The sequence below is a fragment of the Blastococcus sp. SYSU DS0533 genome, from assembly GCF_054050775.1.
Genome location: NZ_JBJGZZ010000005.1, coordinates 224,561 through 280,541, shown reverse-complemented (window position 1 = coordinate 280,541; position 55,981 = coordinate 224,561). Strand labels below are relative to the sequence as shown.

The following is a 55,981-nucleotide window of genomic DNA, read 5'->3' as shown; positions in this document are numbered from 1 at the left end:
AGCAACGCCCCTCGCAGGGCTGGGGAACCCCCGAGCAGGTGCAGGACCCGGTCTACGCGGCCGGCCAGTTCTACGACCACCTCGTGCAGATCCCCGGCTGGGAGACCGGCCGGCTCACCGAGGTCGCCCAGGCCGTGCAGCGCTCCGGCTTCCCGGAGCTGTACCAGCAGCACGAGGCGATGGCGGTCGACCTCACCGCGGCGCTGCGTCCGGGCGACGGCGAGCTGCCCTGCGCGTGACCCGAGCCGGCGGAAGGTGCCCACGACCAGCGCCGGTCGGCGGCGCCCACGCACCCGTCATGGCTCTCCGCGTCTCGACGTTCACCGTGCGCCGACCGTCGATCCCCCGACCGGGTAACCAGGACATTTCTCCAGCTCGCGCGGCTGCTACCCCGGGGACGAGCCCCTAGTCTCAGATCGTGACAGCCACGGGGGCTCGTCCAGCGGCCGCCGCCGGGTGGACCGCCGTTGCAGCGGCCGCTGCCACGGCGGCAGTGGTGGCGCTGCCGTCGATGAGCTTCGCGTACCAGGCTCCGGCCCTCCGCGCGGTTCTGGAGACCCTCAACGCGGTGGTCGCGCTCCTAACCGCCCTCCTGGTCTACGGGCGGTTCCGGGACGGTCGCCGTGTCCAGGACCTGCTCATCGTGCTGGCACTGTGCACCGTCGCCGTGGCGAACCTGGTGCTCACCGCGCTGCCCGGCGCGGTGGCCCTGGCGCGGGAGGACCACTTCTCGCGGTGGGAGGCACTGGCCATCCGCCTGCTCGGGACCGTCGTGCTGACCGCAGCAGCGCTGGTCCCGGTCGCCCGGCACGCGACCCGCAGGATGTCCCTGGCGACAACGGCGGGCATCGCGTCGGTCGTTCTCGCCCTCACCGCCGCGGGCGTCGCGCTGGGCGAGGCGCTACCCCCGATGGTCGACCCCCAGACGGCGCTCGCCGACGCCAGCAGGCCCCGCCTGGTCGCCCACCCCGCCGTCCTCGCGGTGCAGGGCCTGGGTGCGGGGCTGTACGCCTTGGCGGCGGTCGCTTTCACGCGGCAGAGCGCGCGCACCGGCGACCAGATGCTCCGGTGGATAGGTGCCGGCTGCGTGCTGGCCGCCTTCGCCCGGGTGCACTACCTGCTCTTCCCGTCTCTCTACTCCGACTTCGTCCACACCGGCGACTTCCTCCGGTTGGGCTTCTACCTTCTCCTGCTCGTGGGCGCGGTGGGTGAGATCCGTTCGTACTGGCAGCTCCGCGTGCACACAGCGGTTCTCGAGGACCGACGTCGCATGGCGCGCGACCTGCACGACGGACTGGCTCAGGAGCTGACCTACATCTCCACGCAGGCCCGCCGGCTGGCCACGCGGCCGGACCGTGCGACGGCCGAGCTCATCGGCGCTGCCGCAGCGCGTGCGGTTGACGAGGCACGACAGGCCATCAGTGCGCTGACCGCGTCGCCCGACGACCCCTTCTCGGTAGCCCTACAGCGGCTCGCCGACGACATGTCCCACCGGTACGACGTGAAGGTCATCACCCAGCTCGGCTCCGTGGCGGACGTGGATGGGACGCGCGCCGAGGCCCTGCTGCGCATCACTGCCGAGGCGGTGCGCAACGCGGTGCGGCACGGGGCCGCGCAGCGGGTCGAGATCCGGCTGACCCCCGATCCGACGTGCCTGGCGATCATCGACGACGGACGCGGCTTCGACCCGACCACCGGCCGGCCGGGAGGGTTCGGCCTCACGAGCATGCGGCAGCGGGCCGAGGCGTTGGGTGCGGCGCTCCGGATCGACTCCGCTCCAGGGGAGGGCACCACCGTGCAGGTGAGCTGGCCATGAGCGACGTGCTGCAGGTCCTGCTGGCCGACGACCACGCACCGACGAGGGCGGTCGTCCGCGAAGCGCTGGAGGAACAAGGCTTCGAGGTCGTCGCCGACGTGGACAGCGCACCCACCGCGGTCGCGAAGGCGCGCGAGCTGCGCCCGGACGTGTGCCTGTTGGACATCCACATGCCCGGTGGTGGCATTGCCGCCGCGGCCGAGATCAACTCCACCCTTCCTGGCACGACGGTGGTCATGCTGACGGCGTCGCAGGACGACCGCGACCTCTTCAACGCGTTGCGGGCCGGCGCCTCGGCCTACCTGGTCAAGGGCATGGACCCCGAACGCATCGGCCCGGCACTGCGCTCCGCGCTGGCCGGCGAGACGACCTTGCCCCGCTGGCTGGTGCAGCAGGTCATGGCGGAGTTCCAGCCGCCGGCCCGGCGCCGGCTGTTCCTGCCCAACCGTTCCAAGCACATCGAACTGACCGAGCGGGAGGCAGAGATCCTCGACCTGATGGCCGAGGGACTGTCGACCGAGGAGATGTCCAAGAAGCTGTTCGTGGCGCCCGTCACCGTGCGGTCGCACGTCGCCGCCGTGCTCAAGAAGCTGCAGGTGAAGGACCGGCAGTCCGCGGTGCAGCTCTCGCGGCAGGGGTCGAACCGTCCGGAGAACCGCTTCAGCCGGTAGCGACGACCGGGCCGGAGGCGCTTCCCCGCCCGGATCAGCTGCTCAGCGCAGACGGAAGCCGGGCCCGGGGATCGCTCCCCGGGCCCGGCCCTGTACCGGCGTGTGCGGGCCGGCCCGCTCAGATCACTTGCGGAGGTCGAACGCTGCCTTGACCGGAGCGGCGAAGCTCGGGTCGCTCACCGAGACGGTGTACGTCCCCTGGGTCAGGGCGGCGTTGGTGAACTGGCTCAGCTTGGTCGACAGGTTGTAGATGTACTGGCTCCCGTCCCAGCGCATCAGCTTGCCGTTGGTGGCGACCTCGGTGATGACCGCCTCGTTGACCGCGACGTCGGGCGTCGTGTCACCCTGCACCAGGTTCACAGCAGGGGTGAGGTTGCCGACCGCAGCGCCATCGCAGCCGGTCACGGTGATCTTGACCGGGATGGTGCTGCCGGCCTTGAAGCCGCTGCGGGAGCCGGTGCTGTTGATCGGCTGCATGATCGCGCTGGCGGTGTTGTAGGCGCGGACACCCGAGACCGTCTCGCTGTCCGAGCCGCTGTCGTCGTCGGTCACGGTGATGGTGGCGTCGTAGCTGCCGGCAGCGGGGAACGCCCGGGCGAGCTGCGTGCTGCCGTCAGACCACAGGACCGAGGTGGTGTGCGTGTCGGCCGAGCCGGCGTCGGTGTAGGTCGCCCCGAGGGTGACAGCGCAGTTGTTGACGCGGGTCTGCGTGACGCTGGTGATCACGGGGGCGGCGTTGCCCGCCGAGTATCCGAAGTCGTCCGTCGCGCTGGCGTGCTCGCCGTCCGCCGCGGTGACGGTGACGGTCCCCGGCGCCACGTCGTCGTCCGTGACGAGGCTCCACGACCAGGTGCCGTCGCCGTTGTCGGTGAACGTGCCGGGCGTGCCGGCCGGGACCGAGAGCGTCAGACTCGCGTTGCCGTCGCGGTCGGTGAAGGATCCGCTGGCCTGGAGCGTCTGGCCCTCCGTGCCGTTGGCGTCACCGGCGGCGGTACCGATCGCCGGGGCGTACGAGTTCGAGTCGCAGGCGTTGCCGAGCGCGTCCCCGTCGGCGTCGGCCTGGTCGGCGTTCGAGACGCTGATGCAGTTGTCCGAAGCATCGGGGATCCCGTCACCGTCGGCGTCCGGCGCCGGAGGAGGCGGCGGTGGCGGTGTCACGGTCGGGTTGTCGACGTGCACGTTGATGAAGTCCTGCCGGAACGTCGAGTCGAACAGTTGCGTCGTCGTCCGCCCCTGGACCTTGACCTGCACAGCCACGTCCTGGAGACCACCGGTGGCGACACCGGTGATCTTGGCGTGCTCGCCGTCCGGAGCGTCGCCGGCGAGGACGAGGTTGACGCTGTGCTCGCTCGTGCAGTCGGTCACGGTCACGGATGCCGGGTTCGTGGTCGCCCACGACTTGTCCGACGTCAGATCGATGCGAACCGGAGCGGTGGCGGTGGCGTTGCAGCCGGGGACGTCGTCCTGCGCCTCGCCCTGGGCGTCAGCCAGCAGCTTGACCGTGAACGCGACGGTCGAGCCGGCGTCATCGGTGATGGAGGTCGGCGCCATGTCGACCGTGTCGGCGAAGGCGGCTGACGGCATCGCGATCAGGCCGGCGGTCGCCAGAGCCACTGTCGCGGTTCTCCTGCGGAGCATGGGATCCCTCTTCCTGCATCGGATGGTCCGTGGTGGTGCGCTGTGGAAAAGGTTGCGACCGCAGCGGACCGAGGCACCAGAGGGCGAGGCGTTGACATCCCTCAACGCCCGTCGCGGCACGCGGACGCCGAGGCGGGGATACCGCCCAGGAATCACCCGGTGACCCTCTGACCTGCGGTTTCCCCCGGAGCGTCTCCCCGCGCCATCGTCACCGGGCATCGTGCTGGGGCGTTGAGATCCCTCAACGCCCCAGCACCTGGGCAGGCCCCGGGCCGCCCGGTGGAGGCGTCGACGCACGGCGACGGCACACGGCGACGGGGACGCCACGACTCCTCCCGGCCTGAGGCGGACCTCGGCGTGGCCGGCTCTCAGGCGGTCAGGCGTTCCACAGCGGCGTCGATCCGCTCGTCGGCCGCGGTGAGCGCCATCCGGACGTGCCGGGCCCCGGCCGGGCCGTAGAAGCTGCCCGGGGCGGCGACGATGCCCAGGGCCGCCAGCCGGTCGATCGTCGCCCAGCAGTCCTCCTCACGGGTCGCCCAGAGGTAGAGGCCCGCCTCCGAGTGGTCGATGCGCATCCCGGCCGCGCGTACCGCGGCGGCCAGCCGCTCGCGCCGCCGGCGGTACCGCTCCCGCTGCGCGTCGACGTGCGAGTCGTCGTCCAGCGCGGCCGCCATCGCGGCCTGGACCGGCCCCGGGACCAGCAACCCGAGGTGGCGGCGCACCTCCCAGACGCGGCGCACCAGCTCCGGGTCACCGGAGAGCAGGCCGCCCCGGTAGCCGGCCGCCGTCGACTGCTTGGACAGCGAGTGCACCGCGAGCAGCCCGGTGTGGTCGCCACCGGCGACGTCGGGGTGCAGGATCGAGCGGGGCTCCACGTCCCAGCCCAGGGTGATGTAGCACTCGTCGGCCACCACGGGCACGCCGTGCGCACGCCCCCAGTCGACCCACGCGCGCAGCTGCTCGACCGTCAGCACCCGGCCGTGGGGGTTGCCCGGGGAGTTGAGCCAGACGAGCGAGACGCCGGCCGCGTCGGCCGGCGGGGTGTCGCTCCGGCGCACCGCGAGGCCGGCCAGCACCGCACCGACCTCGTAGGTCGGGTACGCGACCTCGGGGACCACCACGGTGCTCGCACCGCCCTGCAGCCCGAGCAGGGTGGGGAGGAGCGCGACGAGCTCCTTGGAGCCCACCGTGGGGATCAGCGGGGGCTGCCCACCCAGCGGGTCGGCGACGTGCACGCCCAGCCGCCGCGCGAGCCAGCCGGCAGCGGCCGTGCGCAGCTGCGCGGTGCCCAGCGCCGTCGGGTAGCCCGGGGCGTCGGCCGCCGAGGCCAGCGCCTCGCGCAGCACCGCGGGCGTGCTGTCGACCGGCGTGCCGATCGACAGGTCGACGACGCCGCCCGGGTGCTGGGCTGCCCGCGCCCGCGCACCCGCCAGGGAGTCCCAGGGGAAGTCCGGCAGCGCCCGCGGCGCGCCGGGGACCGGAGCGGTCAGTGACCTTCGCCCTGGGGCGGGAGGGCGGCCACCAGCGGGTGGTCCTTGCCGATCTTCCCGGTCTTCGCGGCACCGCCCGGGCTGCCCAGGTCGGAGAAGAACTCCACGTTGGCGTTGTAGAAGTCCTTCCACTTGTCCGGGACGTCGTCCTCGTAGTAGATGGCCTCCACCGGGCACACCGGCTCGCAGGCACCGCAGTCGACGCACTCGTCGGGGTGGATGTACAGCATCCGGTCGCCCTCGTAGATGCAGTCCACCGGACACTCGTCGATGCACGCCTTGTCGAGAACGTCGACGCAGGCCTGGGTGATGACGTAGGTCACGGGGTTCCCTCCCGGGGACGCTCGGGCGGCGCGCCGACCGGGGCCGGTCACGCCAGATGCGCACCTAGTATCACCTCCGACGCCGGCCACCGTGCCACGGGCCACCCGCCGGGTCCCCCACCCGGGGCAGCCGGCCCGGTCGCCGGCGGGCGTCCCCCCATCGGGGTGGGCCGCGCCCCGCCGCTCAAGCACCGGGCACGGACGCCGATCTCGACCTCGTGTCCGGGACCACGCAGGACGACGCGGCGCCGCGGCTGGAGCCGCCGGCGTCACCCTTCGACGCCCACGCCGCGCTGGTGCACCTGCTCCACCGGCTGCGCGCGTCCTCCGGCGCGACACGGGTGTCGGTGTGGGTGCACGAGGCCACCACCGAGCTCGTCGTCCCGTTCCGGCAGTCCACCGCCGCCACCCGGGACCCGCTGCCCCTGCACCCGGCCCTGCGGACCCCCACCTTCCTGCGCGACTCCCCGTTCCTGTCCGCCGTCGTCACCGGCCGCCGGGCCGTCGTCGCCCACGCCGACGGCCGCCGCGCCGAGGACCGCCAGCTCGCCGAGGTGGGCATCCGCTCCGGTCACGGCGAACCGCTGCTGGTGGACGGGCAGGTCGTCGGCGTCCTGACCGTCGAGCCCGCCGCCGCCGCGGCCCCGCACCTGCTGCGCCAGGTCACCCCCCGGATCGCCGCTGCGCTGGCCGAGGCCTGGGGCCGGCGCGCCCAGCAGCGCCGGCTCGAGCAGGCCGGCGTCCTGCTCACGCTGATCGAGTCCGCCGCGCAGGCCCAGTCGATGGACCACCTGCTCGGCTCGGCCTGCCGCCAGCTGGCCGAGCTCGGCGAGGTCGAGCGGGCCTGCGTCTTCCTGCTCGAGGACGGCCGGCTGGTGCCCCGCATGGCCGCCTACGCCGACGGCCGGCACGACCTCGCCACCTGGCGGCAGTTCCGCAGCGCCCCGGTGCCCCTCGAGCTCGCCGAGACGGTGCTGCGCACCGGCACCCCGCTCACCGCCGACCGCGACTCCGAACTCGTCTCGGGCTGGTGGGTCGACTCCTTCCAGATCGCCTCAGCGCTCGCCGTCCCCCTCGGCCGCACCCCCGAGCTCGCCGGGGTCCTCACCCTGGACAGCACGCAGGTGCGCCCCTTCTCCGAGGACGTCCGCCGGCTCGCCGCCGCCGGCGGCGCGCACCTCGGGGGCGTCATCGAGCAGGCCCGCACGAGTCAGGCCCGCGCGGCCTCGCTCGTGACCGCCCGGGTCGTGCGGCAGCTGCTCGTCGACGGCTCGGCGGTGACCGGTGCCGCGGCCGCCGCCGAGGTGCTGGCCCGGGCCGTCCAGCGGCTGGCCGGCACCGAGCGCAGCGCCGCCTACCTGGTCGATGACGACGACCGCATCCGCGAGGTGCGGCACGTGGGCTGGCCGGAGGAGCACGAGGAGGTCGTGCGGGCCCGCCTGGTCGGGCGGCCGGCGTCCGAGATCCCCCTCTGGCGGCTCGCCACGGAGGAGCCGGTCCCCGTCTTCGTCGAGGACGCCGGAGCCACCGACCTGCTCGACTCGGACCTGGTGCGCGCCCTGGACCTCCGCTCGTACGTCAGCGTGCCGCTGATGTCCCGCGACCGGCTCCTGGGCCTGGTCGTCACCGGATCGGTCGGCACCGCCCGCGGCTGGAGCCCCTCCGAGCGCGACGCCGTCCGCCAGGTCACCCTCGAAGGCGCCCTGGTCGTGGAGAACGCCGAGCTGCGCGCCGCCGAGCAGGAGCGCCTGGCCCAGTTGGCCACCGAGGCCCACCACGACCCGCTCACCGGCCTGCCCAACCGCCGGAAGTTCATCGAGACCGTCGAGGCGGCGGTCCACGGGGAGCGCGACCGGCGGTTCGCCCTGCTCATGGTGGACCTCGACCGGTTCAAGGAGATCAACGACAGCTTCGGGCACAGCGTCGGCGACGACCTGCTCTGCCTGGTCGGCCCCCGCCTGCGGCGGGCGCTGCGCCCCGGCGACCTGCTGGCCCGCATGGGCGGGGACGAGTTCGCCGTCCTGCTGCCCGACGCCGATGCCGACCGGGCCCGCGAGGTGGCCGACGGGCTGGGCGCCGCGCTCCGGGACGCCTTCCTCCTGGCCGGCATGTCGCTGCACGTGGACGCCAGCATCGGCGTCGCCCTCTGCCCGGACCACGGCCGCGACCGCTCGCTGCTGCTGGCCCGGGCGGATTCCGCGATGTACGCGGCCAAGCGCGGACGCCGGGGCTACGAGCTGTGGGCGCCCGACGGCACCCCGGCGACCCGGGACCGGCTGCAGACGCTGGAGGAGCTGCGCTCGGCCCTCGACGGCGAGGAGCTCGTCAACCACTACCAGCCCCAGCTCGACCTGCGCACCGGCTGCGTCGCCGGGGTCGAGGCCCTGGTCCGCTGGGAGCACCCCGACCGCGGCCTCCTCTACCCCGACGTCTTCCTGCCCCTGGCCGAGCAGGCCGGGCTGATGCGCCGGCTGGCGCTGCGGGTGCTCGAGCAGGCGCTGCAGGACCTGCGCACCTGGCGGACCCACGGCCACGATCTGTCGGTCGCGGTGAACCTCTCGGTGTCCAACCTGCAGGACGTCGCCCTGCCCGAACAGGTGGCGATGCTGCTGGACGCCTGCTCGGTGCCGGCCGGCTCGCTGGTCCTGGAGATCACCGAGGACGTCCTGATGGCCGACGCCGCGCGCAGCCAGGAGGTCATGGCCGGGCTGCGCCGGCTGGGCGTCCGGCTGTCGGTGGACGACTACGGCACCGGGTACTCCTCGCTGTCCTACCTGCGCGCGCTGCCGGTGGACGAGCTCAAGCTCGACCGCAGCTTCGTCACCCACCTGACGTCCGACCCCCGGGCGGCGGCGATCGTGCGCAGCACCCTGCAGCTGAGCCGCGACCTCGGGATGGACATGGTCGTCGAGGGCGTCGAGGACGCCGACGCGCTCGCCGCGCTGCGCGAGTGGGGCTGCGACGTGGCGCAGGGGTACCACATCTCCCGGCCCATGCCGGCGGAGCGGGTGCTGGGCTGGCTGAACGCCCGCCCCCTGCCCGCCGCCGTTCCACGGCGGGGTTGAGCAGGGGGCGGGTCCGCCCCCCGTGGTGCGGCGCGCCATGATCGTCGCCGTGACCGCAGCAGCTCCCACCCGGGTCGCCGAGCTGGAACGCCTCGCCGCCCGCACCTGGCGGGGGCTCGAGGAGGAGAGCTACGGCGACTGGCTGCTGCGCGCCGGCGGCGGCTTCACCGGCCGGGCCAACTCGGTGCTGGTGACCGGCGATCCGCCGGAGGACCTGCCGTCGGCCGTGGCCGCGGTCACCGCCTGGTACGCCGATCGGGGGCTGCGTGCCTGCGCCGCCGTCCCGGCCCCGGGCGCGGAGGCGGCCGACGCGGCGTTCGCCACCGCCGGGTGGGCCCGGGACGAGGACACCCTGGTGCTGGTCGCGCCGCTGGGCCCGTGGCCCGCTGCGCACGCCCCGGTGCTCCTCGACGACGCGCCCGACGAGGTCTGGCTGGCCGGCTACCGGCACCGCGGCGCGGCGCTCCCGGCCTCCGCGGCGGCGGTCCTGCGCAACGCCGAGCGGCCGCTGTCCGCCTCCGTCCGGCCCGACCCCGCGGCGAACCGGCCGGCCGCCGTCGCCCGTGGCGTGGTCAGCGACGGCTGGCTCGTGGTCAGCGCGGTGACCGTCGACGAGCCCCACCGGCGGCGCGGCCTGGCGACGACGGTGATGGCGGCGCTGGCCACCGAGGCCCGCACCCGCGGGGCCACCTCCTGCCTGCTGCAGGTGACCGCGTCGAACACCGCGGCGCTCGCGCTCTACGCCCGGATGGGGTTCACCGAGCACCACCGCTACCACTACCGGTGGGCCCCACCGAGCTGACCCGGCGGGCGGGTGCGCCCAGGGCCAGGCCGAGCGCGAGCGCCCCGGCCAGCACGCCCAGCAGGAGGAACGCGGTGCTCACCAGGCCCAGCGCACCGCCGGAGACCAGCAGCAGGTCCCCCTCGGGGCGCCGCACCATGGCGGCGACCGCGACCACCAGCCAGGTGACGGCGGGTAGGGCGGCGACCAGCTTCGACCCGCTGAGCCGCAGCGCCGCACCGACCAGCAGCAGGTTGCCCACCACCGCGGCCACCACCGACACCGGCACCAGGACACCCCCGACCCGCAGCGGGAGCCAGAGCACCTCGACGACGGCCAGCCACCCGGCGACGACGACCGCCGTGACGCCCAGGCCCACCGTGGCCGGCCCCCGGCCGCTCACCCCTCGAGACCGGCGAAGAGGTCGTCCTCCCGGCCGTCGGGCCCGACGGCCGGGCCGCGCTCACCCGCCACCAGCCGGTAGTACTCGACGCCGAGCACCTCCTGGCCGAGGTTGTTCGACAGCGCGAAGAAGGGCCCGTCCACGGTGATCTGGGTCGGGTGCGCCCGCATGGCGGCGTCCTTGCGCCCGGCGTAGGCCCGGGCGTCCACCGCGCAGGTGACCACGTCGTCGGGCACCACGAAGGGGATCTCGTCCGGGTCGCCCAGCGCCTCGAACGGCGAGGCCTCGCCGAGGGCGGCCATGGCCTCGATGCCCTCGCGGACCACCGAGCGCGGCATGGCGTTCCAGTAGACCTTCGACACCTCCCAGGCGGCGCCGAGGTCCGGGCGGTAACCGGGGTCCGCGGCGGCCTCCACCGCCCGCATGGCCACCCGGTGCGCCTGGATGTGGTCGGGGTGGCCGTAGCCGCCGAACTCGTCGTAGGTCACGACGACCTGCGGGCGGACCTCGCGGACGACGGCGACGGCGTGCGCCACCGCTTCACCGAGGTCGGCGTTCCAGAAGGCGCGCGGGTGCTCGTTGGCCGGCGTGCCCATCATCCCCGAGTCGCGGTACCGCCCCGCCCCGCCGAGGAGGCGGAAATCCTCGACGCCGAGGGCGGCCATCGCCCCGCGCAGCTCCCAGATCCGGTAACCGCCCAGCTGGTCGGCCTGGTCGGCGGCGAGCTGGGCCAGCTCCGGTACCAGGATCTCGCCCTCCTCCCCCAGGGTGCAGGTGAGCAGGGTGACCCCGACGCCCTCGGCGACGTACCGGGCCATCGTGGCCCCGTTGTTGATCGTCTCGTCGTCGGGGTGCGCGTGGACGAGGAGCAGGCGTCGGTCGGCGGTCACGGTCGGCCATTCTCCCTGAGGCGACCGGCGCTGCGAGCGGGCCTGGGCCGCACCCGCGTCCTCCCCCGCCGCAACGCGTCCTCCCTCACGGCACACCGCGAGGGAGGACGCGCGGGGATCAGGCCACCTGATCCCCGCGCGGCGTGCTCAGCCCTCCGTGGGGACGACGGCGCGCGCCTCGGCGAAGTGGCAGGCCGAGGGGTGCCCCTGGCCCCGGTCGACCAGGGCCGGCGGCTCGGTGGCGCAGATGTCCTGGGCCTTCCAGCAGCGGGTGCGGAACCGGCACCCCGACGGCGGGTTCGCGGGGCTGGGGACGTCGCCCTGAAGCAGGATCCGCTCCTTGAGCCCGCGCAGGTGCGGCTCGTGCACCGGGACCGAGGAGAGCAGCGCCTGCGTGTAGGGGTGGGCGGGCGAGCCGTAGACCTGCACGTCCGTGCCCTCCTCGACGATGCTGCCCAGGTACATCACCGCGACGCGGTCGGAGATGTGCCGCACCACCGACAGGTCGTGGGCGATGAAGAGGTAGGAGAGCCCGAAGTCGTGCTGCAGGTCCTCGAGCAGGTTGACGACCTGCGCCTGCACCGAGACGTCCAGGGCGCTCACCGGCTCGTCGCAGACGATGACCTCCGGCTGCAGGGCCAGCGCCCGGGCGATGCCGATGCGCTGCCGCTGCCCACCCGAGAACTGGTGCGGGTAGCGGTTGACGAAGTCGGGGTTGAGCCCGACCCGCTCCATCAACTCCTGGGTGCGCTGCAGCCGGCCCTTCTTGGGCGCGACGTCGGCGTGCACCGACCAGCCCTCGGCCACGATGTCGCCGACGGTCATGCGGGGGTTCAGCGAGGCGTAGGGGTCCTGGAAGATGATCTGCACCTCGCGCCGGTACTGCTTGAGCGCCCGGCCGCTCATCTTCGTGACGTCCTCGCCCTTGTAGAGGATCTGCCCGTCGGTCGGCTTCTCGAGCGCCACCAGCATCTTGGTGACCGTCGACTTGCCGCACCCGGACTCACCGACCAGGCCGACCGTCTCGCCCCGGCGCAGCGCGAGGTTGACGCCGTCGACCGCGCGGACGTGGCCGACCGTCCGCTTGAGGACGATGCCCTGCGTCAGGGGGAAGTGCTTCTTGAGGTCCTTGACCTCGAGGAGCACCTCGCCCGGCGTGTGCACCGGGCGGTCGGCTGCTGCGGCGACGGCGTCAGACACCGAGGACCTCCTCGCTGTAGTGGCAGGCCGCCTCGCGGCCCGGGACGACCAGCCGCAGCGGCGGGACGTCGGCGACGCAGTCGCGGCCGGTGGCGGCCTCCGCGCCGGTGCGGCGCTTGGGGCACCGCGGGTGGAACGGGCAGCCCGACGGGATGGCGGCCAGGTTCGGCGGCTGGCCGCCGATCGGCTGCAGCCGGCCACCCTTGATCTCGACCTGCGGGATCGAGCGCATCAGCCCGTCGGTGTACGGGTGCGCCGGGTTGCTGAAGACCTCGTCGACCGTCCCGCGCTCGACGATGCGGCCGGCGTACATGACGGCCACGTTGTCGGCGACCTCGTTGACCACGCCGAGGTCGTGGGTGATGAGGATGAGCCCCATCCCGGTGTCCCGCTGCAGGTCCTTGAGCAGGTCCATCACCTGGGCCTGCACCGTGACGTCGAGCGCGGTGGTCGGCTCGTCGGCGATGAGGATGCGCGGGTCGAGGGCCAGCGCCATGGCGATCATGACCCGCTGCCGCATGCCGCCGGAGAACTGGTGCGGGTAGTCGTTCACCCGCTCCTTGGCGGCCGGGATGCGGACCCGGTCCATCAGCTCGACGGCCTTCTGCTTCGCCTCCTTGCGGGAGGTCCCCCGGTGCGCCCGGAACATCTCGCCGATCTGGAAGCCGACGCTGTACACGGGGTTCAGCGACGAGAGCGCATCCTGGAAGATCATCGAGATACCTGGGCCGCGGACCTTGCGCTGCTCCTCCTCCGGCAGCGTGAGCAGGTCACGCCCCTCGAAGACGATCCGGCCGCTGGTGACCTCGGCCGGCGGCGAGTCGAGGATGCCCATGATCGCCTGGGCGGAGACGGACTTCCCCGAGCCGGACTCGCCCAGGATGGCGAGGGTCTCCCCCTCCGAAACGGTGTAGCTGACGCCGTTGACGGCGTTGACCAGGCCTGCCCCGGTGCGGAACTGCACCCGGAGGTCGTCGACCTCGAGGACCGGCGCCCCGGGGCGGCGGGCCGGGCTGGAGGGCACGGATGTCGATGCGGTGCTCATGAACGCTGCTTCGGGTCGAGGGCGTCGCGGAGGGCGTCACCCATGAGGACGAAGGCCATCACAGTCAGGGTGAGGACGAGGCTGGGGAAGAGGACGGCGTGCGGCGCGGTGCGCAGCAGGCTCTGCCCGGTGGCGATCTGCAGCCCCCACGAGATCGCCGGCGGCTGGAGGCCAACCCCGAGGAAGGTCAGCGTCGCCTCGGCCGCGATGAGGATGCCGATGGTGATCGTGGCGTAGACCAGCACCGGCGCGACGGCGTTGGGAAGGATGTGCCGGACGAGGATCCGGGTGCTGGAGGCGCCCATGGCCCGGGCCGCGGCGACGTAGTCCGAGCTCTTGATCGCGATGACCTGCGACCGGACCAGCCGCATGGCGGTCATCCAGCCGAAGAGGGCCAACGCGATCGCCACCGCGACCACGCCGCGGCCGAGGATGCCGCTGCGCAGCACCACCAGCGCACCGAGGATCAGCGGCAGCGCGTAGAAGATGTCGGCGATGCGGGACAGGATGCTGTCGGTGATGCCCCCGTAGAACCCGGAGATGGCACCCACCAGGACGCCGAGCACCAGGATCACGACGACGGCGAGCAGGCCGATGATCAGCGAGTTGCGGGCGCCGTAGACGACGTTGGCCAGGTAGTCGCAGCCCTGCTGGTCGAAGCCGAACCAGTGCTCCGCCGAGGGCTCGCCGTTGGAGTTGGAGAGGCTGCACGAGCGCGGGTCGACACCCCGGGCGAACACCGACGGCAGCAGCGCCATCCCGACGAACAGCAGGCTGAGCACGGCGCCGATCCAGAAGAGGACGTTGCGCCGGAGCTGGCGCCAGGCGTCGCTCCACAGGCTGTTCTGGCGGGCCTGTTCCGGCTGGTCGGCGGCGCCGCCGGTCACGGCGCCGGCCCCCACCTCGTCGTGGCCGACGGTGGTCAGCTTCGGGTCACTCATAGCGGATCCTCGGGTCGAGGACGGCGTAGAGCACGTCGACGACCAGGTTGAAGAAGATGAAGACGAAGACCAGGAGCGTCACGATGCCCACGACCACGGCGCCCTCCTGGGCGCGCACGGCGTCGAAGACCGCCCGCCCGATGCCGGGCAGGTTGAACACCGTCTCGGTGACGATCGCCCCGCCCATGAGCGTGCCGATGTCGGCACCGATGAACGTGACGACCGGGATCAGGCTGTTCCGCAGGGTGTGCCGGACGATCACGTCGCGGCGGGGCAGGCCCTTGGCGCGCGCGGTGCGCACGTAGTCGGCACGCATGTTCTCGGCGATGCTCGTCCGCGTCAGGCGGGCCACGTAGGCCAGCGAACCGGCGGCCAGCACCAGCCCGGGCAGCAGGAAGCTGTACCAGCCGTCGTTGATGCCGGCGATCGGGAACCAGCCCAGCTGGAGCCCGAAGGTGAACTGCGCGATGAAGGCGAGCACCAGGATCGGGATCGAGACGATCAGCGTGGTGCTCACCAGCACGACGTTGTCGAAGAAGCCGTTCTTGCGGATGCCGGCCAGCACGCCGGCGACGATGCCGATCAGGATCTCGAAGGCGATGGCCACCACGGCCAGCTGGACGGTCACCGGCATCCGCTGGGTGATGGTGTCGAGGACCTCGCGCCCTCGGAAGTCGGTGCCGAAGTCACCCTGGAGCAGGTCGGCCACGTACTTGACGTACTGCAGCCAGAGCGGGTCGTTCAGGTTGAACTCGTCGGTCAGCTGGGCCACCACGGCCGGCGCCAGCGGGCGGTCACCCCCCAGCGCCCGGATCGGGTCGCCCGGCAGCGCGTAGACCAGCGCGAAGATCAGGAACGAGGCGCCGAGCAGGACGGGGATGGTGAGTAGAAGGCGGCGCGCGATGTAGCGGCCCATGTCGCTCCTCGGTCGGGACGCCCCTCACCCATGTGGCGAGCGGGGAGCGTCGTCCATGATGCGGGACGAGCCCGAGCGGCCGACCGCCGGGGAGCCCTGCCCGATCTGGGCGGGAGCTCCCCGGCGGCGGCCTGCGGTGCGCGGCTGGGTCAGCTGACGGGAACCACGTTGGCGACGTCGATGTCACCGAAGACGTCGATCACCACGTCGCTGACGTTCTCCGAGTGCCCGGCCTGCTCGAGGTCGAAGAACATCGGGATGATCGGCATGTCCTGCAGCAGGATGTCCTCGGCCTGGTTGTAGAAGTCCAGGGCCTCGTCGTTGCTGCTGGCGCTGTTGCCCTGCTGGATCAGCTCGTCGAACTCCGGGTTCGAGTAGAACGTGGCGTTCGAACCCGCCGGCGGCAGCGCCGCCGTGGAGTACAGCGGCTCCAGGTAGTTCTGCGGGCTCGGGTAGTCCATGCTCCAGCCGAGGCGGAAGGGACCGGTCACGCCCTGCTCGTCGAGCAGCGGGAGGTACTCGGCGAAGTCGAGCTCGCCCCGGAGGACGTAGTCGACGCCGAGGTTCTCGCGCAGCTGGTTGCCCACGGCCTGCACCCAGGCGTCGTGGCCGGCGCCGGCGTTGAACCACAGCTCGATGGGCTGGCTGCGGTCGAAGCCGGCCTCGTCCAGGAGCGCGTTGGCCGCGTCGACATCCAGCTCGCAGTACTCGCAGGCACCCTCGCGGTAGCCGTCGACGACGGGCGCGACGTACGCGTCGGCCGGCGTGCGGCTGCCGTTGAAGATGGCGTCCGAGATCGCCTGGCGGTCGATGGCCATCGACAGCGCCTGCCGCACCCGCGGGTCGGAGAAGCGCTCGTCGTAGGTCGGGTAGCCGAGGTAGGTGAACCCGGAGGACGGCGCCTCCAGGTACCGGTCACCGAGCACGTCCTCGGCGGAGGCGAGGGCGTCCGGCGGGAGGTCCGGCAGGACGTCGAGGTTGCCCGCCTGCAGGTCGTTGTAGCCCGTGTTCAGGTCGGCGTAGACGCGGAACTCGACGGTCTCGGCGTTGGCCGGGTCCTCGCCGGCGTAGTCCTCGTACCGGCTGACGGTGATGCCCTGGCCGGGGACGAACTCGCCGTCGGCCTGGAACGGGCCGTTGCCGATCGGCTGGGTGCCGAAGCCCTCGGGGTCCTCGAAGAAGGCCTCGGGGAGCGGCCAGAAGGCGTTGTAGCCGACGGTCACCGGGAACTGGGCGAACGGCGAGGCGAGCTCCACCTCGAAGGTGGTCTCGTCGATGACCCGCAGGCCGCTCATCTCCTGGGCGGCGGGGTCACCGGTGACGTTGCCCTCGTCGTCGGTCGGGGCCTGCAGGTCGTCGTACCCGAGGATGTTGGAGAAGAAGTAGGACGCACCCTGGGCGTTCGGGCTGTAGGCGGTGTAGTTCCACGCGTCGACGAAGGACTGTGCGGTCACCGGGGTGCCGTCGTGGAAGGTCCAGCCGTCCTTGAGCGTGACGGTCCAGGTGGTGTTGTCCTCGGACTCGATCGACTCCGCGACGCCGGTGTACTCCACGGCTCCGTCAGCGGCGTACTCGATGAGGCCCGTCCACAGCGACGAGATGACCTGGTGGCCCTCGCTCTCGGTGGTGTTGCCCGGGATCAGCGCGTTCTCCGGCTCACCGACGTAGACGCTGAACGAGCCGCCACCCTCGGCAGCGGTACCGCCCTCGCCACCGTTGTCATCGCTGCCACCACAGGCGGACAGCATCATCGCGGCGACGACGCCGGCGGCGACGAACCCACCTCTGCGCTTGCTCAACTTCACGTGCAATGCCTCCCTCGACCCGCGTCAGCGGGGGGAACGGACAGGTCGACCAGGCCCCGCGGGCGAGTGGACGACTGATTGGTCTCGAGCCAGACGCAGCGGGACCACGGAGGTCCGGGACTGCGACGGGTGGACCCTAGGCACGCCTCGGAGGGGGTGTCCACGGACGTCACCGACTTGTGACCTGGGCTCACGATCCGCGGTACAACCGTAACTTCCACGCCCCAGGCCACGTCCAGCGGGCTGTCCTCCGGCCCGCGCGTCGGGTGCGCCGAAGGCTTTCCGGCGGGCGTTCGCCAGGCGCCAGGCCGGGTACCGGTGGCCCCAGGAGAGCGACGACGACCGGAGGGACGACGCCATGAGCGGCATGGACAAGTTGAGGAACAAGGCCGAGGAGCTGGGCGGCAAGGGCAAGGAGTCCGTCGGCGAGGCCACCGGCGACCGCGACCTCCAGGCCGAGGGTCAGGCCGACCAGGCGTCCGGCAACCTGAAGCAGGCCGGCGAGAAGGTCAAGGACGTCTTCAAGAAGTAGCAGGATCGGCAGGCACGGGCGCCGCTCCCCCACCGCGGGGGCACCGCCCGTGCCGTCCTCCCGGGCGTGCGCCGAGCGCCGCCCCCGGCGGCATGAGGAGAGCAGCCGCAGCGCAGGAGGTGGTTCCGCGGCAGGGACGGGTCGGCGCAGACCCCGCGCCGCACCCGCACGTACGGCCCCTCCCTCAGCTGACGGCGGCGGAGGGCGCCCTCCGGCCCTACGTACACGAAACGCGCCCCGGAGGGGGTCAGCCCCCGGCGAGGGCGGCCTTCACGGCGGGTAGCAGCGGGCGGTCGGCAGGGATCCAGTCCAGCGCGTCGAGGTCGGCCGCGGTCACCCACCGCAGCTCGGCGTGCTCCCGCGCCACCGGCCGGCCGTGCGTGATCCGCGCCTCCCAGACCCGCATCGTCGAGGCGCCGGGCGCCCCGCCGGCGACGACCCCGTCGAGCGGCACCTCACCGAGGAAGGACCGAGGCGCCACGGTGACCCCGAGCTCCTCGGTGCACTCGCGGACCAGCGCCACGAGGTCGGTCTCCCCCGGGTCGACCTTGCCGCCGGGGAACTCCCAGCACCCGTCGAAGGGGCCGCCCGAGCGCTGCGCGACCAGCACCCGGTCGCCCTCGACCAGCGCCGCCCCGACGACCTGGACGACCTCGAGCGCCCGCAGCGCGGCTCCGGCGGCGAGCGCGTCCAGGTGGGCCCGCATCGCACGCGCCACCCGTGGCCGCAGCACCACCCGGTCCACGAGCCGGCCCACCGGACCGGGCAGCCCGGTGTCCCACTCGACCTGCTCCTCGACCAGCGTGCCGGCGCCGGTGGCCGAGAAGCGGCGCTCGTGCGCCACCCGCCCGCGTGCGCCCAGCGGTGCGGCGAACAGGTCCCGCTCCGGCCGCACGGCGTCGACCTCCTGGAGGGCGAACGGCCACGGGCGGCCCAGCGCCCGGGCGACGTCGAACGCCACGGTCAGCGGCGCCTCCACCAACGTGGTGAAACTCAGCCGGGGCACCGGGGCACTCTCGCAGATGGCGGCAGTATGGGCAGCGTGCGCATCAACGCCCGGGTCGACTACGCCGTCCGAGCCGTCGTGGAGCTCGCCGCGGCGGCGCCGGAGGCGCTGACCTGCGACCGCATCGCGACCGCCCAGGGCATCCCGAACCGGTTCCTCCAGGCGATCCTCGCCGACCTGCAGCACGCCCGGCTGGTCACCAGCCAGCGCGGCCGGGACGGCGGCTACCGGCTGGCCCTCCCCGCATCCGAGATCTCCATCGCCCGCGTGATGCGGGTGGAGCTGGGTTTCCTGGCCGAGGTGCACGGCCAGCGACCGGAGGAGGTCACCTACCCGGGGCCGGCCGCCGGGCTGGCCGAGGTCTGGGTCGCCGCCCGGGAGGCCTACCGCCGGGTGCTCGAGGGGGTCACCGTCGCCGACGTGGTCGCCGGCGAGCTGCCCCCGCACGCCGCCGAGCTGGTCGCCATCGACACCGCGTGGCGCTCGTTCAGCGAGCCCGGCCTCCGCTGAGCGGCACCGTCCCGCCCCTCGCGGGTGAGCTCCGCGCCCCGTGCCGCGGGATGTGGGAGTATCGACGGCATGACGGACCGCGGCAGCCTCCTCGTCGCGCGCCTGCACATCGACCTGGCGCTCGTCTCCAGCGCCGCCTGTCGCGCCCTGCGCTGACCCAGGTCCTCCGCGCAGCTGTCCCGCTGCGTCCCGAACCAGCAGCGCCTCCCACCCCGGCCGGCTGCCGGGCGGTCGGCGAGCGCAGGAAGAAGTACGCCACGTGAGCACCCCCACCCGTACCAGCAACCGTCCCCAGCGGGGACAGGGTCAGTGGGCGCTGGGCTACCGCGAGCCGCTCAACCCCAACGAGCGGATGAAGAAGGACTCCGACGGTCTCGAGGTGCGCCAGCGCATCCTCGACATCTACTCGAAGACCGGCTTCGACGGCATCGACCCCGGCGACCTGCGCGGCCGCATGCGCTGGATGGGGCTCTACACCCAGCGCGCCCAGGGCATCCCCGGCGGCAAGACCGCCGTGCTGGAGCCCGAGGAGCTCGAGGACTCCTACTTCATGATGCGGGCCCGCATCGACGGCGGGCAGCTGACCAGCGACGCGCTGCGGGTGCTCGGCGGCATCAGCACCGAGTTCGGCCGGGACGTCGCCGACGTCACCGACCGGCAGAACGTGCAGTACCACTGGATCCGCATCGAGGACGTGCCCGAGATCTGGCGCCGGCTGGAGTCGGTGGGCCTCTCCACGATGGAGGCCTGCGGCGACGTGCCGCGCGTCATGCTCGGCTGCCCGCTGGCCGGAATCCTCGAGGACGAGGTGATCGACGCGACCGACGTCATCGCCGAGACCGTCGCCAAGTACGTGGGCAGCCCCGAGTTCAGCAACCTGCCGCGCAAGTGGAAGACGTCGATGTCCGGCTGCGTCGACCACTGCACCGAGCCCGAGATCGACGACGTCTCCTTCGTCGGGGTCGTCAACGAGGCCGGCGAGGCCGGCTACGACCTGTGGGTCGGCGGCGGGCTGTCCACCAACCCGATGTTCGCCCAGCGGATCGGCGTCTTCGTCCGGCCCGACCAGGTGACCGACGTCTGGGCCGCCTGCACCGCCGTCTTCCGCGACTACGGCTACCGCCGCCAGCGCAACCGCGCCCGCATCAAGTTCCTCATGGCCGACTGGGGCCCGGAGAAGTTCCGGCAGGTGCTGCAGGACGAGTACCTGCACGAGGAGCTGCCCGACGGCCCGGCGCCCGCCCCGGCCAAGCACGACCAGCGCGACCACGTCGGCGTGAGCCGGCAGAAGGACGGCCGCAACGCCGTGGGCTTCGCGCTGCGCACCGGCCGGATCACCGGCACGCTGCTCACCACGATCGCCGACCTCGCCGACGAGTACGGCGAGGGCCGCATCCGGACGACGACGCAGCAGAAGCTGGTCATCCTCGACGTCCCGGACGAGAAGGTCGAGGCGCTCGTCGACGCACTGGCCGAGCACGACCTGCAGGTGCGGCCGAGCGCCTTCCGCCGCGGGACGATGGCCTGCACCGGCCTGGAGTTCTGCAAGCTGGCGATCGTCGAGACCAAGCACTTCGCGCAGGAGGTCTACGCGGAGCTGGAGCGCCGGCTGCCCGACTTCGACACCCCGATCGGGATCAACATCAACGGCTGCCCCAACAGCTGCGCCCGCTTCCAGACCGCCGACATCGGCTTCAAGGGCTCGATGGTCCGCGACGACAACGGCGAGATGGTCGAGGGCTTCCAGGTCCACCTGGGCGGGCACCTCGGCGTGGAGCGCACCTTCGGCCGCAAGTTCCGCGGCCACAAGGTGACCAAGGGCGAGACCGCCGACTACTGCGAGCGCGTGCTCCGCGGCTTCCTCGACCGCCGGATGCCGGGCGAGTCCTTCGCCCACTACGTCGCCCGCGCCGAGGAGGAGTGGCTGCTGTGAGCGAGGAGCCGACGTCGGGAAGGACCCGCCAGCTACCGGTGTTCCACTGCCCGTACTGCGGCGACGAGGAGCTCACGCCGCACGAGGACGGGTGGCGCTGCGGCGCGTGCCTGCGGGCCTTCTCGGTCCGCCTGATCGCCACGGGGGTGCAGGAGTGACAGCCGTACGGGAGATCAGGCCCGTCTCGCCGACGCCGGAACTGGCGGCCGCGGCCGACGCCCGGTTCGAGGGCATCGCCGACCCCGTCGAGCAGGCGCTGGCGGTGCTCCGGTGGGCCGGCGAGCAGTTCGGCGACCGGTTCGCCATCACCTCGTCGATGGCCGACGGGCTGCTGGCCCACCTGGCGAGCCGCGCGCACCCCGGCGTCAGCGTGATCTTCCTGGACACGGGCTACCACTTCGCGGAGACCATCGGCACCCGCGACTGGATCACCTCGGTCCTCCCCATCACGCTGCGCAACGTCACGCCCCCCCAGACCGTGGCCGAGCAGGACCGCACGTACGGGCCCGCGCTGCACGACCGCGACCCGGACCTGTGCTGCTCGCTCCGCAAGGTCATCCCGCTGGCCGAGGCGCTGGCGGACTTCGACGCGTGGGGGTCCGGCGTGCGCCGGGACGAGTCCGCGACGCGAAAGCACACCAAGTTGGTCGACTGGGACGCGAAGCGCGGCATGGTGAAGGTCAACCCGATCGCCGCCTGGACCCAGGACGTCGTCGACCGCTACATCGCCGAGCACTCGATCCCGGTCAACCCGCTGTTCGAGATCGGGTACGGCTCGATCGGCTGCGCCCCTTGCACCCGGCCCGTCGCGACCGGCGAGGACCCGCGCGCCGGACGCTGGGCCGGCTCCACCAAGACGGAGTGCGGCCTCCACACCTAGGAGACCCCACTCCCCCCACCGCTCGCAGGCCTGCGGCGGCTCCCTGCAGCGGGGCCGTTCCAGCACGTCACCAGCGGGCCCCGGGACGGGGCCAGGACGTCACCGCGAGCCCTGGCACGCGGTCGTTCCCGGCGTGACACTGGGCCGGTGCCCCGCCCTCCGCGCCTGTCACCGGACGAGCTCGCCGCGGCGCTGCCGGCCCTCCCCCTGTGGTCGGGTGACGGCGACGGCCTCCGCCGGAGCGTCAAGCTGCCGAGCTTCCGCGACGCCGTCGCCGCGATCGTGGCGATAGCCGACGTCGCCGAGGAGATGGACCACCACCCCGACGTCGACCTGCGCTGGCGGACGCTGCACCTGACCCTGGTCAGCCACTCCGCGGGCGGGGTGAGCGAGCTGGACCTGGAGCTCGCCCGCCGCATCGACGCCCTGCTCCCCTGAACGGCACCGACCCCCGCACCGTGCGGTGCGGGGGTCGGCGCGACCCCTCCGGGTTCCCGCTCCGAGCGGGCGAGGGGTGGGAGGAGGCGGTCCCGCGATCAGCTGCCCACGCGCCCGCCGTCGGTGCGGTAGACGACGGCGACACTGGGCCGCGGGAAGGGCCGGTACGCCTGGAAGTCGGGCCACCGGCTGGAGGGGTTCTCCACCGTGGAACCGGTCGTCTCACCCGGGTGCTGCACGGCGACGAACACCGACCGCGCGTCCCGGGTGATGAGCGGCCCGCTGCACTCCGCACCCAGGGGCACGGTGAGGAACGCCTTGAGGTGGCCGCGCTCGGGGCCGGCCGTCGGCACGGCGAACAGCCCGTCGTTGGTCCCGCCGAGGGTGCCGACGGCCTGGTTGCGGACCGACAGCACGTTGCCGTCCGTGGAGATCCACAGGTTGCCGGCCGGGTCGAACTCCAGGTTGTCCGGGCACGAGATCGCGCTGACCTCGGACCGGTCGTACCCGGCGAAGTACGTGCCCGGGAACTGCGGGTCGCCGCAGACCAGGAAGATCCGCCAGGTGAACGACGTGCCGCTGGCCGACCCGGTCTCCTCCCACTCGATCACGTGCCCGTTCCGGTTGCCCGGCTGCTGCTCGAAGGTCGCCGGCGTGCCGGTCTCCTCGTCGGCGGGCTCGAAGGCGTAGGAGCGGGTGATCGGGTTGGCCTCGTCGGCGCCCGGCCGGCCGTCGGCCCCGGTGCGGTTCGAGTTGTTGGTCAGCGCCGCGTAGACCCGCCCGTTGACCGGGTTGACCTGGATGTCCTCCGGCCGGTCCATCTTGGTCGGCACCAGCGCCGGGTCGACGACGACCGGGTTCGCCGGGTCGGGGAAGTCGCCGTTGCCGTCGAGCTGCTTGCCGAGGCGGTCGGCGGCCAGGCGGGTGAAGGTGAGCACCCAGGCGACGTCCTTGCCGGGGATCATCGACCGGCCGTCCTCGACCAGCGGGATCCACTCGCCGTAACCGTCGAACTCGCCGTCGGCGGGCAGCTCGCCGCTGCCGTCGATCTGCTCCACCGGGGAGTCACCGACGAAGCGGGCGACGTAGAGGTCGCCGTCCTCGAGCAGGGTCATGTTGTGCGCCCGCGAGGCGCTGTCGGTGCCCGGTCGGTAGGTCTTCCGCGAGACGAACTTGTAGATGTAGTCGAAGCGCTCGTCGTCCCCGGAGTAGGCGACCACGCGACCGTCCTCGGCGATCTGCACGTTGGCGCCCTCGTGCTTGAAGCGGCCCAGCGCGGTCCGCTTCTTCGGCGTCGAGGTCGGGTCGTAGGGGTCCACCTCGACGACCCAGCCGAAGCGGTTGACCTCGTTGGGCTCGCGGGCCAGGTCGAAGCGGGCGTCGACCTCGTCCCAGCGCCGGCCGGGCGGGCGCGTCGTCGAGACGCCGTAGCGCGCCAGCCGGGGCTCCTTCGCGCTCTCGGTGATCGGCGTCGTCGTGCCGAAGTACTGGTTGAAGTTCTCCTCGCCGTGCAGCGTGGTGCCCCACGGGGTCATGCCCCCGGCGCAGTTGTTGAGGGTCCCGAGGACGGTGCGCCCCTGCGGGTCGGCGCTCGTGCGCAGGTAGGTCGACCCGGCGGCGGGGCCGGTGAGCTCCATCGGGGTGTCGGTGGTGATGCGGCGGTTGCGCCGGCCGTTGCGGACCGGGCGCCACTCGCCGGTCCTCCCGTGCCGCTGCACCTCCACGACGGAGATGCCGTGCGCCATCATCGCGATCCGCTTCTGCTCCGGCGTGGTCGGCGCGGACTCGCTGGCGACGCCGGCGAACATCAGCTGCTCGTTGGTGTACTCGTGGTTCACCACGAGCAGCGCCTGGCGGTCGGGGTCGTCCAGCGGCAGGAAGCCGATGTAGTCGCAGTTGTAGCCGAACTGCATGGCCTGCGCCTCGGGGGTCTGCCGGTCGATGCGGAACGGCGGGGCGCCGGGCAGCACCGGGTCGCCCCAGCGCATGACCACGGAGTAGCGGTAGCCGTTGGCGGTGACCAGCTCGTCGAGGAAGTTCTGCTCGACCGGCTGGAACGTCAGGTCGCTCCCCGGGGCGGGGGTGACGCCGCCACCGGTCGGCACCGGCTGCTTCTCCCGGGCGGCCGCGGAGGCGACCGGACCGGCCGCGACCAGCAGCGCGCCCGCCCCGGCAGCCTTGAGCATGTTGCGGCGGCTGAAGGCGGTCTCGACGACCTCGGCGAACGTCGGGTTGTCGGTCTGGTTCGGGACGGCGGCGTCGCAGGCGTTGCCGCACTTGTAGTAGCAGGTGGCGTGGCTGCGGCTGCCGTGGCGGATGCCGGTGAACAGCGGCAGGAGCGCGCGCTTGCGCGGCTCGAGGATGTCGGTCATCGGTCCCTCTGGTCGCGACGAGTGGGGGCCCTCGCACCCAAACCGGCCCTGACGACGCGCCGGTGGCAGCCCGGTGAACGACCGACGACCAGTGGGCCACCGATCGAGGTCAGCCGGTGACGGGCAGCACGAGCAGCGCCAGGAGGCGGTCGACCTCGGCGTCGGGATCGGCGGTCAGGCCGGTGTGCACCGGCCCGGGCTGCACCACGGTGCTCCGCGGCGCGGTGAGCCAGCGGAACCGGGAACCGAGCGCCTCGCGGCCCGCGGCGCCGGCGACCGGGTCGGCCGAGCAGACGTCCGCGGCCGCCTGCAGCGCCCGGCCGATGGCCACCGGGTCGGCGGTGGGGTCGAGCGCCCGCAGCCGGTCGACGTCCAGGTGCAGCCGCGACCCCAGGTAGTCGCGCTGCCGGCAGTAGACGATCACGCCGGCGTTGAGGAGCTCGCCCCGCTCCACGCGCGGCACCACCCGCAGCACCGCGTACTCGAAGGTGTCCTTCACCGCTGGCTGATCCCCTCGGGCGGCGGGGGGCCGAGCCACGCGGGCCGGTTCTCCCCGCGCGGTTCGCGCCGGCGGCCCGTTCCCCCGGCGGCCGCCGCGGCGAGCACACCGGGCAGCCACGCCGCGCGCGCGCCGAGGCGGGCGAGCAGCTGGTCGGCGTACCGGGCCCGCACCTCGTCGGGCGACGAACCGGCCGCGGGGTCGTCGAGCCACTCGTCGGGCACCGGCGCGAGCACCCGGTCCAGCAGGTCGCGGGTGACCCGCGGTGCCAACGCCGCGTCGGCCGCCGCCACGTCGGGCGTGCACTCGACGAGGGCGTGCGCCGAGGCGTCGTAGGGGCGCTCGACGGCCGCCGCGGCCCCGGGCCAGTGGTGGTGGAAGGTGAGGGCCGCGCCGTGGTCGATCAGCTGCAGCCGCCCGTGCCAGAAGAGCATGTTGGGGTTGCGCCACGAGCGGTCGACGTTGCCGATCAGCGCGTCGAACCACAGCACCCGGCCGGCGAGCTCGGGGTCGACGCCGTCTGCGCCCGCCTCGAAGTCCAGCGCCCCCGGCAGGTAGTCCAGGCCCAGGTTCCGCCCCGCCGAGCGTTGCAGCAGCTCCTGCACCTCGTGGTCGGGCTCCCCGACGGCGAGCTCGGGGACGACGTCCACGGTGACCAGCGCCGGCACCGGCAGCCCCAGCGCCCGGGCCAGCTCGGCGCACACCACCTCGGCCACCAGCACCTTCACGCCCTGGCCGGCCGCCCGCCACTTCACCACGTACGTGCCCAGGTCGTCGGCCTCCATCAGCCCCGGCAGCGACCCACCCTCGCGCAGCGGGGTGACGTAGCGGGTGGCGGTGACCGAGGGCAGCACAGTGGCCTCAACCTACGCCCGGCGGGCCCCGCTCGTGGTCCGACCGCGCCGCGACCGCCCTCGGCCGGGAGACTGGTTCCGTGGGACTGCTGCGCGCGCTCGACCCGGCCGGGCTGACCGCCGCGCCGTTCACGTACACCGAGGTCGGCGCGACGGCGGACGCCGACCTCCCCGCGGGCTACCACGTGGCCGAGCACTCGGCGGTCGTGGGCGCCGGCCGGGCCGCTCTCGAGCGCGTCGCGGGTGCGGTCCTGGACTGGCGGCTCCAGCGCGCTGTGGGACTGCGGGTGCGCGCGACGGGACCGGCCGGCACCCCGGGCACCGTCGTCGTCCTCACCGCGGGCCTGCCCCGGTTCGGCTACGACATCCCCTGCCGGGTGGTGTGGGCCAGCACCGAGGGGGACGAGCGGGGCTTCGCCTACGGCACCCTCCCGGGTCACCCGGAGAGCGGGGAGGAGCGGTTCGCGGTCCGGCTGACCGGGTCGGGCGAGGTCGTGTTCACCCTGCGCGTGTTCTTCCGGCTGGCGTCACCGGCCGCCCGGCTGGCGGGACCGCTCTCGCTGGCCGTCCAGCGGCTTGCCACCGCCCGCTACGTGGCGGCCGCCCGCCGGGCCGCCCGGGGCTAGACGTCCCGCCGCACCAGCACGAGGGCGCCGAGGAACCAGGCCGCCAGCGCCCAGCCGCCGGCGACGAGCAGCCCGGTCTGCGAGCAGCAGCTCCCGCACCCAGCGGACGCCCACCGGGTCCAGCCCGTTGACCGGCTCGTCGAGCAGCAGCACTTCCGGGTCGACCAGGGCGCCGCCCTCCCGCAGGGGGTGGGCGAGCTGGCGCTACGCGCGGCCGCGCACCGTCGCCGTCCCCGCGGTGGGCCGGGTCAGCCCGAGGATGCAGCGCATCGTCGTCGTCCTGCCCGAGCCGTCGGGGCCGCGGGAGCCGGTGACCCGTCCCGGCTCGACGGTGACGGTGAGCCGGTCGACCGCCACCCGGGTGCGGTAGCGCTTCGTCAGGCCGCGGAGCTCGATCACCGCGCCAGGATGGCCGACGGGGCACCGCCGGCAGGGAGGGGCGCGCCTACTCCCCCGCGGCGACCGCCGCGCGCTCCCGCTCGATCAGCTCCTTGCTCCGCACCAGCCGGATCAGCGTCACCACGAGCAGCCCGCCGGCCATGTTGAGCAGCAGCGTGTACCAGAACCAGGCCAGCCAGTCCCCGTAACCGAACGGGGCGCCGGCGTGCAGCGCGCCGAAGATCAGCAGCGAGTCGAGGATGGAGTGGAACAGCATCAGACCCGCCAGGAGGAATCCGCCGATCACCGAGGCGACGATCTTGCCGGTCTCCGAGTGCGCGCCGTGCTGCATCCGCGTCATCAGCGTGATCACGCTCCCGCCGAGGAAGGCCAGGCAGACCGATTGCAGGTCCAGCGGGGCCTCGACGAAGTGCGCCGCGGACTCGACGGCGACGCTCGCCAGGTCGGGGAAGCCCTGCACGACCACCCACATGACCAGCCAGCCGCCGACCAGGTTGGCGACCAGCGTCCCTGCCCACAGCTTCGCCAGCTGTGCGCCGCTGGCCCGTCTGGCGAACACCGCGGTCACCGGGACCAGGAAGCCTTCGGTGAACAGCTCGCTGCGCCCCAGCACCAGGGCGACGAAGCCGATGCTGAACGCCAGCCCGGCGAGGAGCTCGCTGCCGGTCGCCTCGAGCACAGCCAGCAGGGCGAGCACGCCGACGGCCACCTCCAGCCCCCCGGCCAGACCGGTGGCCAGCACCTCCCGCCACCGGCGGTGGAGCCGCTGCGCACCCTCGCTGACGATCTTGCCGAACGCCTCGGCGATCTCGTCCTCGGCAGGTGCGTCCGTCGCGCCCAGCTCGGCACGCTTCCGGTCCTCCACGTCCGCCACAGCTCCTCCTCCACCTACCGGGCACCGGGACCGGGAACCGGCGGCACGTCCGGCGCCGCCCCTACCCGGAGCGGCACCCGCCACACCGCTGCGTACCGGTCACCGCCCCATGACACGCGTCACGGGTCGGGCGTGCGGATGGTGCCGCAGGTCGTGAACGACGGCACCTGACCTGCCCGCCGGCAGGCGGCACGGTCGGAGGTGCGCCCGGAGGACCGGCCCGACGGTGGCCGGCGGACGCACCGAGGAGGGCCCGTGACCGACGTCCACGCACATCCCGCCCAGCGGCCCACGCACCCCCAGGGGGAGGTGCCCGCCGTCGAGGTCGTCGACCTGCGGCGCCGCTACGGCGACTTCGAGGCGGTGGGCGGCATCTCGTTCGAGGTGCACCCCGGTGAGGTGTTCGCGCTGCTCGGCGTGAACGGCGCCGGCAAGACCTCCGCGCTGGAGGTGCTCGAGGGGCTGGCGCGCCCGGACGGCGGCACGGTGCGCATCCTCGGCGCCGACCCACTCCGGCAGCACGCCGCGGTCCGGCCGCACCTGGGGGTGCTGCTGCAGTCCAGCGGGCTGCCGGGTGACCTCACCGTCGCCGAGACGGTGACCACGTGGGCGCGGACGCTGACCCGCCCGCGCCCGGTCGCGGAGGCTCTGGGGCAGGTCGGCATGACCGGCCGCGCCGACGTCCGGGTGCGCAGCCTCTCCGGTGGTGAGCGCCGCCGCCTCGACCTCGCGCTGGCCCTCCTGGGTCGCCCGCGGGTGCTGGTGCTCGACGAGCCGACCACCGGCCTGGACCCGGAGAGCCGGCGCACGGTGTGGTCGCTGGTGCGGGACATGGTGCGGAGCGGGACGGCCGTGGTGCTGACCACCCACCACCTCGAGGAGGCCGAGGAGCTCGCCGACCGGATCGCCATCCTGCGGGCGGGCCGGATCGAGCTGGAGGGCACGCCCGACGAGATCACCGCGACCCGGCCGGCCACCATCCGGTTCACCCTCGGGCCGGCCGCGCCCCCGCTGCCGGCGCTGCCGGGCGTGCGCGTGGTCGAGCCCTTCCCCCGCGTGGAGATGCACACCCACGACCTGCAGCCGGCGCTCACCGCCCTGCTCGGCTGGGCCGCCGCCGAGGACGTCGCCCTGGGCGGGCTCCAGGCGCGGTCGGCGTCGCTGGAGCAGGCCTTCCTCGCCGTCGCCGACGGCGGCTCCCCCACCACCTGCCCGACCCGCCTCGAGACCGGGAGCGCCCGATGACTGCCACCACGACCACCGCCCCGTCCGCCACCGGGCCGAGCCGGACCCGCCGCACGCTCGCACTGGCCGGCGCCGAGACCCGCCTGTTCCTCCGCAACCGCACCGCCGTCGTGAACTCGGTGCTGCTGCCGCTGCTGCTGGTCGCCGCCGTCCCGACGCTCGGCTTCGGCGACGGCGAGGTCGCCGTGGGTCCCCGGCTGCTGGTCAGCGCCATCGGCGTGATGCTGGTCTTCCTGACCTACTACAACCTGCTGACCACGTTCGTCGCCCGCCGGCAGGAGCTGGTGCTGCAGCGGATGCGCACCGGTGAGCTGACCGGCACGGAGGTGGTCCTCGGGATCGCCGCACCGACGCTGCTGGTCACGGTCGGCCAGGTGGCGCTGGTCGCGATCGGGGTCGCCGTCCTCGGGGAGTGGTCGGCGCCGGTCGACGTCGTCCTGCCGCTGGTGGCCCTGGTTGGCGGTGCCGCGCTCATGCTGCTTCTGGCGGCGGCGAGCACGGCCTTCACCCGCACCTCCGAGAGCGCCCAGATCACCGCCCTGCCGTTCCTGGTCGTGTCGTCCTCGCTCTGCGGGCTGTTCTTCCCGCTGTCCGCGCTGCCCGACGCGCTGGCCACCGCCGCCCGTTTCCTGCCGCTGACCTCCGTCGTCGAGCTCGCCCAGCTGGGCCTGGCCGGTTGGACCTGGGACGGCCAGGTGGTGGGGTGGGGCGGCGCGTGGGCCGAGGCCCTGTTCCCGCTGGTGGTGCTCGCCGGGTGGCTGGGTGTCGGCGGTTCGCTCGCCCGCCGCTGGTTCCGCTGGGCCCCGCAGCGGTGAGCGGGGTCGCCGTCCGGCCGTGCGGCAGCATGGCGGCGTGCCGACCGTGATGCGCTGGTGGGGAAGCCGCTCCGACCCCGAGCGCATCGAGCTCTACACCCGGTGGTCGTTCTACTCGTTCGTGGGCGCCATCCCGCTGTTCGCCGTCGCCGTGCTGGGGTCCGCGGTGCACCCCGTCCCCGACCTCGCCGTCGGGCTGTTCCTCGCGGGCGCCCTGGGCACCGCCGTCGGCGGGGTGGTGGTGACCCGCCGGGGGCTGGCCGCGCACCGCCGGGACGAGCCGCTGCCCGCCCGACCGGTCCTCGGCGCCTTCGCGGCGGCCGGCGTGATGGCCGCCGCGGGCGCCTGGGCCTTCGGCACCGGCGACCCCTCCCCCGCCGTGCCGTGGTCCGTGGCGCTGCCGCTGGGCATGGTGCTGACCGCCTGCTCGACGGTCTGGACGACCCGGCAGCTGCTCCCGCACACGCTCACCATCGGGGTGCTGAGCGGGTTCGCCGCACGCCTCGACGGGACGCCCGCGGCCGCCGCCGCGGTGCAGGGCCTCGTCCTCGCGATCGCCGTGCTGGCGGTGGTCCTGGCGTTCCGCTTCTCGGTGTGGGTGCTCGACGTGGTGCAGGAGATGGCCCGCAGCCGCGGCGTGCAGCTGCAGCTCGCGGTCGCGGAGGAGCGGCTGCGCTTCGCCCGCGACCTGCACGACGTCATGGGCCGCGACCTGTCGACCATCGCGGTGAAGAGCCAGCTCGCCGGTGAGCTGGTGCGCCGGGGCCAACCGGGCGCGGCCGAGGAGCTGGCCGACATCGCGCGCATCGCCGAGGGGTCGCTGCGCGAGGTGCGCGAGGTGGTGCGCGGGTACCGGTCCGTCGACCTCGCCGGCGAGCTGGCCGGCGCGCGCTCGGTGCTCCGGGCGGCGGGGGTCGCGTGCACCGTCACCGGGGAGGACGCGGGCACCGCGCTGCCCGAGCAGGTGCAGACGGCCTTCGGCTGGGTGGTGCGCGAGGCGGTGACCAACGTGCTGCGGCACAGCCGCGCCACGGAGTGCACGATCACCCTGTCCGCCGCACCGGACGAGGTCCAGCTGTCCGTGGTCAACGACGGCACCGGAGACGGTTCCCGCGGTTGGGGCAACGGGCTCACCGGGCTCGCCGAGCGGCTGGCCGGGCTGGACGGGCGGTTGCACGCGCAGGCGCAGGACGGCCGGTTCCTGCTGGCGGCGACCCTGCCGCGGGCGGCCGCGGGGGCCGCGCGGTGATCCGGGTCCTGCTGGCCGACGACGAGAACCTGATCCGCTCCGCGCTGGCCGCGCTGCTGGCCCTGGAGGAGGACCTGGCGGTCGTCGCCGAGGCCGCTTCGGCCGCGGAGGCGCTGGCCATGGCCCGGGCGCACGCCCCTGACGTCGCCGTCCTCGACCTCCAGCTGCCCGACCGCGACGGCATCTCCCTGGCGGCCGAGCTCGCGACCGTCGTCCCCGGCTGCGGGCTGGTGATCGTCACCGGGCACGGCCGCCCCGGCCACCTCAAGCGGGCCCTCGAGGCCGGCGTCCGCGGGTTCCTGCCCAAGACGGTGAATGCGGCGGTGCTGACCTCCGTCGTCCGCACCGTGCACGGCGGTGGGCGCTACGTCGACCCGGAGCTGGCCGCCGAGGCGATCAGTGCCGGGGACAGCCCGCTGACCCCCCGCGAGGCCGACATCCTCGAGCTCGCCGCCGGTGGCGCACCGGTGGAGGAGATCGCCGCCCGGGCCCACCTCTCCCCCGGCACCGTCCGCAACCACCTCTCCGCCGCGGCCGCGAAGCTCGGCGCCCCCAACCGCCACGCCGCCGTCAGCGAGGCCCGCCGGCGGGGCTGGATCTGAGGGCGCGGAACCCGGCCACCCGTCGCAGCCGGCGACGACACGTGTTCTCCGCGTGGCCCCACGCGGTGCACGTCCCGGCACCGCGTACCGGGAGGCCGAACGAGCCCACGCCGGGCCGTTACCGTCGCCGTCCCCGCGCAGGAGACGGCGCGACGGCCCCGAGGAGCAGCCATGTCCCGGAAACTCTCGCTGCTGACCGCGACCACCGTGGTGGTGCTCGGGGTGAGCCCCGGCGTGGCGCTCGGCGACGAGCACCAGCCCGTCCCCGGCGCCCCGGGCATCGGGGACCCCTACTACCCGCTCGACGGCAACGGCGGGTACGACGTCCTGCACTACGACCTCGACCTCCGCTACGACCCGGCGACCGACGTCCTCGACGGCGTCGCGACGATCACCGCGCGGGCCCTGCAGGACCTCTCCGCCTTCAACCTCGACCTGTCGGGCCTGGAGGTCCGCTCCGTGCGGGTGGGCTCCGCCGACGCGACGTGGGGGCACGACGGCGGCGAGCTCACGATCACCCCGGCCAAGGCCCTGCGCGCCGGCCAGCGGTTCGCCGCCACGGTCACCTACGGCGGCGTCCCGGAGACGATCACCGACGCGCTCGGCACCTCCGGTTTCATGCACACCGACGACGGGGCCGTCGTCGCCGGCCAGCCCGACGGTGCGGCCACCTGGTTCCCCGCCAACGACCACCCCCGGGACGCCGCCTCGGTGGACGTGCGGGCGACCGTGCCCGAGGGGCTCGAGGCCGTCTCGAACGGTCTGCTCCGCGGCAGCGCCACCGCGGGCGGGTGGACGACGTGGGAGTGGCGCGCGCAGGAGCCGATGGCGACGTACCTGGTGACGCTGGCGATCGGCGAGTTCGACCTGCGGGAGTACCGGGTCGACGGCATCCGCTACTGGGACGCGCTCGACCCCGACCTGTTCACCCTCGACCTCGACCCGGGGGCGGAGGGGCCCTCGGCCGGGGAGGTCGCCGCGGCGTCCCTGGCCCGCCAGCCGGAGATCGTCGACTTCCTCTCGGAGGTCTTGGGCCGCCCCTACCCGTTCCGCACCGCCGGCGGCATCGTCGACGACCACCCCGAGTTCCAGTTCGCGCTGGAGACGCAGACCCGGTCGATCTACGCACCGGTGTTCTTCACCGACCCGGTGAACGGCGACCTGGTGGTGGTGCACGAGCTGGCGCACCAGTGGATCGGCGACCTGGTGCGCATCGACGAATGGCGGCACATCTGGCTCAACGAGGGGTTCGCCACCTACGCCGAGTGGCTGTGGCTCGAGCGGGAGGGGCTGTCCACGCCGCAGGAGGAGTTCGACGCGATCGCCGCCGGGGCACCGCCGGAGTTCTGGGACCTGACCATCGGCGACCCGGGGCCGGCCACCGAGGACCTCTTCGACATCGCGGTCTACTACCGCGGCGCCATGACCCTTCACGCGCTGCGCGGCGCGGTGGGCGACGAGGCCTTCTTCTCGATCGTGGAGCAGTGGGTGGCGTCCCAGGCCGGCGGCACCGCCACCACCGAGGAGTTCGTGGCCCTCGCGGAGAAGGTGTCCGGGCAGCAGCTGGACGAGCTGTTCCAGCGGTGGCTGCTCACCGCGGGCAACCCCACCGCGGCCGGCTGACGGGGCCCGGCGGCCGGGGGCCGGCGGCGACCGGCCGGGCCCTCAGCCGCTCGGGCCGAACTGCTCCACCCGGATGGCCTCCGCCGGGGTGCCCAAGGTCTCCAGCAGCCGGGTGGCCGCACCGGCGAACGCCGCGGAACCGCAGACGTACACGGTCTGCCCCGGCTCCCACAGCGGCACCAGGTCCGCGGCGGTGAGCCGGCCGGCGGGCCGGATGCCGCGCGGCTCGCGGGTGGTCACCACCAGGGCGCCGGCGGCGAGCAGCTCGTCGGCGTAGGGCAGCAGCTCCAGCGTGCGCACGCTGACGGCGGCGCGGAGCAGGTCGGTGCGACCCAACGCCCGCGCGGTGCGCAGCATCGACACGAAGGGCACGACCCCGCTGCCGCCGGCGACCAGCAGCGCCGGGCTCTCGGTGTCCCAGACGAACCAGCCGCCGATCGGCCCCCGCACCTCGAGGACGTCGCCGGGCTCGACGACGTCGGCCAGGTGGGTGGACACCTCGCCGTCGTCCAGCCGCTCCACGAACAGCTCCACCAGCGGGTCACCCGGCGCCGAGGCCACCGAGTACGACCGCTGCGCGGTGTAGCCGTCCGGGGCGGTCAGCCGCACCACGTAGTGCTGCCCGGGCAGGTGGTCGACCCGGTCGGCGACGTCGAGCCGCAGCTGCACCGAGCGGGGCACCGGACGGCGGACGCCGGCGACGGTGGCCGTGCGCCAGCCGCCCGACGGCACCGCCGGTCCGCCCACGCCCATGGGGGAGGGGTCTACCGGCCCCGCTGCAGGGTCCCGCCGCGAGCTCGCGAGCGGTGGGGGGCACCGGGGTCCTTCCTCAATCACCCTGGTACCGCTGCTGGCGCCACGGGTCCCCCCGGTCGTGGTAGCCGTTCTGCTCCCAGAAGCCGGGCTGGTCGCGCCGCAGCAGCGTCAGCTTGCTGATCCACTTGGCGCTCTTCCAGAAGTACAGGTGGGGCACCAGCAACCGGACGGGCCCGCCGTGCTCGGGGGTGAGCGGGCGGCCGTCGAAGTCCCAGACCAGCCAGGCCCTGCCCCCGGTGACGTCGGCGAGCGGGAGGTTGGTGGTGTAGCCGGTCTTCGACGTCGCCATGACGAACCGCGCCTCGGCGGTCGGCCGGGCGACCTCGAGCAGCGTGTCGACGGAGACGCCGGAGAAGCGGGTGCCGAACTTCGACCACGTGGTGACGCAGTGGATGTCGCCGCGGTACTCGGACGGGGGCAACCGGTGGGCCTCGTCCCACGACCAGGTCGTCGGCTGCTCCACCTGGCCGTCGACGGTGATGCTCCAGGTCTCCAGGGAGATGCGGGGGGTCGGCTCCGCGGTGAGCACGGGCCAGTCGGCGCCGACGTCGTACTGGCCGGGAGGGAGCCGCGGGTCGCGCTCGCGACGGCGGCCGAGGAAGCCACGCGTAGGGGTGGGCACGTGCACAGCCTGCCCCGTCGGGGGGCGGTGTGACCACCGGCCTGCGTGCGAGACCTGCGCCGCGACCGCCGATCCCCCCGCCCGGGCCTGGTGAGGGTCGCCTTACATGAGGTGTGTCACCTCGTGTTTGGTTGGTGGCAAGGACCGTGTAGTCCTAGCGTGGGGACTTGTGGTGACGGTGGAGCACGCGCAGCGCAGGACCCCCAAGGTGGCGAAGACCAACTCGGTCTTCAAGAAGGCCGTCATGGCCATCAGCGGCATCATCATGGTGCTGTACCTGATCGCGCACGTGATCGGGAACCTGAAGGCCTTCTCGGGCGCGGAGGCGTTCAACTCGTACTCGGGCTGGATCCGGACGGTCGGCAACCCGGCACTGCCGGGCCAGACGACGCTCTGGGTCATCCGGATCGTGCTGCTGGTGGCGGTGGTGGCGCACTTCTGGGCCGCCGTCTCGCTGTGGCGCCAGGCCAAGCGGGCGCGCCCGCAGGGCTACGTCACCAAGAAGGCCACCGCGCAGAGCTACGCCTCGCGGACCATGCGCTGGGGCGGCGTGATCATCCTCGCCTTCATCATCTACCACATCCTCGACCTCACCCTGGGTGCGGTGAACGCCGAGGGCTTCGACAGCACCCCGTACGACCGGCTCGTCGCGAGCTTCCAGAACCCGTTCGTCACGATCTTCTACGCCATCTCGGTGATCCTCCTGGGCATGCACCTGCGGCACGGCATCTGGAGCGCCACGCAGACCCTGGGCCAGAGCAACCGCCGCCGCGAGAAGACCGTCAGCCTCTTCGCCGTGGCGTTCGCGACCGTGCTCACCGTCGGCTTCCTGCTCGTGCCCTTCTCCGTCCTCTTCGGGCTCATCGACTAAGGAGCTCCCCAGATGCCTCTCGAGCTGTTCACCGTCGGCGAGCCGATCGCCGACACCAAGGCCCCCACCGACGTCCCGATCGGCGAGCGCTGGAGCGAGCGCAAGTTCCGTGGCCGCCTGGTCAACCCGGCCAACCGCCGCAAGCTGACGGTGATCGTCGTCGGCACCGGCCTGGCCGGTGGCTCCGCCGCCGCCACGCTGGGCGAGGCCGGCTACAAGGTGAAGTCGTTCTGGTACCAGGACAGCCCGCGCCGCGCGCACAGCGTCGCCGCGCAGGGCGGTATCAACGCCGCCAAGAACTACCGCAACGACGGGGACAGCGTGCACCGGCTGTTCTACGACACGGTCAAGGGCGGCGACTTCCGCTCGCGCGAGAACAACGTGCACCGCCTCGCCGAGGTCAGCGTCAACATCATCGACCAGTGCGTGGCCCAGGGCGTGCCCTTCGCCCGCGAGTACGGCGGTCTGCTCGACAACCGCTCGTTCGGTGGCACGCAGGTCTCCCGCACCTTCTACGCCCGCGGCCAGACGGGCCAGCAGCTGCTCTACGGCGCCTACCAGGCCCTCGAGCGGCAGATCGCGGCCGGCAGCGTCGAGCAGCACGCACGCACGGAGATGCTGGACCTGATCGTGGTCGACGGCCGGGCCCGCGGCATCGTCGCCCGCGACCTGGTCAGCGGCGAGATCAGCACCCACTTCGCGGACGCCGTCGTCATCGCCAGCGGCGGGTACGGCAACGTCTTCTACCTGTCCACGAACGCCAAGGGCTCGAACGCCACGGCGATCTGGCGGGCGCACAAGCGGGGCGCCTACTTCGCCAACCCCTGCTACACCCAGATCCACCCCACCTGCATCCCGGTCAAGGGCGACTACCAGTCGAAGCTGACCCTGATGTCGGAGTCGCTGCGCAACGACGGCCGCGTGTGGGTGCCCAAGGAGCGCGGCGACACCCGCGACCCGCGGGAGATCCCCGAGAGCGAGCGGGACTACTACCTCGAGCGGCTCTACCCCTCCTTCGGCAACCTGGTGCCCCGAGACATCGCCTCGCGCCAGGCCAAGAACGTCTGCGACGAGGGCCGCGGCGTGGGCCCCGGTGGCCTGGGTGTCTACCTGGACTTCGCCGAGGCGATGGAGCGCATGGGCCGTCCGGCGGTCGAGGCCAAGTACGGGAACCTCTTCGACATGTACGCCCAGATCACGGGCGAGGACCCCTACCAGACGCCGATGCGCATCTACCCCGCCGTGCACTACACGATGGGCGGTCTGTGGGTCGACTACGACCTGCAGTCGACGATCCCGGGCATGTTCGTGATCGGCGAGGCGAACTTCTCCGACCACGGAGCCAACCGGCTGGGCGCCAGCGCGCTCATGCAGGGGCTGGCCGACGGGTACTTCGTGCTCCCGTCGACGATCAGCAGCTACCTGGCCGACGGCCCGTTCGAGAAGGTCGACGAGAACCACCCGGCCGCCGTCGAGGCGCTCACCGCGGTGCAGGAGCAGACCCAGAAGCTGCTCAGCATCAACGGCACCCGCACCCCGGCCTCCTTCCACCGGGAGCTCGGCAAGCTCATGTGGGACCTCTGCGGCATGGAGCGCTCGGAGGAGAGCCTGCGCAAGGCGCTGGACCGGATCCCCGAGATCCGCCAGGAGTTCTGGACCAACGTCAAGGTGACCGGCGACTGGCACTCGTTCAACCAGACGCTCGAGCACGCCGGCCGGGTCGCGGACTTCATCGAGCTCGCCGAGCTGATGTGCGTCGACGCGCTGCACCGCAACGAGAGCTGCGGTGGCCACTTCCGCGCGGAGAGCCAGACCCCCGAGGGCGAGGCGCTGCGCGACGACGAGAACTACGCCTACGTGGCGGCCTGGGAGTGGACGCCGGAGGGCCAGCCCCCGGTGCTGCACCGGGAAGCCCTCGAGTACGAGTACGTCCACCTCGCCCAGCGGAGCTACAAGTGACCATCACCGAGCAGGGGCCGCACTCGAGCCCCGGCGGCACCGCGCCCAAGCGCGGCATGAACCTGACGCTGCGCATCTGGCGCCAGCAGGGGCCGACCGTCAAGGGCAAGATGGTGACCTACAAGATCACCGACATCTCCCCCGACATGTCGTTCCTCGAGATGCTCGACGTGCTCAACGAGCAGCTGATCATGCAGGGCGACGACCCGGTCGCCTTCGACCACGACTGCCGCGAGGGCATCTGCGGCATGTGCGGCGTCATGATCAACGGCCAGGCGCACGGCCCGCAGCAGACGACCACGTGCCAGCTGCACATGCGGTCCTTCGCCGACGGCGACACGATCGACATCGAGCCCTGGCGGGCCACCGCGTTCCCGATCATCAAGGACCTGGCCGTCGACCGGCGGGCCTTCGACCGGATCATCCAGGCCGGCGGCTACATCAGCGTCCCGACCGGGACCGCGCCGGAGGCGCACGCGACGCCGGTGCCCAAGGCGGACTCGGACGCGGCGTTCGACGCCGCGACCTGCATCGGTTGCGGCGCCTGCGTGGCGGCCTGCCCGAACGCCTCCTCGATGCTGTTCACCGCCGCCAAGGTGACGCACCTGGGGCTGCTCCCCCAGGGCCAGCCCGAGCGCAACGACCGCGTGGTCAACATGGTGGCGCAGCAGGACCGCGAGGGCTTCGGCGGTTGCACCAACATCGGCGAGTGCTCCGCCTCCTGTCCCAAGGGCATCTCCATGGAGACGATCTCCCGGCTCAACCACGACCTCCTCGGCGCCCTGCGCGCCGGCGCGCGGCCGAAGAGCTGACAGCAGGACGACCCCTCGGCGGGCGGGCACCCACCTGGGTGCCCGCCCGTCGTGCGTCCCGGGTCAGCCGACGCGCGCCTGCGCCCGTTCCTGCAGCCAGGCCTCCAGCTGCTCCGGCGGCAGCGGCCGGCTCAGGTGGTAGCCCTGGACGACGTCGCACCCCAGCTCGGCCAACGCCGCGACCGTCGCGTCCTCCGCTCCCTCGGCGACCAGGTCCAGGGCGTGAACCGCTGCAGGGTGGAGGTGACGATCGACGCCGCCCGCGCGCTGCCGGTCATGGCGGCGGGTGAGCCGCGCCGGGGTCAGCTGGGTGGGACGGGCGGGATGATGCGGTCGACGACGTCGGCCGGCATGAGCCCGGCCTTGCCGAAGCGGCTGGCCGCCTCGATGAACTGCGGCGCGCTGGCGGCGAGTTCGACGAGCATCGCGCGGGCGTCGTCCTCGCGCCCGGCCAGTGCCGCGACGACGGCCCGCCACATCAGCTGGTCGGGCTCGCTCACCGGATCCATCGGCCGGAGCAGCTCGAGCTCGCGGTCGGCGGTGACCGGGTCACCGTCGATGGCCTGCTGGAACGCGCGGACGACGTCCTGGTAGCGGGCACGGGTCACCGTGAGGTCGGCGAGGACGCCCAACGGGTCCGGGGAGTCGTCGACCCGGAGGTCGACCACCATGTCGTGCCAGGGGCGGCCGGTCGTCGTCGCGCGGACGACCATGATCGCGGCGGACCGGCGTCCCCGGAAGTCACCTCCCGCCTCCTCCCCCGCCACCAGGGAGTTCAGCAGCCGCTGCGCGAGCGGGCCCGCGGAGCCCTCGAACCGCTCGACCATCGCCTCCCACACCGCCGGGGAGCTGGCCATGTTGGCCAGCGCGACGCAGGTGTCGCCGATGAGGTGCCCGGCGGCGTCCACGCAGCTCGTGCCGGTGTACACGGCGAAGTCACCGGCCAGGCCGAGCACGGCGACCTGCCGGCGTTCGGGCTGCGGGTCGACGCTGCTGAGCGCCGTCAGCACCTCCTGGGCGGTGAACCCGCCGCGGAGCAGGTCGAGGCCGACGGCGCCGTACATGGGCTCGGCCATCGACTGCGTGGCGATGACGCCGTGCCCCGGGAGGGCGAAGGGCACGCTGTTGCCGACCGCGAAGGCCTGGGACTGGGTGGCGACCCCCATCTCCCCGGTCTCGGGGTCGCGGGCCACGATCGAGTACGTCACCGCCGCCGCCTACCCGGCGCGCCCCGGGGGCCCAAACACGGGCGGGTCACAGCGCGCGCGACCCCATGGCCTCGGCAACGAGCTCCACCGACCGCAGCCGCCCCTCGAGCGACCCCGACTGGTGGGCGACGATCAGCTCGTCGGCGTCGGCGAGCTTCGCGAAGCCCTCGAGGTGCTCGCGCACCTCGACCGGGGTGCCGACGGCGGTGTGGGTCAGCATCGTGCCGACGTGGTGACCGGCGCCCTGGGCGAGCAGCTGGTCGGCCTGCTCGTCGGTGAGCGCCCGGCCCCGGCCGAACAGACCGATGGCGAGGTTGCGGCGCACGGCCTGCAGCTGCTCCTGGGCGGCGGCGGTGCTGTCGGCGGCCACCACGTTGACGCCGGCGATGACGTAGGGCTCCGCCAGCTGCTCGGACGGCTTGAACTCCCGCCGGTACGCGGCGACGGCGGGCTCGAGCATGGCGGGCGCGAAGTGCGAGGCGAAGGCGTAGGGCAGACCCAGGGCGGCGGCGAGCGTGGCGCCGAACATCGAGGAGCCCAGCACGTACAGCGGCACGCGCGAGCCCTTGCCGGGGATCGCGTCGACGCCGGGCACCCGGCTCTCACCGGCCAGGTAGGCCTGCAGCTCGAGCACGTCCTGCGGGAAGGTGTCGGCCGAGCGCGGGTCGCGGCGCAGCGCGTACGTGGTGTTCTGGTCGCTGCCCGGCGCGCGGCCCAGGCCCAGGTCGATGCGGCCCGGGTACATCGCGTCGAGCGTGCCGAACTGCTCGGCGATCGTCAGCGGCGAGTGGTTGGGCAGCATGATGCCGCCGGCGCCGAGCCGGATGCTGCGGGTCTGCGCGCCGACGTGGGCGATCAGCACGCTGGTGGCCGAGGACGCGATCGTGGGCATGTTGTGGTGCTCGGCGTACCAGACCCGCGTGTAGCCGTGCTCCTCCGCGCGCTGGGCGAGGGCCACGCTGGCGGCGATGGCGCTGCTCGCGGTCTCCCCGCGCGGGATGGGTGCGAGGTCGAGGACGGACAGGGTGGTGCTCATGTGCGGTGCGGCCTTTCGCGTCGGTTGTCTCTCGCAACACCGACGGGCGGCCCCTCCTTCCCCGGGCCCCACTCGAGCTGCATCTCCGCGGTCGGTCCGCGCGCTCCCAGAACCCTGCCGGACCCCGGGAGCGCGAGGGACGTGCGCAACTGGCCCGGCGACGGCTCAGCGGCTCTGCAACGCGTCCAGGGCCACCGCCATCGCCGCCGCCACCCGGAAGTCCAGGCGCGGGTCGGGGACGGTCACCGTGTAGTGGTCGCGCAGCGCGATCCCCTTCTCGCTGGTCATCACGACCGCACCCGTCCGACTGTCGGTGAAGTCGAAGTGGAAGAGGAAGGGCACCGGGATGTTCTCCAGGAAGGGGATGAAGTTCCACACCCGGCGCAGCACCGCGATGAACCGGTTGCGCTCCTGACCGACCGCCTCGACGCCCGGCGCGGAGAGGTGCCAGGTCGAGCGCAGCAGGCTGGCCCCGAAGTCCTTCCTGAAGTAGCCGATCGGCTGGCCCTGCTCGTCGAGGACGTCGTGCTCGGCGCCGACGTCCAGGCGCTGCCTGGCCTTGAACGAGAACACCCGCCGGCTCTTGCCCGCGTCGGCGAAGAAGACGACCTCCTCGCGCAACTTCATGCGCTTCTGCTCGGCCAGGGCGAGGAGCGGCCCCTCGCTGCCGTCCGGGTTCGCCGCCAGCACCTCGTAGCGGTTCACCATCACCGTGATTCGCTGCCGCACGAAGAAGCGCGGTACGACCACGGGGGCCGGCTGGTGTCCGGAGGGAACGGTCACGTCGGTGCTCCGTCGCTGATCGGGGTCGTGGCAGGCCCATCCTGGCGGACCGGCGCCGGTCGTGGGCCGGCACCGGTCCGCGCGTCGCCCCCGGGGGAGGTTGCCGCCGGGGTCACCGCGGCGGCGCCGCCCGGCGGCCGGTCAGGGCGTCGTGCAGCCGCTGGACCAGCCGCTCCAGCGGGCTGGGGGTCTCGTCGCTGCGGGCCGGGCCGGCGGGCATCAGCACCCAGAGCAGCAGGTAGACCAGGACACCGGCGCCACCGGCGACCGTGAGGCCGACGAAGCCGACCCGCCAGAGCACGGTGTCGATGCCGCTGTAGTCGGCCAGGCCGCCGCAGACGCCGCCGGCCATCCGGTCGGTGGTGCTGCGCCGGAGTTCCGGCCGTCCCGGCGGGGGCTGCTGCGCCTCACCGGGGGCGTCCGCGGGGGGAGGGAGGGGAACCGAGTTCGTCATGCCGCGAGCCTGCCGCCCGCGGCGTCGCCGGGACATCCGGTGACACCCGGAACCGCCCCTGATCCCGAACTCGGGGTCGGCCCTGGTCCCACGCGGGCGTGCCGCCGCAGCGGCGCGCCGCCCGCGGTCACGACCGAGCTTCGACGGGGCCTCAGCGCAGCGGCAGAGGGGTGGTGGCGCCGTCCTCCCGAGGGCCCAGGATCGACCGCTCCTCGAGGGCGATGGGCACGTCGTTGATGCTGGCCTCCCGGCGGCGCATGAGGCCGTCTGCGGCGAACTCCCGGTTCTCGTTGCCGTACGAGCGCCAGGTGCCGCCCCCGTCGTCGTGCCACTCGTACTGGAACCGGACCGCGATGCGGTCGTCGGAGAACGCCCACAGCTCCTTGCGCAGCGCGTAGTCCCGCTCGCGCTGCCACTTGCGGGTCAGGAACTCCACCACCTCGTCGCGGCCCCGCAGGAACTCGGCGCGGTTCCGCCACACCGTGTCCTCGGTGTAGGCCTGGGCCACGCGCACCGGGTCACGCGAGTTCCAGGCGTCCTCCGCCGCGCGCACCTTCTGCCGGGCGGTCTCCAGGGTGAACGGCGGGAACGGAGGGCGGGGCACGTGGTACCTCCTCGGTGCGGCGGTGGCCGCCGGCCGACCACCGGGACCAGCCTGCCGGGGATGCGCCGCGGCCGCGCGCCCGGACGACGAGTTCTCCGGGCCCTCGGCGTCTAGGTTCTCGACGACCGCTCGCTCGAAGGGGACCCCGTGGGACGCATCGCCGCTGCTCTGTTCACGACCGTCGACGGCTCGGCGGAGCGCCCCGACCTGTGGCACGGCCCGTACTTCGACGAGGCGATGGGCAAGGCGATGGACCGGCACCTGGGGCGCTGCGAGTCCTACCTCATGGGGCGGGTCCTGCACGACCAGTGGGCGCAGTACTGGCCGGGCAACGACAGCGACGAGTTCGCCGAGTTCATCAACCCCGTCCCGAAGTACGTGCTGTCGACGACGCTGGAGCGCTCCGACTGGGCCGGCACCACGGTGCTGCGCGGCCTGGACGACGTGCGGGCGGTCAAGGCGGGCAGCGAGGGGACCATCGGCATGTCGGGCAGCCTGACCACGGTCCGGTCGCTCCTGGCGGCCGGCCTGCTCGACGAGCTGGTGCTGCTGGTCGACCCGGTCGTGGTCTCGGGCGAGCGGCGCTGGACCGACGAGCTGGGCCGCACGCCGCTGGAGCTGGTGTCCTCCGAGGCGCTGCCGACCGGCGTGCTGCACGTCGTCTACCGGCCCGCCACGCAGGGTTGAGACGCCACGTCGCCGCCGAGTGTTCGGGGCCGCGTCACCCGCCGGACACCTCGGGTGCCCACGCTGGCGCCATGACGGCGAGCCTCTTCGTGATCGGTATCCGGGTCGGGTGGATCGGACCCGACGTCCGGCCCGGTGACGACGGTTTCGCGCGGGCCGCCGACGTCGCGCACGCCGTGGCCAAGCCGGTGGTCGACGGGCTGGAGTCCTCGCTGTGCGGCCAGCTGGTGCGTGCCACCGCCGCGCAGGACTGGTCGTCGCAGCGAGAGGCGGCGCGCTGCGAGGAGTGCACCCGCCTCGCCGGCTGACCCTGCGCCGGGCCGGAGTCGACCGTTGGCGGGGCGCTCCCCCGGCGTGCGTCCGCTGCTCTCCTGAGGGTCATCTGCCGGCCGGAGCCTCGTGGTGCCCGACCGGGACCGATCCAGGAGGGGAAGCCATGACCACGCCCGCCCCCACGACGCCGGCCGCACCCGCTACCGCTCCGGGAGCAGAGCAGGCCCGCCGGCAGCTGGCCGCGGCGGCCGGCAGCGGCGAGGACGCCGTTACCGGCATCGTGCAGGGCGTGGCCAGCATCGTGCGCAGCCTGGTGCCGGCCGTGCTGGTGCGGCCGAGGAGGCCATCGAGACCACCTACGCGCTGGCCGACCAGGGCCTGCGCATCACCGGCCGGCCGGCGCTCACCGTGACCGGGAGCGTGCGCGGCCTCGTCACCCCCTGACCCGGTCCACCGCGGGTGGTCGCCGGCAGCCCGCAGGCGACCCCCGCGGCGGACGGTCGGCGGCCGGGGTGCCGCTCCGGCGCGCTCGGGAGCTGACCGCTCGGCGCACCGCTGCCCTACCCTCCGCCGCGTGCTCGACGAACAGGTGGCGCTCCGCCGCACGGGGGCCGACCGGTGGCGGTGGCCGGTACTCGCCCTGGCGGTCCTCGGCCTGGTCAGCTGGGCAGCGTCGTACAGCTGGGTGCTCGGGTTGACCCCGCCCACCCGGTGGCTCAGCCCCACGGCCTCGCCGTGGTGGGTGATGGAGGTCGCCGCCCTGATCACGGGCCTGGCCGCCCTGGTCGGGGGCGTCCTGCTCGCCCGGCGCGGGAGCGCCCCCTCCCGGCGCACCGGCATCCGGGCGACCTGGCTGGCCGGCTTCACGCTGGTCGCGACGACGGCCGGGATGGTCGTCTCCTTCTGAGGGTGCCGTGTCACAGCGGCGGCCCGGCCGGCGTCTGCACACCGCGAGAGCTCCGGGTACTGGAGCACGCCGAGGTGATGAGCGCGACGCCCCCGCAGGTGACCGACGAGCTGTCGGCCGCGCTGCCTGGCGCCCGCGTCCCGGCGCCCACTGGTGGGCAGCGCAAGGTGGCGGCGGCGCTCGCGCGCTTCGCCGAGTCCCACCCGGCGTGCGGATGACCACCGCGCTGGTCGACGGCGCGGTCGGTGCCCGGCTCGATCCGGGCGGCCCGTTCGAGTCGGCGGTCGCGTTCGTCGTCGTCGAGGAGTGCCGGATCAGCCGTGTGTACGCGGTTCGGAACCCGCGCGAACTGGGCAGGCTCGACACGGTGACCGAGCTGCGGCGCCGAGGAGAGGTCCGCGGCCTGATGTCGGGAGCGGACGTGGCGGGATCGGACGTGCTCATCGTCGGTGGCGGCAACGCCGGCATATCGCTGGCGGCGCGGCTGCTCCGGGACGGGATCACCGATGTGACGGTGGTGGCCCCCCAGCCGGTGCACCGGTACAAGCCGCTGCTGAACTACGTCGCCGCCGGCGAGGCGTCGATGGCGGAGCTGGAACGCCCGATGGCCGAGGTGGTCCCGGACGGGTGCACCTGGATCCGCGACGCGGTGGAGGCCGTCGACCCGACCGCCCGCACGGTGCGGACCCGCGGCGGGCGGTCGCTGCACTGGTCGACGCTGGTGCTCTGCCCGGGCCTGCTCGAGGACTGGGACGCGACACCGGGGCTGCAGCGGGCCTACACCGAGGGGTGGGCGGCGTCCTCGTACGTGCCGGGGAGCACCCCGCTGGTGTGGCCGGCCATCCGGTCGGTGCGGTCGGGGTCGACGGTGTTCACCGTGCCGCCGGAACCGGCCTCCTGCGGGCCGACGGCGCTCAAGCCGCTGCTGATGGCGTGCGACCACTGGCGGCGCGCCGGGGTGCTGGGCGACCTGCAGGTCCGCCTCGTCCTCCCGGAGGCGACCGCGACGGGCATCCCGGAGGCGGACCGGTTGCTGGAGGAGGTGCTCGCCGGCTACGGCGTCGAGGTGCTGCGGGGAGCGCGGATCGAGCGGGTGGACGGCGACCTGCGCTCCGTCACCGTCGGCTCACCGGGTGGTCGGCGGGTGCTGGAGGACGTCGCCTTCGCGCACGCCGTCCCGCACTACCGGGCGCCGCGCTGGATCGCCGACGCCGGCCTCTCGGTCGACGAGGCGCCCGGCCTGGTGGACGTCGACCCCGAGACGATGCGGCACCGGCGCCACGAGCAGGTGTGGGCCCTCGGTGATGCCGCCGACCTCGCCACCCGCCCGTCCGGCGGTGCGCTGCGGAAGCAGGTCAAGGTGCTGAGCAGGAACCTGCAGGCCGCCGCGCAGGGCGAGCCGATGCAGCCCTACAACGGCTACACGGTCATGCCGATCACCGTGAGCCGCCGGAAGCTGATGCTGAACGAGGTCGACCGCGACGACCGGTCGCAGCCGTCGGTGCCCTTCCTCGACCCGTTCGTCCCGCGCCGGTGGCAGTGGTTGTTCGACCGCTACGGGCTGCCGCAGGTCTACTGGCACCAGATCCTGACCGGCCGGGTCTGACCCCGTCCCGGAGATTCCCCGACCGGGTCGGGGCCCCGTGTCGAGATGGCGCGGGCGGTTCCGTCCCAGGGGTGCGAACGGCCACGATGGGCCGTACCTCACCAGGGAGAACACCATGGCCAAGTACCTGCTGCTCAAGCACTACCGCGGCGCGCCGGCGGCGGTCAACGACGTCCCGATGGAGAAGTGGACGCCCGAGGAGATCTCGGCCCACGTGCAGTACATGCAGGACTTCGCGGCGCGGCTCGAGGGCACCGGTGAATTCGTCGACGGGCAGGCGCTCGCCCCCGAGGGGACGTGGGTCCGCTCGGACGGCGAGGGCCGGCCGCCGGTCACCGACGGACCGTTCGCGGAGACGAAGGACCTGATCGCCGGCTGGATGGTGGTCGACGTCGACAGCCACGAACGCGCCGTGGAGCTCGCCGGCGAGCTGTCCGCGGCTCCGGGTGCCGGTGGGAAGCCGATCCACGAGTGGCTCGAGCTGCGCCCCTTCCTCACGGCCCCGCCCACCGTCACGGAGTGACCGCTCCGGTGGACGAGACCCTGCTCCGGGCGGTCGTCCCCACCGTGATCGGGGTCCTCGGCCGCCGCGGAGCGGACTTCGCGGCGGCCGAGGACGCCGTCCAGGAGGCCCTGGTCGAGGCCGTGCGGGTGTGGCCGGACGACCCTCCGCGCGACCCGCAGGGCTGGCTGGTCACGGTGGCCTGGCGCAAGTTCCTCGATGCCACCCGCGCCGAGACCTCCCGGCGGCGCCGCGAGGAGCGGGTGGACGCCGAACCCGCGCCCGGGCCGGGGCAGGAGGCCGACGACTCCCTCCGGCTCTACTTCCTGTGCGCGCACCCGTCGCTGACCCCGGCCTCGGCGGTCGCGCTCACGCTGCGCGCGGTCGGCGGCCTGACCACGCGGCAGATCGCCCAGGCCTACCTCGTGCCCGAGGCGACGATGGCGCAGCGGATCAGCCGGGCCAAGCGGACGGTGTCGGGCGTCCGGTTCGACCGGCCCGGGGACATCACCACCGTCCTCCGGGTGCTGTACCTGGTCTTCAACGAGGGCTACTCCGGCGACGTCGACCTCGCCGCCGAGGCGATCCGGCTCACCCGCCAGCTCGCGGCCGTCAGCGACCACCCCGAGGTGGCGGGGCTGCTCGCGCTGATGCTGCTGCACCACGCGCGGCGCCCGGCTCGTACCCGCCCCGACGGGAGCCTGGTGCCGCTCGCCGAGCAGGACCGCGGCGCATGGGACTCCCGGCTGATCGCCGAGGGGGTCGAGGTGCTGCAGACGGCGCTGGCACGCGACCGGCTGGGCGAGTTCCAGGCGCAGGCGGCGATCGCCGCGCTGCACGCGGACGCACGGACGGCGGAGGAGACCGACTGGGTGCAGATCGTGGAGTGGTACGACGAGCTGGTGCGGCTCACCGGCAGCCCGGTCGCCCGCCTCAACCGGGCCGTCGCGGTCGGCGAGGCCGACGGTGCGCGGGCGGGGCTGGCCGCGCTGGCCGAGCTCGACCCCGCGCTCCCCCGGTACACCGCCGTCGCGGCCTACCTGCACGGAAAGGACGGCGACCTGGTCACCGCGGCACAGCTCTACGCCGAGGCGGCCCGGTCGGCGCCGAACCTGCCCGAGCGCGACCACCTCATGCGGCAGGCGGCGCGGCTCAACGCCCGGTCGGGCGGATAGCCGCTAGCGCTGCTGCCGGCGCGCGATCAGGACGAGGCCGCCGACCAGGATCACGATCGGCGCCCAGGACGGCAGGCCGAAGGGCCCGACGATCAGCTGGATCACGAAGATCGCGAGCTGGAAGGCGACGATGAAACCCACCAGGAGCAGGAGCCCGAAGAGCAGCGGCCGCTCCGCCTGCAGCTGTCGCAGGTAGTCCATCAGGTCTCCTCGGTCGTGGGTGGGCCCGGCAGTACCGGGCCACCGGGGCATCGACACCAGAACGCCGCTCCTGTAGCCCCTGTTCCGCCGGACCGGCGCGCCCGGTCAGACGTTGAAGCGGAACTCCACCACGTCGCCGTCGGCCATGACGTAGTCCTTGCCCTCCATGCGCACCCAGCCGCGGGACTTGGCCTCGGCCATGGAGCCGGCCTCGACCAGCTGGTCGTAGCTGACGATCTCGGCCTTGATGAAGCCGCGCTGGAAGTCGGTGTGGATGACGCCGGCGGCCTGCGGGGCGGTGGCGCCGACCGGGATCGTCCACGCGCGGGCTTCCTTGGGCCCGGCCGTCAGGTAGGTCTGCAGCCCGAGGGTGCGGAACCCGACCTTCGCGAGCTGGTCGAGGCCCGGCTCGTTCTGCCCGATCGACTCCAGCAGCTCGGCGGCCTCCTCGGCCGGGAGCTCGATCAGCTCCGACTCGGTCTGGGCGTCGAGGAAGATCGCCTCGGCCGGCGCCACCAGCGCGCGCAGCTCGTCGAGCACCGCGGCGTTGCCCAGCTCGTCGGCGTCCACGTTGAAGACGTAGAGGAACGGCTTGGTCGTGAGCAGCGTCAGCTCGCGCAGCGGCTCGGGGTCGACCCCGGCGGCGAAGAGGGTGCGGCCCTGGTTCAGCACGTTCTGGGCCTCCAGGGCGGCGGACAGCAGCGCAGCGCGCTCCTTGTCCTTCTTCGCCTCCTTCTCCAGCCGCGGGACCGCCTTCTCCAGGGTCTGCATGTCGGCCAGCACGAGCTCGGTGTTGATCGTCTCGATGTCGTCGGCCGGGCTGACCTTGCCCTCGACGTGCACGACGTCGGGGTCGGTGAAGACGCGGATCACCTGGCAGATCGCGTCGCTCTCGCGGATGTTGGCGAGGAACTTGTTGCCCAGCCCCTGGCCCTCGCTCGCACCGCGCACGATCCCGGCGATGTCGACGAACGAGACCGTCGCCGGGATGATCTTCTGCGAGCCGAAGATCTCCGCGAGCTCGTCCAGCCGCGGGTCGGGCACGCCCACCACGCCGACGTTCGGCTCGATCGTCGCGAACGGGTAGTTCGCCGCGAGGACGTCGTTCTTGGTCAGGGCGTTGAAGAGCGTCGACTTGCCGACGTTGGGCAGGCCGACGATCCCGATGGTGAGACTCACGGGGTACCAGCCTACGGCGCCCTCGGCGCAGGACCCGTGCCCGCCGCGGCGGCGGCGGTCAGTCGGTCGCCGACGGGCTCGCCGGCGCGGTGGAGCCGGACGGCGGCGTGGACCCCGTGGGCTCGGCGGCGGACGCGCCCCCGCCCGTACCCGCCCGCACCTCGCACGCCTCGACGCTGGCCTGCAGGCGCCGCTGCAGCGGCTGCAGCCGCCGCACGACCTCGTCCATCCGGGCGGCGTTGAGGACGGCGATCGCCTCTCCCATCTCGTCGACGAGCTGCGCCACGTCCTGCGCCGCGTTCACGGCGCGCAGGCAGTCGTCGTCGACGGTCACCTGACCGGTGGCGCCGCCCTCGGTGGCACCGCCACCGGCCACGGCCCCCGGTGGGTCGACGTCCTGGTCCAGCGGCACGGGGTTGGCGACGACGACGGTGCCCTCGCTGAGCAGCCCGACCAGCACCGCGCCCAGGAACAGCCCGGCCAGGAACGCACCGGCCCGCCCCCACCAGCGCAGCACCCGCCGCCACCCCTCGCGGGGCACCGGTGACCTCGTGCCGGACTCGGCCATGGTCGACCCTCCGCTCGCCGGGCAGGCGCCTGCGCCCACGGTTACCCTGCGGCTGCGGTACCAACCGGGGATTCGGCCAGGCTGGAGGCCAGGTGCGCGGTCCGACGACGACTCCCCCGACACGGGCATGAACTCCGGCGGACGGCGCCCCTCGCGTGCCCCCGGGCCGTTCCGCCTGTTCGCCCGCGCCTACCGCACCACCGTCGTCAAGGCCCGCTGGTTCGTCGTGCTGGCCTGGATCCTGCTCACCGTGTGGGTCTCGATGTCCCTGCCCACGGCGAGCGGCGGTGGCGGTGGCATCGGCGCGCTGGTCCCGTCCGACAGCCCCGTCGTCGAGGCGCAGCAGCGCAGCCTGGAGCTCTTCCGGCTCCCGGTGCTGTCCGACACCTCCGTGGTGGTGCACGACCCGGCCGGCCTCAGCGTCCTGACCCGCGCCGACGTGGCGCTGTGGGCCCTGTCGTTCACCCAGAACTACCTCGACGGCACCGTGCCCGAGGGCCGCGGCAACATCGCCGCCGCCGTCCCGATCCCGACCGGCACCTCCGACACCGCCGTCACCTACCTCTACGTCACGCCGTTCACCTCCCTGGCGCAGACGACGGCGCTCGCCCGCCAGTACGCCGCGCACTTCGAGAACCAGCCGGGCGTGCAGACCTACGTGACCGGCGTCGTCCCCGCCCAGATCCAGCAGGTCTCCTACCTGCAGTCCCGGATCCACGTGTTCGAGATCGCCACGCTCGTCCTCATCGCCGTCGTCGTCGGGCTGGTCTTCCGGTCGGTCGTCGCACCCTTCGTGGTCCTCTTCGCGGCCGGGCTCGGCTACCTGGTCGCCATCCGCAGCCTGGGGGTGCTGGCGGCGGCGTTCGGCTTCTCCCTGCCCGACCAGGTGCAGCCGCTGCTCGCGGCCCTGCTCATCGGCGTGATCACCGACTACTGCGTGCTGTTCTTCTCCGGGCTGCGCCGGGAGCTCGACCGGGGCCTGGAACGCCTCGAGGCCGCCCGCGCCGCCGTCGCCGTGGAGGGCCCGATCATCGCCGTCGCCGGCATCACGGTCGCGGCGGGGACGGCGGCGCTGCTGGCTGCGGACTACGAGCTGTTCCGCGCCTTCGGTCCCGCGCTCTCGCTCACCGTGGTGATCGGGGTCGTCGTCTCCCTGACCCTCGTGCCGGCGCTGCTCGCCATCCTCGGCCGGTGGTTGTTCCTGCCCCACTCCGAGCGTCCTCGGCGGGAGCCCTCGACCAGAGGTGCCGGTCCGCTGGTCCGGATCGTCGTCAGCCGCCGCGGCGCGGCAGTGGCGGCCCTGCTCGGGACCGCGGTCCTCGTCGTGGCCGCCCTCCCGCTCGGTTCGCTGCGCCTGGACCTGTCGTTCACCGGCGGCCTGCCCGAGGACGACCCCGTCAGCCGGGGTGCCGCCGTGCTGGAGGAGGCCGGCGTGCGCGGCGTGGTGGCGCCGACGGAGATCGTCCTGGAGCGGCCGGGCATCGCCGAGGACCGCGCCGCGCTGGAGTCCCTGCAGCGCGCCCTGACCGCCCAGCCGGGCGTGGCCACTGTCCTCGGGCCGGCCCAGAACCCGCTGCCCGACAACTACGGGGTGGTCTTCTCGGCGGACGGCGACGCCGCGCGCTTCGTCGTAATCCTCGACAGCGACCCGCTGGCCGCGGAGGCCATCGCCGATCTGCGGAGGCTGGAGGACCGGCTGGGCCCGCTGCTGGCCGATGCCGGCCTCGGGGACACCGAGGTGCTGGTCACCGGCCAGACCGCGATCGCCGCCGAACTCGCCCAGATCACCCGCGACAACCTCCGGTACACGCTGCTGGCGGCGCTGGTCGTGGAGCTGCTCGTGCTCGTCTTCTACCTGAGGGCGCTGGTGGCCCCCCTCGCCCTGCTCCTCACCAGCGCCCTGAGCGTCGCCGCGGCCGTGGGCCTGACCGTGCTGGTGTTCCAAGGATGGCTCGACGACCCCGGGCTGACCTTCTACGTGCCCTTCGCCACCGCCGTCCTGCTGCTGGCGCTCGGCTCGGACTACAACGTCTTCGCGGTGGGCTCCATCTGGGAGGCCGCGAACCGGTTGCCGCTGAGCAAGGCGATCGCGCTCGCCATGCCCGCCACCGCGCGGGCGATCAGCGCCGCCGGGGTGATCCTGGCGACGACGTTCGCGATGGTGGCGATCATCCCGCTGGACACCTTCCGGCAGGTCGCGTTCACGATGAGCGTCGGCCTGCTGATCGACACCTTCCTCGTGCGACCGGTGCTCACCCCGGCCCTGCTCACCCTGCTGGGTCGCTGGTCCAGCTGGCCCAGCCGCCGCATCCGCACCGAGGTCGTCTCCCGGGAGGAGCTGCGGGACACCGCCGTCACCGCGGCCCGCTCCCCCACCGGCCGGCGCGTGGGCGAGCACACGCTGGAGGCCGCCGGGCGATGAGCACCGCGACGGAGGGACGGACGCGGCGGTGGCCGCAGCCGTCGACGCTGGCCCTGGCCGCGAGCGTGACCCTCGGCATCCTCCTCGTGCTGTGGGGCGCCGACCGGCTGGCCCGCTGGGCGGCGGAAGGTCTGCTGGCGCGCAACGTCCAGCTCGCCACCGGCGTCCTCACCCGCCCGGAGGTGGAGGTGCACGGGGGGTTGTTCCTGCCGCAGCTGGTGGCCGGCCGGTACGAGCGCGTGGAGATCGTCGTCGAGGACCTGCGCGCCGGCCCGCTGCGCATCGAGCGCGTGGACGCCGAGCTGACCGGCGTCCACGTCCCCTTCCACGACCTGCTGACCCAGGACGTGGACCTCGTCTACCTCGAGCGCAGCCGCGAGGTGGCGACGCTGACCTACGAGGACCTGAACACGTACCTGGAGGCGACGGGGCGTCCGGTGCGCCTGGACGGGCGACCGGACGGGGAGGCGTTGCTGACCGGCTCGGTCGAGGTCCTCGGGCGCCGGCTCTCCGCCTCCGCCCGGGCCCTCGTCGACGCCGAGGACGGGGACCTCGAGGTGCGGCCCACGCAGGTCGACACCGCGACCTTCCTGGACGACGCGAGCCGGCTGCTGCTGCGGCAGCGGTTCACCGTCGTCATCCCCCTGGACCCGCTCCCGTTCGGGCAGGAGCTGACCGAGGTCGAGATCGGCGAGGAACGCATCACCGTCGAGGCCGGCGGCCGGGGGGTCATCCTCAGGCCTTGATGACAACAGGGTGACCCAGGTCATAGTCCCGTGACGTTCGGGTCGATGCGGGGCGGCATGGTAGCGGCCGACCTAGCCTCGGATCATGGCCACCACACACACGCGAAGGCTCACCCGCGGGGCGCTCGCCGCGGGTGCAGTGCTGCTCCTCCCCCTGGCGGGGTGCTCGGGCGAGGAGCCCAACACGGGCACGTCCGTCCTGCAGGACACCGGCGCGGCCGCTTCGACGGCGAGCTCAGCGGCGAATGCGGTGGGCGGCGCCGTCGACTGCTCCGGGACCTCCTGCTCGGTGACCCTGAGCTCCGACAGCCGGTCCGTCGAGGTCCTCGGTACGGAGATCTCCTTCGGCGGGGTGCAGGACGGCGAGGCGACGTTCAGCGTGGGCGGCCAGGAGGTCTCCTGCACCGAGGGCCAGAGCGTCGGCGCCGGACCGCTCACGATGGAGTGCACGACGGTCTCCGCCGACAGCGTCACCTTCACCGCCTCGCTCGGCTGACGTCGTCCGGGCACCTCATCCCGAGGGGTGAGGTGCCTGCTCCAGGTGCCCACCCCGCGCGCCGACGACCCAGGGGTGGCCAAGCACCGCACCGACACCGAGCAGCAGATCGCCGACCTGCTGCGGACGGCGAAGAAGTCGCTCCGGCTCTCCGTGGCGTTCCTCTCCCGGCTCGACGGCACCACCCAGCACCTCGAGGTGGTCGAGTCCTCGGTGCCCTTCCTGTTCCCGGAGGGCGTCACGCAGGTGCGGGAGACTTCGCTGTGCCAGGCGGTCCTGGACAGGAAGCTGCCCGCGGTCATCCCGGACCTCCGGCAGCACCCCGAGGCGATGAAGCTGCCGGCGGCGCGCATGCCGCGCATCCGCAGCTACGTCTCGGTGCCGGTCACGCTCTCCGACGGCACCCTCTACGGCACCTTCTGCGCCGCGGGCCTGACCACCGACAAGGACCTCACCGAGCGCGACAAGGCGCTGATGGACGTCCTCGCCTCGGCCGCCTCGGTGATCATCGAGCCGCAGGCTCGCGAGGAGCACCGCCGCACCGGCATCGAGGGCCGGCTGGTGCCGCTCATGGCCGCCGGCGGGCCCGTCGTCGCGCTGCAGCCGATCGTCGACCTCGCCACCGGCGCCCGGGTGGGTGCCGAGGCGTTGAGCCGGTTCCCCGGCGAGTGGGGGCAGGCGCCCGACGTCGTGTTCGAGGAGGCGCACAGCGTCGGCCTGGGTGACCGGCTCGAACTGCTCGCGCTGCGCCGCGCCGCCGACCACCTGCGAGAGGCCGACGGGTACGTCGCGATGAACGTCTCGCCGGGCACGCTGCTGACGCCGGGCTGCACCGCGCTGCTCGCCGAGCTGCCCCTGGACCGCGTGCTGCTGGAGCTCTCCGAGCACGACCCGGTCGACGACTACGACGAGCTCGCCGCCACCCTCGCTCCGTTCCGGGCGGACGGTCTGCGGTTGGCCATCGACGACGTCGGCGCCGGCTTCTCCTCGCTGCGCCACATCGTGCTGACCTCCCCCGACGTCATCAAGCTCGACCGCAGCATCGTCAGCGGTCTGGACACCGACCCGGTGCGCACCGTGCTGGTGCGCTCCCTGGCCGACTTCGCCCGCGGGCTGCAGGCGCGCGTCGTCGCGGAGGGCGTGGAGACGGCGGCCGAGGCCGACGCCCTGCGGTCGCTCGGGGTCGACTACGGCCAGGGCTGGCACTTCGGCCGTCCGGCGGTGCCCGAACCGCAGCCGCAACCGCCGGCCGCCGGGCAGTCGGACGCCGTCCAGCCGGCCCGGAGCCGCGGCGTCCCACGGCCCCGCTCGGGGCGCGGTCAGGTGCAGATCGAGCGGACCTGACCGGTCAGCCGGCTCGGGAGTTGGCCGGTTCGGCGGTGATGCGGGGCAGGATGAGGATCTCGGTGCCGTCGGGCCGGTAGGTGTGCCATCGGCCCTCGGCGTCGCGTTCGACGATGAACCCGTGGTGCACCTTCGTGTGGTGCCGTTCGCACAGCAGCCCGGAGTTCTCCAGCGAGGTCTCCCCGCCGTCGGCCCAGTGCACCAGGTGGTGCACGTCGCACCAGTGCGCGGGGGCGTCGCAGCCGGCGAAGACGCAGCCCCCGTCGCGGGCCTCCACCGCGCGGCGCAGGTGCCGGGGCACGACGCGGTGGCTGCGGCCCACGTCCAGGGGCTGGCCCTCGGGGCCGAGCACGATGCGGGTGATGCCGCCGTCGCAGGCCAGCCAGCGGGCGCGGGCCGCGGAGATGGTGGCGCCGAAGCCGAGGGTGGCCGCGCCGGGCCCGGCGGCGGGGTCGATGAGGTCCTCGAGGTCGATCCGGACCAGGGCGTGCGGCTTGTGGGTGCGCAGTGTCGGCAGGTTGCCGGCGGCGAGCTGGTTGTCGGCGAGTTGGACGAGAGCGTCACCCTGCTGCTGGGCGCGGGCGCGCATGTCCCCGGCGGGCCGGTTGGCCTGCACGATCGACTCGACGGCGGCCTGGACTTTCTCCCCACCGACGGCGTCGAGCTCGAACCGGCCGCTGACGCTGCCATCGGCGTGCTTGACCAGGGTGAACGACCGGCCCTCGGTGGGGTCGGGCTCGGGCCCGTCGGGGTCCAGCCGGGCCAGGTAGTGGCGCACGACCTGCCGCAGCTCGGCGTGCGGGCGGGTCGCGGCCACCTGCGCCAGCGCCTCTTCCACCCCGGCCAGGTCGACGTCCTGGGCTGCGGCGGCGGCCAGGTTGCCGGGGGTGGCTACCGCGGCGATCACGACCACCGCCTCGGCGGTGACCGCCCCGGCGGCGAATGCCGCGGCCACCGCCGGTAGCTCCGCCAGTGCCCGGCCCGAGCGCACCAGCCGCGACGCCGCGCCGGCCGAGAGCAGCGCGTGCCCGCGCAGCCAGGAGGCCATCGAGGCCTTGCCGTCGTGCTCGGCGGCCTGGGTGAGCTCGCACTCGCGCACCCGCCGCGCCACCTGCGCGGCCAGCCGGTTCGATGCGGTGAGCAGCGCACCCAGCTGCTCGATCAGCTGCGGCCCGAACGCGCCGGACAGCTCCTCGGCGGACAGGTCGTCCAGCGCGGCGACCAACCGGCCGATCGCGTCGGGACCACCTGTCGAACACATGTACGAAT

At 73.5% G+C, this 55,981-nt stretch carries 58 protein-coding genes (1 of these 58 only partly in view); 31 read left to right on the top strand and 27 right to left on the bottom strand.

Annotation, left to right across the window (positions count from 1 at the left end; translation table 11 throughout):
* The 3 genes from ACI79W_RS09355 to ACI79W_RS09345 form a co-directional block, all read left to right on the top strand.
* Positions 1-239, top strand: the end of a protein-coding gene (locus tag ACI79W_RS09355) for a hypothetical protein (protein WP_456561803.1). 286 nt of this gene lie to the left of the window's left edge; 239 of the gene's 525 nt are visible here — the last part of the coding sequence; the start codon falls outside the window, past its left edge; the stop codon is at positions 237-239.
* A gap of 272 nt (positions 240-511) precedes the next feature.
* Positions 512-1,816, top strand: a complete 1,305-nt coding sequence (locus tag ACI79W_RS09350) for a sensor histidine kinase (RefSeq protein ID WP_456561802.1) — start codon at positions 512-514, stop codon at positions 1,814-1,816.
* Positions 1,813-2,487: a response regulator gene (locus ACI79W_RS09345; RefSeq protein ID WP_456561801.1), complete on the top strand. Its 675-nt coding sequence runs from the start codon at positions 1,813-1,815 to the stop codon at positions 2,485-2,487. The genes ACI79W_RS09350 and ACI79W_RS09345 overlap by 4 nt, the downstream gene beginning before the upstream one ends.
* A 123-nt stretch (positions 2,488-2,610) precedes the next feature.
* On the opposite strand, the gene ACI79W_RS09340 is transcribed toward ACI79W_RS09345, so the two are convergent.
* The 3 genes from ACI79W_RS09340 to fdxA form a co-directional block, all read right to left on the bottom strand.
* A complete protein-coding gene (locus ACI79W_RS09340) occupies positions 2,611-4,101 on the bottom strand; it encodes a PxKF domain-containing protein (RefSeq protein ID WP_456561800.1) in 1,491 nt (496 codons plus the stop codon).
* 392 nt (positions 4,102-4,493) lie between these two features.
* Entirely contained in the window at positions 4,494-5,558 is a 1,065-nt protein-coding gene (gene dapC, locus ACI79W_RS09335; protein WP_456561817.1) for a succinyldiaminopimelate transaminase, read from the bottom strand.
* 53 nt (positions 5,559-5,611) lie between these two features.
* Positions 5,612-5,938 carry a ferredoxin gene (gene fdxA, locus ACI79W_RS09330; protein WP_012947287.1) on the bottom strand — a complete coding sequence of 109 codons (327 nt, stop codon included), beginning with the start codon at positions 5,936-5,938 and terminating at the stop codon, positions 5,612-5,614.
* Positions 5,939-6,156: 218 nt separating this feature from the next.
* Between fdxA and ACI79W_RS09325 the strand changes: the two genes are divergently transcribed.
* Together ACI79W_RS09325 and ACI79W_RS09320 are read left to right on the top strand one after the other, a co-directional pair.
* On the top strand, positions 6,157-9,003 hold the full coding sequence (locus tag ACI79W_RS09325; RefSeq protein WP_456561799.1) for an EAL domain-containing protein: 2,847 nt from the start codon (positions 6,157-6,159) through the stop codon (positions 9,001-9,003).
* Positions 9,004-9,052: 49 nt separating this feature from the next.
* Positions 9,053-9,805 carry a GNAT family N-acetyltransferase gene (locus ACI79W_RS09320; RefSeq protein ID WP_456561798.1) on the top strand — a complete coding sequence of 251 codons (753 nt, stop codon included), beginning with the start codon at positions 9,053-9,055 and terminating at the stop codon, positions 9,803-9,805.
* Here the strand turns inward: ACI79W_RS09320 and ACI79W_RS09315 are convergent.
* The 7 genes from ACI79W_RS09315 to ACI79W_RS09285 form a co-directional block, all read right to left on the bottom strand.
* On the bottom strand, positions 9,759-10,187 hold the full coding sequence (locus ACI79W_RS09315; protein ID WP_456561797.1) for a hypothetical protein: 429 nt from the start codon (positions 10,185-10,187) through the stop codon (positions 9,759-9,761). The genes ACI79W_RS09320 and ACI79W_RS09315 overlap by 47 nt on opposite strands.
* Entirely contained in the window at positions 10,184-11,077 is an 894-nt protein-coding gene (gene mshB, locus ACI79W_RS09310; RefSeq protein ID WP_456561796.1) for an N-acetyl-1-D-myo-inositol-2-amino-2-deoxy-alpha-D-glucopyranoside deacetylase, read from the bottom strand. The genes ACI79W_RS09315 and mshB overlap by 4 nt, the downstream gene beginning before the upstream one ends.
* Before the next feature lie 147 nt (positions 11,078-11,224).
* The gene (locus tag ACI79W_RS09305) at positions 11,225-12,277 is read right to left on the bottom strand and encodes an ABC transporter ATP-binding protein (RefSeq protein WP_456561795.1); all 1,053 of its coding nucleotides are present in this window, start codon (positions 12,275-12,277) and stop codon (positions 11,225-11,227) included.
* Entirely contained in the window at positions 12,270-13,322 is a 1,053-nt protein-coding gene (locus tag ACI79W_RS09300) for an ABC transporter ATP-binding protein (RefSeq protein WP_456561794.1), read from the bottom strand. The genes ACI79W_RS09305 and ACI79W_RS09300 overlap by 8 nt, the downstream gene beginning before the upstream one ends.
* Complete coding sequence (locus ACI79W_RS09295; protein ID WP_456561793.1) at positions 13,319-14,263, bottom strand: ABC transporter permease; 945 nt, start codon at positions 14,261-14,263, stop codon at positions 13,319-13,321. The genes ACI79W_RS09300 and ACI79W_RS09295 overlap by 4 nt, the downstream gene beginning before the upstream one ends.
* Entirely contained in the window at positions 14,256-15,179 is a 924-nt protein-coding gene (locus ACI79W_RS09290; RefSeq protein ID WP_456561792.1) for an ABC transporter permease, read from the bottom strand. The genes ACI79W_RS09295 and ACI79W_RS09290 overlap by 8 nt, the downstream gene beginning before the upstream one ends.
* Positions 15,180-15,328: 149 nt before the next feature.
* Complete coding sequence (locus ACI79W_RS09285) at positions 15,329-16,984, bottom strand: peptide ABC transporter substrate-binding protein (protein WP_456561791.1); 1,656 nt, start codon at positions 16,982-16,984, stop codon at positions 15,329-15,331.
* Between the two features lie 358 nt (positions 16,985-17,342).
* Here ACI79W_RS09285 and ACI79W_RS09280 point away from each other — a divergent pair, with 358 nt between their 5' ends.
* Entirely contained in the window at positions 17,343-17,516 is a 174-nt protein-coding gene (locus ACI79W_RS09280; protein ID WP_456561790.1) for a CsbD family protein, read from the top strand.
* A gap of 247 nt (positions 17,517-17,763) precedes the next feature.
* Here the strand turns inward: ACI79W_RS09280 and ACI79W_RS09275 are convergent, their stop codons facing one another.
* On the bottom strand, positions 17,764-18,522 hold the full coding sequence (locus ACI79W_RS09275; protein ID WP_456561789.1) for a (deoxy)nucleoside triphosphate pyrophosphohydrolase: 759 nt from the start codon (positions 18,520-18,522) through the stop codon (positions 17,764-17,766).
* Positions 18,523-18,549: 27 nt separating this feature from the next.
* On the opposite strand from ACI79W_RS09275, the gene ACI79W_RS09270 reads away from it, so the two are divergent.
* From ACI79W_RS09270 to ACI79W_RS09250, 5 genes are all read left to right on the top strand, one after another.
* Complete coding sequence (locus ACI79W_RS09270; RefSeq protein ID WP_456561788.1) at positions 18,550-19,032, top strand: RrF2 family transcriptional regulator; 483 nt, start codon at positions 18,550-18,552, stop codon at positions 19,030-19,032.
* A 259-nt stretch (positions 19,033-19,291) separates the two neighbouring features.
* Positions 19,292-20,965 carry a nitrite/sulfite reductase gene (locus tag ACI79W_RS09265; RefSeq protein ID WP_456561787.1) on the top strand — a complete coding sequence of 558 codons (1,674 nt, stop codon included), beginning with the start codon at positions 19,292-19,294 and terminating at the stop codon, positions 20,963-20,965.
* Positions 20,962-21,123 (top strand): hypothetical protein, encoded by a 162-nt coding sequence (locus tag ACI79W_RS09260; RefSeq protein ID WP_456561786.1) that lies wholly within the window; start codon positions 20,962-20,964, stop codon positions 21,121-21,123. The genes ACI79W_RS09265 and ACI79W_RS09260 overlap by 4 nt, the downstream gene beginning before the upstream one ends.
* Positions 21,120-21,845: a phosphoadenylyl-sulfate reductase gene (locus ACI79W_RS09255; protein ID WP_456561785.1), complete on the top strand. Its 726-nt coding sequence runs from the start codon at positions 21,120-21,122 to the stop codon at positions 21,843-21,845. The genes ACI79W_RS09260 and ACI79W_RS09255 overlap by 4 nt, the downstream gene beginning before the upstream one ends.
* 147 nt (positions 21,846-21,992) lie before the next feature.
* Positions 21,993-22,283 carry a 4a-hydroxytetrahydrobiopterin dehydratase gene (locus tag ACI79W_RS09250; protein ID WP_456561784.1) on the top strand — a complete coding sequence of 97 codons (291 nt, stop codon included), beginning with the start codon at positions 21,993-21,995 and terminating at the stop codon, positions 22,281-22,283.
* Positions 22,284-22,381: 98 nt separating this feature from the next.
* On the opposite strand, the gene ACI79W_RS09245 is transcribed toward ACI79W_RS09250, so the two are convergent.
* From ACI79W_RS09245 to ACI79W_RS09235, 3 genes are all read right to left on the bottom strand, one after another.
* Complete coding sequence (locus tag ACI79W_RS09245) at positions 22,382-24,655, bottom strand: PhoX family protein (protein WP_456561783.1); 2,274 nt, start codon at positions 24,653-24,655, stop codon at positions 22,382-22,384.
* Positions 24,656-24,764: 109 nt separating this feature from the next.
* Positions 24,765-25,154 carry a DUF3037 domain-containing protein gene (locus ACI79W_RS09240; RefSeq protein ID WP_456561782.1) on the bottom strand — a complete coding sequence of 130 codons (390 nt, stop codon included), beginning with the start codon at positions 25,152-25,154 and terminating at the stop codon, positions 24,765-24,767.
* Positions 25,151-26,008, bottom strand: a complete 858-nt coding sequence (locus ACI79W_RS09235; RefSeq protein ID WP_456561781.1) for a HipA family kinase — start codon at positions 26,006-26,008, stop codon at positions 25,151-25,153. Before ACI79W_RS09235 ends, ACI79W_RS09240 begins: the two co-directional genes overlap by 4 nt.
* Positions 26,009-26,088: 80 nt before the next feature.
* On the opposite strand from ACI79W_RS09235, the gene ACI79W_RS09230 reads away from it, so the two are divergent.
* Positions 26,089-26,634, top strand: a complete 546-nt coding sequence (locus ACI79W_RS09230; RefSeq protein ID WP_456561780.1) for a DUF1990 family protein — start codon at positions 26,089-26,091, stop codon at positions 26,632-26,634.
* 204 nt (positions 26,635-26,838) lie between these two features.
* Here ACI79W_RS09230 and ACI79W_RS09225 read toward each other — a convergent pair whose 3' ends face one another.
* Both ACI79W_RS09225 and ACI79W_RS09220 read right to left on the bottom strand, forming a co-directional pair.
* A complete protein-coding gene (locus tag ACI79W_RS09225; RefSeq protein ID WP_456561779.1) occupies positions 26,839-27,033 on the bottom strand; it encodes an ATP-binding cassette domain-containing protein in 195 nt (64 codons plus the stop codon).
* A 46-nt stretch (positions 27,034-27,079) separates the two neighbouring features.
* Positions 27,080-27,907 carry a formate/nitrite transporter family protein gene (locus ACI79W_RS09220; protein WP_456561778.1) on the bottom strand — a complete coding sequence of 276 codons (828 nt, stop codon included), beginning with the start codon at positions 27,905-27,907 and terminating at the stop codon, positions 27,080-27,082.
* Between the two features lie 255 nt (positions 27,908-28,162).
* On the opposite strand from ACI79W_RS09220, the gene ACI79W_RS09215 reads away from it, so the two are divergent.
* The 5 genes from ACI79W_RS09215 to ACI79W_RS09195 all read left to right on the top strand — a co-directional run bounded on the left by ACI79W_RS09215 (position 28,163) and on the right by ACI79W_RS09195 (position 33,441).
* Positions 28,163-29,152 (top strand): ABC transporter ATP-binding protein, encoded by a 990-nt coding sequence (locus ACI79W_RS09215; RefSeq protein WP_456561777.1) that lies wholly within the window; start codon positions 28,163-28,165, stop codon positions 29,150-29,152.
* Complete coding sequence (locus tag ACI79W_RS09210) at positions 29,149-29,967, top strand: ABC transporter permease (RefSeq protein ID WP_456561776.1); 819 nt, start codon at positions 29,149-29,151, stop codon at positions 29,965-29,967. Before ACI79W_RS09215 ends, ACI79W_RS09210 begins: the two co-directional genes overlap by 4 nt.
* 37 nt (positions 29,968-30,004) lie before the next feature.
* Complete coding sequence (locus tag ACI79W_RS09205) at positions 30,005-31,216, top strand: sensor histidine kinase (protein ID WP_456561775.1); 1,212 nt, start codon at positions 30,005-30,007, stop codon at positions 31,214-31,216.
* Complete coding sequence (locus tag ACI79W_RS09200) at positions 31,213-31,818, top strand: response regulator (protein ID WP_456561774.1); 606 nt, start codon at positions 31,213-31,215, stop codon at positions 31,816-31,818. Before ACI79W_RS09205 ends, ACI79W_RS09200 begins: the two co-directional genes overlap by 4 nt.
* Before the next feature lie 171 nt (positions 31,819-31,989).
* On the top strand, positions 31,990-33,441 hold the full coding sequence (locus tag ACI79W_RS09195; RefSeq protein ID WP_456561773.1) for a M1 family metallopeptidase: 1,452 nt from the start codon (positions 31,990-31,992) through the stop codon (positions 33,439-33,441).
* A gap of 42 nt (positions 33,442-33,483) precedes the next feature.
* Here the strand turns inward: ACI79W_RS09195 and ACI79W_RS09190 are convergent, their stop codons facing one another.
* The gene (locus ACI79W_RS09190) at positions 33,484-34,194 is read right to left on the bottom strand and encodes an FAD-binding oxidoreductase (protein ID WP_456561772.1); all 711 of its coding nucleotides are present in this window, start codon (positions 34,192-34,194) and stop codon (positions 33,484-33,486) included.
* A gap of 76 nt (positions 34,195-34,270) precedes the next feature.
* On the bottom strand, positions 34,271-34,879 hold the full coding sequence (locus ACI79W_RS09185; RefSeq protein ID WP_456561771.1) for a sulfite oxidase-like oxidoreductase: 609 nt from the start codon (positions 34,877-34,879) through the stop codon (positions 34,271-34,273).
* Positions 34,880-35,051: 172 nt separating this feature from the next.
* Here ACI79W_RS09185 and ACI79W_RS09180 point away from each other — a divergent pair, with 172 nt between their 5' ends.
* Genes ACI79W_RS09180 through ACI79W_RS09170 form a run of 3 tightly spaced genes read left to right on the top strand, consistent with a single transcriptional unit; the run spans position 35,052 to position 38,521 of the window.
* Complete coding sequence (locus ACI79W_RS09180; RefSeq protein WP_456561770.1) at positions 35,052-35,750, top strand: succinate dehydrogenase cytochrome b subunit; 699 nt, start codon at positions 35,052-35,054, stop codon at positions 35,748-35,750.
* A 12-nt stretch (positions 35,751-35,762) separates the two neighbouring features.
* The gene (locus ACI79W_RS09175) at positions 35,763-37,709 is read left to right on the top strand and encodes a fumarate reductase/succinate dehydrogenase flavoprotein subunit (protein ID WP_456561769.1); all 1,947 of its coding nucleotides are present in this window, start codon (positions 35,763-35,765) and stop codon (positions 37,707-37,709) included.
* Positions 37,706-38,521 (top strand): succinate dehydrogenase/fumarate reductase iron-sulfur subunit, encoded by an 816-nt coding sequence (locus ACI79W_RS09170; protein WP_456561768.1) that lies wholly within the window; start codon positions 37,706-37,708, stop codon positions 38,519-38,521. Before ACI79W_RS09175 ends, ACI79W_RS09170 begins: the two co-directional genes overlap by 4 nt.
* Positions 38,522-38,823: 302 nt before the next feature.
* On the opposite strand, the gene ACI79W_RS09165 is transcribed toward ACI79W_RS09170, so the two are convergent.
* The 5 genes from ACI79W_RS09165 to ACI79W_RS09145 all read right to left on the bottom strand — a co-directional run bounded on the left by ACI79W_RS09165 (position 38,824) and on the right by ACI79W_RS09145 (position 42,606).
* Positions 38,824-39,729, bottom strand: coding sequence for a DUF1028 domain-containing protein (locus ACI79W_RS09165; protein ID WP_456561767.1), 906 nt, complete (start codon positions 39,727-39,729; stop codon positions 38,824-38,826).
* A gap of 46 nt (positions 39,730-39,775) precedes the next feature.
* A complete protein-coding gene (locus ACI79W_RS09160) occupies positions 39,776-40,765 on the bottom strand; it encodes an LLM class flavin-dependent oxidoreductase (protein WP_456561766.1) in 990 nt (329 codons plus the stop codon).
* A 165-nt stretch (positions 40,766-40,930) separates the two neighbouring features.
* On the bottom strand, positions 40,931-41,548 hold the full coding sequence (locus tag ACI79W_RS09155) for a hypothetical protein (RefSeq protein ID WP_456561765.1): 618 nt from the start codon (positions 41,546-41,548) through the stop codon (positions 40,931-40,933).
* Positions 41,549-41,660: 112 nt separating this feature from the next.
* On the bottom strand, positions 41,661-42,002 hold the full coding sequence (locus ACI79W_RS09150) for a PspC domain-containing protein (RefSeq protein WP_456561764.1): 342 nt from the start codon (positions 42,000-42,002) through the stop codon (positions 41,661-41,663).
* Positions 42,003-42,153: 151 nt separating this feature from the next.
* Positions 42,154-42,606, bottom strand: a complete 453-nt coding sequence (locus ACI79W_RS09145) for a nuclear transport factor 2 family protein (protein ID WP_456561763.1) — start codon at positions 42,604-42,606, stop codon at positions 42,154-42,156.
* Positions 42,607-42,753: 147 nt separating this feature from the next.
* Between ACI79W_RS09145 and ACI79W_RS09140 the strand changes: the two genes are divergently transcribed.
* The 7 genes from ACI79W_RS09140 to ACI79W_RS09110 all read left to right on the top strand — a co-directional run bounded on the left by ACI79W_RS09140 (position 42,754) and on the right by ACI79W_RS09110 (position 47,756).
* Positions 42,754-43,293, top strand: a complete 540-nt coding sequence (locus ACI79W_RS09140; RefSeq protein ID WP_456561762.1) for a dihydrofolate reductase family protein — start codon at positions 42,754-42,756, stop codon at positions 43,291-43,293.
* A 71-nt stretch (positions 43,294-43,364) separates the two neighbouring features.
* Positions 43,365-43,601 carry a hypothetical protein gene (locus ACI79W_RS09135; protein WP_456561761.1) on the top strand — a complete coding sequence of 79 codons (237 nt, stop codon included), beginning with the start codon at positions 43,365-43,367 and terminating at the stop codon, positions 43,599-43,601.
* 539 nt (positions 43,602-44,140) lie between these two features.
* The gene (locus tag ACI79W_RS09130; protein WP_456561760.1) at positions 44,141-44,473 is read left to right on the top strand and encodes a hypothetical protein; all 333 of its coding nucleotides are present in this window, start codon (positions 44,141-44,143) and stop codon (positions 44,471-44,473) included.
* A gap of 77 nt (positions 44,474-44,550) precedes the next feature.
* The gene (locus ACI79W_RS09125) at positions 44,551-44,691 is read left to right on the top strand and encodes a hypothetical protein (RefSeq protein WP_456561759.1); all 141 of its coding nucleotides are present in this window, start codon (positions 44,551-44,553) and stop codon (positions 44,689-44,691) included.
* A complete protein-coding gene (locus tag ACI79W_RS09120; protein ID WP_456561758.1) occupies positions 44,688-46,079 on the top strand; it encodes an NAD(P)/FAD-dependent oxidoreductase in 1,392 nt (463 codons plus the stop codon). The genes ACI79W_RS09125 and ACI79W_RS09120 overlap by 4 nt, the downstream gene beginning before the upstream one ends.
* Positions 46,080-46,194: 115 nt before the next feature.
* Positions 46,195-46,602, top strand: a complete 408-nt coding sequence (locus ACI79W_RS09115) for a YciI family protein (RefSeq protein ID WP_456561757.1) — start codon at positions 46,195-46,197, stop codon at positions 46,600-46,602.
* Positions 46,599-47,756, top strand: a complete 1,158-nt coding sequence (locus tag ACI79W_RS09110; RefSeq protein ID WP_456561756.1) for an RNA polymerase sigma factor — start codon at positions 46,599-46,601, stop codon at positions 47,754-47,756. Before ACI79W_RS09115 ends, ACI79W_RS09110 begins: the two co-directional genes overlap by 4 nt.
* Before the next feature lie 3 nt (positions 47,757-47,759).
* Here ACI79W_RS09110 and ACI79W_RS09105 read toward each other — a convergent pair whose 3' ends face one another.
* From ACI79W_RS09105 to ACI79W_RS09095, 3 genes are all read right to left on the bottom strand, one after another.
* Positions 47,760-47,957, bottom strand: coding sequence for a hypothetical protein (locus ACI79W_RS09105; protein ID WP_456561755.1), 198 nt, complete (start codon positions 47,955-47,957; stop codon positions 47,760-47,762).
* A 105-nt stretch (positions 47,958-48,062) separates the two neighbouring features.
* Complete coding sequence (gene ychF, locus ACI79W_RS09100) at positions 48,063-49,136, bottom strand: redox-regulated ATPase YchF (RefSeq protein ID WP_456561754.1); 1,074 nt, start codon at positions 49,134-49,136, stop codon at positions 48,063-48,065.
* Between the two features lie 58 nt (positions 49,137-49,194).
* Complete coding sequence (locus ACI79W_RS09095; RefSeq protein WP_456561753.1) at positions 49,195-49,704, bottom strand: hypothetical protein; 510 nt, start codon at positions 49,702-49,704, stop codon at positions 49,195-49,197.
* 127 nt (positions 49,705-49,831) lie between these two features.
* Between ACI79W_RS09095 and ACI79W_RS09090 the strand changes: the two genes are divergently transcribed.
* The 4 genes from ACI79W_RS09090 (at position 49,832) to ACI79W_RS09075 (ending at position 54,712) form a co-directional block, all read left to right on the top strand.
* The gene (locus tag ACI79W_RS09090; RefSeq protein WP_456561752.1) at positions 49,832-52,126 is read left to right on the top strand and encodes an MMPL family transporter; all 2,295 of its coding nucleotides are present in this window, start codon (positions 49,832-49,834) and stop codon (positions 52,124-52,126) included.
* Positions 52,123-52,872, top strand: coding sequence for an LmeA family phospholipid-binding protein (locus ACI79W_RS09085; RefSeq protein WP_456561751.1), 750 nt, complete (start codon positions 52,123-52,125; stop codon positions 52,870-52,872). Before ACI79W_RS09090 ends, ACI79W_RS09085 begins: the two co-directional genes overlap by 4 nt.
* Before the next feature lie 85 nt (positions 52,873-52,957).
* Positions 52,958-53,368 (top strand): hypothetical protein, encoded by a 411-nt coding sequence (locus ACI79W_RS09080; RefSeq protein ID WP_456561750.1) that lies wholly within the window; start codon positions 52,958-52,960, stop codon positions 53,366-53,368.
* Positions 53,369-53,413: 45 nt separating this feature from the next.
* The gene (locus ACI79W_RS09075) at positions 53,414-54,712 is read left to right on the top strand and encodes a sensor domain-containing phosphodiesterase (RefSeq protein ID WP_456561749.1); all 1,299 of its coding nucleotides are present in this window, start codon (positions 53,414-53,416) and stop codon (positions 54,710-54,712) included.
* 4 nt (positions 54,713-54,716) lie between these two features.
* On the opposite strand, the gene ACI79W_RS09070 is transcribed toward ACI79W_RS09075, so the two are convergent.
* Entirely contained in the window at positions 54,717-55,973 is a 1,257-nt protein-coding gene (locus ACI79W_RS09070) for a DUF222 domain-containing protein (protein WP_456561748.1), read from the bottom strand.
* Between the last annotated feature and the right edge of the window lie 8 nt (positions 55,974-55,981).

Excerpts from the sequence above, each read along its gene's own strand:
- ACI79W_RS09070 (WP_456561748.1), bottom strand. The coding sequence starts at position 55,973 with ATGTGTTCGACAGGTGGTCCCGACGCGATCGGCCGGTTGGTCGCCGCG.
- ACI79W_RS09095 (WP_456561753.1), bottom strand. The coding sequence starts at position 49,704 with ATGGCCGAGTCCGGCACGAGGTCACCGGTGCCCCGCGAGGGGTGGCGG.
- ACI79W_RS09150 (WP_456561764.1), bottom strand. The coding sequence starts at position 42,002 with ATGACGAACTCGGTTCCCCTCCCTCCCCCCGCGGACGCCCCCGGTGAG.
- ACI79W_RS09290 (WP_456561792.1), bottom strand. The coding sequence starts at position 15,179 with ATGGGCCGCTACATCGCGCGCCGCCTTCTACTCACCATCCCCGTCCTG.
- ACI79W_RS09080 (WP_456561750.1), top strand. The coding sequence starts at position 52,958 with ATGGCCACCACACACACGCGAAGGCTCACCCGCGGGGCGCTCGCCGCG.
- ACI79W_RS09115 (WP_456561757.1), top strand. The coding sequence starts at position 46,195 with ATGGCCAAGTACCTGCTGCTCAAGCACTACCGCGGCGCGCCGGCGGCG.
- ACI79W_RS09195 (WP_456561773.1), top strand. The coding sequence starts at position 31,990 with ATGTCCCGGAAACTCTCGCTGCTGACCGCGACCACCGTGGTGGTGCTC.
- ACI79W_RS09350 (WP_456561802.1), top strand. The coding sequence starts at position 512 with ATGAGCTTCGCGTACCAGGCTCCGGCCCTCCGCGCGGTTCTGGAGACC.
- ACI79W_RS09135 (WP_456561761.1), top strand. The coding sequence starts at position 43,365 with ATGACGGCGAGCCTCTTCGTGATCGGTATCCGGGTCGGGTGGATCGGA.
- ACI79W_RS09105 (WP_456561755.1), bottom strand. The coding sequence starts at position 47,957 with ATGGACTACCTGCGACAGCTGCAGGCGGAGCGGCCGCTGCTCTTCGGG.
- ACI79W_RS09280 (WP_456561790.1), top strand. The coding sequence starts at position 17,343 with ATGAGCGGCATGGACAAGTTGAGGAACAAGGCCGAGGAGCTGGGCGGC.
- ACI79W_RS09090 (WP_456561752.1), top strand. The coding sequence starts at position 49,832 with ATGAACTCCGGCGGACGGCGCCCCTCGCGTGCCCCCGGGCCGTTCCGC.
- ACI79W_RS09160 (WP_456561766.1), bottom strand. The coding sequence starts at position 40,765 with ATGAGCACCACCCTGTCCGTCCTCGACCTCGCACCCATCCCGCGCGGG.
- ACI79W_RS09085 (WP_456561751.1), top strand. The coding sequence starts at position 52,123 with ATGAGCACCGCGACGGAGGGACGGACGCGGCGGTGGCCGCAGCCGTCG.
- ACI79W_RS09345 (WP_456561801.1), top strand. The coding sequence starts at position 1,813 with ATGAGCGACGTGCTGCAGGTCCTGCTGGCCGACGACCACGCACCGACG.
- ACI79W_RS09300 (WP_456561794.1), bottom strand. The coding sequence starts at position 13,322 with ATGAGCACCGCATCGACATCCGTGCCCTCCAGCCCGGCCCGCCGCCCC.
- ACI79W_RS09210 (WP_456561776.1), top strand. The coding sequence starts at position 29,149 with ATGACTGCCACCACGACCACCGCCCCGTCCGCCACCGGGCCGAGCCGG.
- ACI79W_RS09270 (WP_456561788.1), top strand. The coding sequence starts at position 18,550 with ATGGGCAGCGTGCGCATCAACGCCCGGGTCGACTACGCCGTCCGAGCC.
- ACI79W_RS09295 (WP_456561793.1), bottom strand. The coding sequence starts at position 14,263 with ATGAGTGACCCGAAGCTGACCACCGTCGGCCACGACGAGGTGGGGGCC.
- ACI79W_RS09125 (WP_456561759.1), top strand. The coding sequence starts at position 44,551 with ATGAGCGCGACGCCCCCGCAGGTGACCGACGAGCTGTCGGCCGCGCTG.
- ACI79W_RS09175 (WP_456561769.1), top strand. The coding sequence starts at position 35,763 with ATGCCTCTCGAGCTGTTCACCGTCGGCGAGCCGATCGCCGACACCAAG.
- ACI79W_RS09120 (WP_456561758.1), top strand. The coding sequence starts at position 44,688 with ATGACCACCGCGCTGGTCGACGGCGCGGTCGGTGCCCGGCTCGATCCG.
- ACI79W_RS09190 (WP_456561772.1), bottom strand. The coding sequence starts at position 34,194 with ATGGGCGTGGGCGGACCGGCGGTGCCGTCGGGCGGCTGGCGCACGGCC.
- ACI79W_RS09245 (WP_456561783.1), bottom strand. The coding sequence starts at position 24,655 with ATGACCGACATCCTCGAGCCGCGCAAGCGCGCGCTCCTGCCGCTGTTC.